The sequence below is a fragment of the Paracoccus sigandri genome, from assembly GCF_003709565.1.
Taxonomy (GTDB): domain Bacteria; phylum Pseudomonadota; class Alphaproteobacteria; order Rhodobacterales; family Rhodobacteraceae; genus Paracoccus; species Paracoccus siganidrum.
In genome coordinates this window covers 1-49,308 of the sequence record NZ_QNRC01000031.1, presented here as the reverse complement: position 1 = coordinate 49,308, position 49,308 = coordinate 1, and the positions used below count along the sequence as shown (strand labels likewise).

Sequence of the window (49,308 nt, the reverse complement as noted above, 5' to 3'; positions counted from 1 at the left end):
GTGGCGGCGGTGCAGCGCGGCCGCAAGCTCCAGCCCGTTGGCGCCGTGATCCAGCTGATAGTCGATCAGCAGCGCATCCGGCGCGATCTCCATCTCCTCCAAGAGGGCGATGGCCTCGTCGGGGCCCTGCGCGTCCAGCACGCTGACCCCCCAGCGCTCCAGCAGCGCGACCAGCGCCCGGCGCAATTCGTCGTCATTGTCGACCAGCAGCACCAGCAGCCCGGCCGATGCCAGCGAGGGGCGCAGCTGCGGAACCTGCCCCCGCGACGCCGCCTCGGCCCGGCCGGATCGCGAGGACAGATCGACCGTCACCCGGAAGACGCTGCCCCGGCCGGGACGCGAGCACAGCTCGACCGCGTGGCCCAGCCGGGAACAGGCGCGCTCGACGATGGCCAGGCCCAGCCCCATCCCCTCCGAGGCCGAGGCGCGGCGGTGCAGCCGGCGGAATTCCTCGAAGACCACTGGGCGGTCCTCGTCGCGGATGCCGATGCCGCTGTCCCAGACCTCGATCCGCAGCCGGTCGCCGCGCCGCCGGGCGCCGACCAGGATGCCGCCGGTCTCGGTATAGCGGATCGCGTTCGAGATCAGGTTCTGCACGATCCGCTGCAGATACATCGGATCGCTCAGCACGGTTTCCCGCGTCGGCCGGATGCGGAAGCGCAGGCCCTTGGCGGCGGCGGCGGGCGCGAAGGCGTGGGACAGCGCGCCGAAGACCTCGTTCAGCGGCAGGTCGACCAGCTCGAACTGTTCCTCCTCGGTGTCCAGCCGCGAGATGTCCAGAAGCGCCTCGATGATCCGCTCGACATTGGTCAGCGCCTCGCTGGCCTTCTTGACGTTCGGATGCTCGCCCGCGGCCTCGGCGGTGGACAGGTACAGCTTCGCGGCCGAGAGCGGCTGCAGCAGGTCGTGGCTGGCCGCCGCCACGAAGCGCGACTTCGAGGCGTTCGAGCGTTCGGCCCGCAGCAGGGCGTCCTTCATCTCCTCGGTGCGGGCGGCGACGCGGGCCTCCAGCTCCTCGTTCGCACGCGCCAGCCGCCGCACCGCGTCGCGTTCGGCGGTCACGTCGGTGAAGGTGACGATGAAGCTGTCGTCCGGCAGCCGCTGGGTGAAGCTGTCCAGGATGCGGCCGCTGTCGCGCTGGGTCAGCTCGAACATCAGCGGCTCGCGCGGGCCCTGGTCGCGCATCCATTGCGCCAGCCGCCGCTGCGCCACCGCCTGCTGCATGTAGAAGCGCTGCAGGATCTGTTCCGCCACGCGCGAGAACCGGGTGCCGAGGCTGTAGGTATGCGGCGGCAGGCCGGTCAGCACCTTGAAGCGGTTGTTCCAGCCGACCAGCAGCCCGTCGGCGTCGAAGATCGCCACGCCCTGGTTCAGGTGGTCCAGCGTCGCCCGCACGATCCGGCTCTGATTGTCCAGAAGCCGGTCGCGCTGTTCGCGCTCGGCCCGCATCAGGTCGGTGACATCGGTCTGCACGATGGCGGTGCCGGAATTGGCGGTGCGGTGTTCCGAGATCTGCAGCCAGCGGTCGCCCTTCAGCGCCAGGTTGAAGATGATGTGGTCCTTGCGGTGGCGGTGGATGCGGTTGGCGGCCCAGCTGTCCGGCGTGACGCCTTCGGGCAGCTGCAGCATGTTCGAGGCGGCGACGATGCGGATATAGTCGGCGAAGGGCAGGCCGGGGCGAAGCTGGGCGCGGACCTCGGGCATCTGCCAGCAGAAGCGGCCGTTGAACAGCAGCAGCACGTCGTCGACGCCGAACAGCGCGAAGCCTTCCTGCACGGCCTCGATGGCGCTGGCCAGGTCGCGGCGGGCGGCCTCGATCTCATGGTTGGCGGTCGACAGCTTGGCATTGGATTCGTTCAGCAGCGCCAGCGCGCGTTCCAGCTCGGCGGTGCGGCGGCGGACCTGCTCCTCCAGCATCGCGGCGCGTTCGAACTGCGCGTAGTCGGCGCCGTTGCGGTCGGTCTGCATCTCGACCCGGCGCATCAGCGCGGCGGCGATGGTCTTCAGCCGGTCGATCTGGATCTGGGGCGGCTCGGACGGATCGACCAGGTCGTCCGAGATGCTGCCGGCGGGCATGGTCATTCACCCTCGGGGTGGAAGATCGCCACGCCGGTCATGGTCAGGTTCACATGCATCGCCCCGAACTGTTCGCCATAGGTCGAATAGCCGGTGACGCGGTGGCGGCGCAGCACGTCGGCGACGGCATGGCTGGCCTGTTTCTGCTGCGCCTCGATCCGGCGCAGGATGCAGTCGCAGGCGATGATGCCGTCCAGCCGCCCCTCGGCGGTGATCGCGCCCAGCCGCTCGGACAGGGTGCGGGCGATGTCGCGCGGATGCGAGAGCGTCAGCACCACGCCCTCGTCGATGGCGGAAAAGAACACCAGGTCGGTGTCGTTGACCACCCGCTGGATCGAGCGGACGTGATAGCGCCCGCCGGCGCGCACGACCAGCGGATGGGCGGCGAAGGTGAAGGGGTCCAGCTGGCGCGGGTCCTTGCCCAGGATGCGCGCATATTCGGTGGCGGCGGGGGCGCCGTTGATCTGCTGCACCCGGCGGTGCTGCGGGTCGGCGCGGGTGACGACCATGCGCTGGCTGCCGACATCCAGGTGGTCCAGGCTGAAGACCCGGATCGGGCAGCGGGTGCGGATGAACGCGAGGTGCGCGGCGCCGGTGCGGACCCGCGCGCCATGGGCGACCTGGCTTTGCCGAAAGCGCGTGCCATCCCCGGCCGAGCCCCCGAACAGCGGCACCGGCCCCAGCCCCTGCGAGACGACGGCCATCAGCGCATCCTCGCGGAACGAGGTGCCGTCCACCATCAGATAGGCAAATTCATGGGTGAAGTCGGAATGCGCGGTGCCCAGGATCTGGCGGGCGCGGATCATGTCGCCGATCAGGCGGTTGCCGTCCAGCTGCGTCAGGTCCTCGACGGGCACGACGCGGGCGGCGAAATCGCGCGCGGGCAGGCCGACGGCGACGATCTCGCCCTCGACATAGGCGCCGGCGATCTCTCCGGCGGTGGTGCAGCCCAGGATCTCGGTGCCGGGAAAGGCCTCCTGCGCCGAGGCCATGACGCCGGCGAAATCGGCCTGGGTCGAGACGAACAGCAGGACCAGCGCCAGGTCGGGGCCCAGCTCGGCGGCCAGGTGGCGCGCCGCGTCGGGCCGGCCGGCGGCGATCCGGGCGGTGCGGAACAGCCGCGGCCCGCCCGCCGTCCTCGGCGCGGGTTCCTGCGTCCCAGCGGTGGCGTCGTGGCCGCCGTCCATCCTGCCCGTTCTGTTGTGATCCCCCCGGCCCCAGCAGAGCCGAGGGGCAGCATGTCACCGCGCCGCGAGGCTGTCAAACCTTGCCGCCTGCGCCGCCAGCACCGCCTGGGTCCGGGTCTGCACGCCCAGCTTGCGCATGATGACGGTGACATGCGCCTTGACGGTGGATTCCGCGATCGACAGTTCATGCGCGATCTGCTTGTTCAGCATCCCGTCGCTGATCAGCGACAGGATCCGCGCCTGCTGCGGGGTCAGGCTTTCCAGCCGCGCGCGGGTCGGCGCGGCGGGCCGGGCGTTGCCGTGATCGGACAGCACGAAGCCCTCGGGCAGATAGGTCCTGCCCGCCGCGATCGCGTCCAGCGCCGCCTGGAACACATGCCGCTGGCTGTGCTTGGGCACATAGCCCGAGGCGCCGTAATCCAGCGCCGCCGCGATGATCGCCGGGCTGGTCAGCGACGACACGATCAGGATCGCTGCCTCGCCCGCCGCCTTCTTGACGCGCAACAGCCCGTCCAGCCCGTCGGCATCGGGCAGGTTCAGGTCCAGGAAGACCACGTCGGGAAGGGCCCCCTCGCGCAGCAGTTCCACGCATTCGCCGATCGAGGCGGTGGTGCGCACGCTGGTGATCCCGCCGACGATCTGCAGCGTGATCGACAGCGCGTCGCAGAACAGCGGGTGATCCTCGACGATCAGCGCCGAGGCGATGCGCCGGGCGGGCGGGGTCTCAGGGGGCGATGGGGGCGCCGGGGGCTGCGTCATGGCCGACCTCGCAGGATGTTTCCGACAGTATAGAACAGGATGGCCGCAGGTCCATCGCTGCCGTTTCCGGCGATCGGCCGGGCGGCGGCGTCAGCGGCATGCGGCGGCCCCCACGGGCAGCGGGATCGCGGTCTGCATCGGGCGGCCCAGGTCCTGCCATTCCTCGATGCCGCCGGGAAACCAGTAGAGGTTGTCATAGCCCAGCCCGGCGATGCGCTGGACGGCGTTCCAGCTCATCCAGCAATCGCTGCGGCAGAAGACGGCGATGGGATGCGCGCGCTTGCCCCCGGTGCAGAGCGCCAGCGACTGGTCCAGGTAGTCGGCGATATCCGGCGCGATATCGCCCCGGCCGGTCTCGGGCAGCCAGACGGCGCCGGCGATGGTCTGGTGCCGCTCGGGCATGATCCAGCTGCCATCCGGCCGGGTCATGTGGCCGGGCGCGGGCAGCACGTCCAGAAGCAGCGCGCCCTCGGCCGCGATCCGGGCCAGGTCGTCGGCGCCGATCACCCGCCCGCCGGGCACGCTGCCCGGCACCGGCGCCCGGTAGGCGGCGATGCGCAAGCCGCTGCCCGCGTCGAACAGATCCTCGGCCGCAAGCGGCTGCGGTTGCAGAGAAACCAGTGCCAGGACGGCCATATGCGCGACAAACCTCATCGCGTCAGCGTCCCACAGCGGCGGGCGGGGCAAAATTCGACCTTTCGCCTAAGACCTTGCCCCGGCGGCTCGACCATTGGCCAATTGCCGGGAACGGGCCTCACGCAACACAGTCGGTCACAAAGGCGCGACTGGAGGAAACGCGATGCTGCCCAAGACGACGATCATGGCCGGATTTGCCGTTCTGCTGGGAACGATGGCCGCTTTGGGGCACGGCGACACCGCCCCGCAATCGGTGGACACGACCGGGCTGCCCGACCTGCCCGAGGAACTGGGCAGCGAGAACCCCTGGCGCGAGGCCGACCCGGCGGTGCTGTTCAAGGCGGTCGAGATCGGCGCCAAGGGCTACAACACCAATTGCGCGCGCTGCCACGGGCTGGAGGCGATCTCGGGCGGGCTGGCCCCGGACCTGCGCTTCCTGGAGGCCAACGATTTCGGCGACGAATGGTATCTGGACCGGGTGCTGAACGGCTATGAGCAGAACGGCGCGGTCAAGATGCCGCCCTTCGACGGCATCCTGACCCCCGAGGCGATCTGGGCGATCCGCACCTATGTCGAGACCCGCCCCGACGACCAGCAGCTGGCCGAGAATGTCGACACGATCCGTAGCCTGCGCGACCGGCTGGCCGAGGTGAAGGACGACAAGCCCGCCGCCGTCGCGCTGGCCCCCGAACTGGAGGAGGCGGGCAAGGGGCTGGAGGCGCTGTCGGGCGCGCCGCGCGCGGTCTCGGTCCTGGACCAGGCGGCCTGGTATCTGACCCGCGACAGCGGCCATGTGAACGCGGCGCTGGAAACCCTGACCTCGGCGCTGCGGAACTGAGGCGCGGCGATGGCCCGGCTTCTGACCCATCTGCTGCCCAGAGGCGCGGGCGCACCCGCGCCTGTCGCGGCCGGGGATCCGCAGGCCGATCCCTTCGACAGCGGCATGTGGCCCCATCACCGGCAGGATCACCTGGGCGATCCGCGGGACTGGGCGATGGATCCGGCGATGCTGCTGCTGGCCCCGGCTTCGGCCGAGGACCCGGCCCATGTGCCGGTGCTGGTCGATGCGACGGGCGTGGCCGGGCCGGTCGCGCGGATCGTGGTGACGATCGACTACAGCCCCTTCGCGGTCGGGCTGGTCTTCCATCCGGGCCGCGCGCTGCCGCTGCTGGGCTTCGGCGTGAAATACGAGATGGCCGGGGCGATCCGCGCCTCGGCCGAGGTGATCGACGGGGGTGCCCCGCCGCGCTGGTCGATGGCGGGCGCCTTCGTCGATGCCATGGGTGGCGGCTGCACAGCCCCCGCCGCCACCCATGCACGGCCCGACTGGCAAGAGGGGTTCGGCCAGATGCGCGGACGGCTGTGGCCGGACACGGGGCGGCTGCGGGTGACGATCCGCCATCCGATGGATACCGGGCTGGCCGACGGCATCCCCGCCCATCACCTGACCGAGCTGACGCTGGAGGATGCCGAGGGCGCCGAAATCGCGCGGCTGCAGATCCACGAGCCGCTGGAGGAAAACCCCGAGCTGACCTTCCTGCTGCCGCCCGAGCTGGCGCGGGGGCCGGTCATCGTCCGGGCGCGCGACAATATCGGCCATCGCTTTCGCGGGCGGCTGGAGGCGGGGGCGTGACCGGCCTGCGTCCCACGCCTCGTCCGACGCGCCGCGGGGTGCTGGCCGCCGGGGCCGCCGCCCTTGCGCTGCGCCCGGCCGTCGCGCTGAGCCCGGCCGATCCCGCCAGCCCGGTCGAGGTCGCCGACGGCGTCTGGATGATCGAGGGCGCCGCCCAAAGCTTCGCGCGGACCAATGGCGGGGCGATCTGCAACATCGTGCTGCTGGCCACGCCCGAGGGGGCGGTGGTGGTCGATACCGGCTCGAACGCGCGGCAGGGCGCGGCGCTGCGGCAGCTGGCGGATCAGAAATTCGGCGGCGTGGCGGCGGTGGTCAACACCCATCACCATCCCGATCACTGGCTGGGCAACCAGGCCTTCGCCGATCGCCCGATCCTCGCCCTGCCGCAAAGCCGCGCCTTGCAGGCGGAAAACGGGCAGGGCTATTCGGACAACCTCTATCGCATCCTGGGCAGCTGGATGAACGGCACCGCCTTCATGCCGGCGACCGCGGATGCCGCGCCCGGCCCGCTGGTCATCGGCGGCAGGGCGCTGCGGCTGATCGCCATGTCGGGCCACAGCCAGGCCGACCTGCTGCTGCTGGATCAGGCGACCGGAACCCTGGTCGCGGGCGACATGCTGTTTCTGGACCGCGCGCCCAGCTTTCCCGATGCCGCCATCGCGGACTGGCTGGCCGGGCTGGACCGGATCGCGGCGATCGGCGCCGGCGGGGTGGTGCCCGGCCATGGGCCGTTCCACCGCTCCAGCGCCGCCCTGGCGCAGACCCGCGCCTATCTGCGGGCCTTCGCGGGGCGCATGGCGCGGGCCTCGGGGCTGGGGCTGGCCCCGGCCGAGGCGATCCATGCCGGCCCGATGCCCGAATTCGCATCCCTTGGCGCCAATCCCGAGGAATACCGCCGCGCGGTGGTCCAGCGCTGGCGCGATTTCGAAAGCGACGCCCTGCCGGTGATCGGCGGGACCTGAGGCGAAGACGACCGACCAGCGGCGCAAGCCGTCACGAAGCACAAGCGTAAGGAGGAGCACATGTACGCCAAGCTTTTCACCTATCCGACGGCCAGCGCATTGGCGCTTGCGGTCGCGGGCAGCCTCGGCGCCGCCCAGGCCAGGGATGTCACCTGGGAGGACATCCTGAACGACCACGAGACCACCGGGGACGTGCTGATGTACGGCATGGGCAACAACGCCCAACGCTGGTCCCCGCTGGACCAGGTCAATGCCGAGACCGTCCGCCACCTGCGCCCGGCCTGGGCGTTTTCCTTCGGCGATGAAAAGCAGCGCGGGCAGGAAACCCAGGCGCTGGTCCATGACGGGGTGATCTACATCACCGGCTCCTACAGCCGGATGTGGGCGCTGGACGCGAAGACCGGCGAGCGGCTGTGGAAGTTCGAGGCCCGCCTGCCCGACGACATCCGCCCCTGCTGCGACGTCATCAACCGCGGCGCCGCGATCTATGGCGACAAGGTGTTCTTCGGCGCGCTGGATGCCTCGATCTATGCGCTGGACAAGAACACCGGCAAGGTCGTCTGGCGCGAGAAGTTCGGCGATCACAAGGTCGGCTACACGCTGACCGGCGCGCCGACCATCATCAAGGATGCCGAGACCGACCGGGTGATGCTGATCCACGGCAGCTCGGGCGACGAATTCGGCGTGGTCGGCAAGCTCTATGCCCGCGATCCCGATACCGGCGAGGAGATCTGGATGCGGCCCTTCGTCGAGGGCCATATGGGCACCCTGAACGGCCAGGACAGCACGACCACCGGCGACGCCGCGGCGCCCAGCTGGCCGGTCAACGAGGATGGCAGCAAGGTCGAGGCCTGGCATCACGGCGGCGGCGCGCCCTGGCAATCGGCCAGTTTCGATCCCGAAACCAATACGATCATCGTCGGCACCGGCAACCCGGCGCCCTGGAACACCTGGGCGCGGTCGCAGGGCGAGAATTTCTGGGATTACGACAGCCTCTATACCTCGGGTCAGGCCTATGTGAACCCGACCGACGGCGAGGTGGTCGGCTTCTACCAGCACACGCCGAACGACGCCTGGGACTTCTCGGGCAATAACGAGATCATCCTGTTCGACTATACCGACAAGGACGGCAACACCCATCGCGCCGGCGCCCATGCCGACCGCAACGGCTTCTTCTACGTCACCGATATCGACGCGCTGTCGGAACGCGGCACCGAAATCAACAAGCCGACCGCGCTGCTGAACGCCTTCCCCTTCGTGGACGAGATCACCTGGGCCAGCCATATCGACCTGGAAACCGGCCGCCCGGTCGAGGTCGAGGGCCAGCGCCCGCCGCTGCCCGAGGAAGGCGAAGCGCGCGGCGCCACGATCCAGGTGACGCCGCCCTTCCTGGGGGGCAAGAACTGGAACCCGATGGCCTATTCGCAGGACACGGGCCTGTTCTACGTCCCCGCCAACAACTGGACCGAGGATTACTGGACCGAGGAAGTCACCTACCAGGCCGGCGCCGCCTATCTGGGCCAGGGCTTCCGCATCAAGCGGCTGTTCGACGACCATATCGGCACGCTGCGCGCCTATGACCCGGCCACCGGCGAAAAGGTCTGGGAACATCGCGAGGAATTCCCGCTCTGGGCCGGGACCCTGGCGACGGCGGGGAACCTGGTCTTCACCGGCACCTCGGACGGTTTCGTCAAGGCCTTCAACGCCGAGACCGGCGAGGAGCTGTGGAAGTTCCAGACCGGTTCCGGGATCGTGTCGATGCCGATCACCTGGGAGATGGACGGCAAGCAATATCTGGGCATCGCCTCGGGCTATGGCGGCGCGGTGCCGCTGTGGGGCGGCGACATGGCCACGCTGACCACCCAGGTCAGCCAGGGCGGATCGTTCTGGGTCTTCGAGATCCCCGACGAGGTGCTTGCCTCGGCTGAATAGGCCGGACCACGGGCGGGGGCCGGCCTGCGGCCCCCGTCCCATCATTCACCGCCATGGAAGGAGGACCGCGATGACCCGAGCTTTCCCTGCCGCGCCGCTGGCGCTTGCTGTCGCGCTGGCCGGTCCGGCGACCTGGGCCGAGACCGCGCCGCAGATGCAGATCCAGCCCGATACCAGCTATCGGATCATTGTCGACAGCGACGACCGCCCCGAAGGCCCGCAGACCATCAACGGTTGCGAGCTGGCCGCCGATGCCTCTTGCCCCGGCATCGACCTGTCGCACCAGGACCTGTCGGGCATGGTGCTGGACGGCGCCGATCTGCGCGGCGCGATCCTGACGCGGGCCGACCTGTCGGGTGCCTCGCTGAAGGGGGCGGACCTGTCGGGGGCGGATCTGCGCGGCGCGGATCTGGGCAAGGCCTTCCTGCAGGGGCTGGTCGCGCGCGGTGCCGACCTGACCGGCGCCTCGCTGGATTATTCGCGCATGGCGGGGGCGGATTTCAGCGGCTCGGACCTGACGGCGGCCTCGCTGGAGGCGGTCTGGGCGAACAAGGCGAAATTCGTCGGCTGCCGGATCGTCGCCGCCAACCTGGCCGAGGCGAAATTCTATCACGCCGACCTGGCCGAGGCGCATCTGGCGGCCAACAACATCCGCTTCGCCATCTGGGAAGGCGTGCATATGGAGAATTGCGAAGGGTGCCCGGTCGACTGGTGATCCGCCTTGGCGCGGCGGCCGCGCTGATGGCCGGGCCGGCGGGGGCCGATCCCGGCCTCGCCGCTTGCCGCGCGATGGCCGAGGATGCGGCGCGGCTGGCCTGCTATGACGCGCTGCCGGTTGCGGGGCAGGGGCGCGCCTTCCACGGCAAGGGCAGCGGCGTGACCGAGCCTTTCGAGGTCAGCGCCCCGGTCGAGATGCATTTCGACAGCGACGATGCGGTGATGGTGCTGTATCTGTTGGACGACCAGGGCCGGGTGGTGCGCAACCTGCATCGCGGCGGGGCCGGGGCGGGGCGGCATCTGATCGAGGAACCCGGCCGCTATCACCTGCAGGTCAATGCGACCGGCGGCTGGACCATCCGGCTGGACCCGCCCTGACGCCTTTCAGGGCAGGGCCAGCCCGCGCTCGTCCTTCAGCGTCTTCAGCACGATTTCCGAGCGCACCTGCGCGACCTGCGGATGCGGCAGCAGGTGGCGGTGGATGAAATCGGCGAATGCGTCCAGGTCGCGGGCGCGGATGTCCAGCACGTAATCGGCATCGCCCGAGACCGAAAAGGCCGAGCGGATCATCGGATGGCCGGTGACGAAACGGGCGAAATCGTCGTCCTTGCCCTGGCCGTGGCTGCGCAGGTTCACCCGGATGACCGCGCGCAACCCGTATCCCAGCGCGGCGGGGTTCAGGCGCGCCGTATAGCCCTCGATCACCCCCGCTTCCTCCAGCGCCGCACGCCTGCGCGAACATTGCGAGGCCGACAGGTTCACCACCTCGGCCAGCGCGGCATTGGTCATCGTGCCGTCGCGCTGCAATGCGGCAAGTATTGCATGATCGAAGCTGTCCATGCGCGTTTCCTGCATCCCGTCGCGATATCGTCCAAATACCGTGCATCAGCATCGCCGATCCGGCGCGATTTGCAAGCATCTTGCGGCCGCGCTGCGGCATCATCTCCGGGAAGCAAGCGAACAGGAGAGGAGCGCGCCATGGGACCCTTCCCGCACAACGCCCCCAAGGCTACGATCAGCAAGGCCAACCCGGCCGGCACCGACGGTTTCGCATTCGTCGAATTCGCCCATCCGCAGCCCGAGATCCTCGACCGGATCTTCCGCCAGATGGGCTTCGTTCCGGTCGCGAAGCACAAGTCGAAGGACATCACGCTCTATCGCCAGGGCGACATCAACTATCTGCTGAATGCCGATCCCGACGGTCATGCGGCGGGTTTCGTCAAGGAACACGGCCCCTGCGCCCCGGCCATGGCCTGGCGCGTCGTCGATGCGAAGGTGGCGCTGAAACGGGCGCTGGACCTGGGCGCGCGGGAATATACGGGCGAGGGCAAGTCGATCGAGGCCCCGGCGGTCCATGGCATCGGCGGCTCGCTGCTCTATTTCATCGACCGCTATGGCGACGAGGGCAGCGCCTATGAGGCCGATTACGACTGGCTGGTCGAACCGGACCCGCGCCCCGAGGGCTTCGGTTTCTATTACCTGGACCACCTGACCCACAATGTCGTCCGCGGCAACATGGACACCTGGTACAAGTTCTATCACGACACGTTCAATTTCCGCGAGATCAAGTATTTCGACATCAAGGGCAAGCAGACCGGCCTGGTCAGCCGCGCGCTGACCTCGCCCGACGGCAAGATCCGCATCCCGATCAACGAAAGCACCGACGATCACAGCCAGATCGAGGAATATCTGCGCGAATACAAGGGCGAGGGCATCCAGCACATCGCCATCGCCAGCGAGGACATCTATGCCGGGACCGACGCCATCGCGGCGGCGGGGATGGAATTCATGCCGGGGCCGCCCGACACCTATTACGAGATGTCGCATCGCCGCGTGACGGGGCATGAGGAACCGATCGAGCGGATGAAGAAACACGGCATCCTGATCGACGGCGAAGGCGTGGTCGGCGGCGGCGAGACGCGGATCCTGCTGCAGATCTTCTCGAAGACGGTGATCGGGCCGATCTTCTTCGAGTTCATCCAGCGCAAGGGCGATGACGGCTTCGGCGAGGGCAATTTCCGCGCCCTGTTCGAATCCATCGAGGAGGACCAGATCCGCCGCGGCGTTCTCAGCGCCGATCCCGCCGCCTGAAGCATTTCCCGCAAGATCGGGCGCCGATCTTGCGCCCGGAAATGCGCCAGAACAGGAAGCTGCGGCATTTCGGCAATCTGTTGGAACGCAGCAGGACCGTCCCGGCCGCGCCACCCGTCGCAACGGGGGCGCGCCTTACGCAAGAGGCCGCATGTCCTGGACCGATTACGCCTCGGCCCCCGCGCCGGGCACGCCGATCTGCCCCGAAAGCGAGGTTGGGACCGTGCATTCGGTCCAGGTCGCGACGCCGCGCGGCAGCTTTCCCCTGCTGATCGCCCGCACCGATGCGGGCTTGCGCGCCTACGCGAATGCCTGCCCGCATCAGTATCTGCCGCTGGATTCTCGCGGCCCGCAGATCCTGTCCGCCGATGGCGCGCGGCTGATGTGCACGGCGCATGGCGCATCCTTCGACATCGCCACGGGCGCGGCGCTGGCCGGCGCGCCCTGCGGCCTGGACGCGGTGCCGGTCGAGAGCGTCGCCGGCATGATCCGCATCGCGGCGGGCTAGGCGGGCTTCACCCGGTCGGGATGGGCGCGGGCGAAGGCGGGCAGGGCGGCCAGATGCGCCTCGATCCGCCGCAGGCGCGGCAGGGGCGCAAGATCGATCCCCCAGCGCCGCGCATTGTAGATCTGCGGCACCAGGCACAGATCGGCAAGGCTCAGCCGGCCGCCATGGCAGAAGTCGCCGTCATCCACCATCGCCTCGACCGCCGCGAGGCCGGGGCCGAGGAAACGGGCCATCCAGTCCTCGATCACGAAATCCGCGCCGGTCAGCTGCCGGACATGGTTGGTCACGCGCAGGTTGCAGACCGGATGGATGTCCATGGCGATGGCATGGGCGATGGCGCGCACCCGCGCCCGGCCCGCGGGATCGCCCGGCAGCAGGCGAAGACCGCGCGTCTCGTCCAGATATTCGATGATCGCCAGCGATTGCGCCAGGCGCAGCCCGTCGATCTCCAGCACCGGCACCAGCCCTTGCGGGTTATGCGCCAGATGGGCCGGCGCCTGCTGTTCGCCGCGCGTCAGGTCCACCGCCAGCCGGTTATGGTCCAGCCCGGCCAGTTCCAGCGCGATCCGCAGCCGATAGCTGGCCGAGGAGCGCCAGTAGTCATGCAGCCGGATCATGCCGCTCTTCCCTGCGCTCGACGCGGTTGTCTCCCCGGTCGTCGGCGGGGTCTTCGGCGGCGCCGATCAGGCGATCCAGCCCGGCCTCGAATCCCGCCAGCGCGCCGCCCAGGCGCTGCTCGATCTCGGCCTGATAGGCCAGCGCGACGGGCAGCAGTTCGGCCATCAGGTCGCAGCCGCCCGGCGTCAGCGACAGCGAGACCAGCCGCCGGTCGCATTCGTTGACCTGCTTGGCGACATGTCCCGCCGCCTCCAGCCGGGCGGCCGCGCGGCTGACCTGCGACTTCTCCATCCCGGTGCGGATCTCGATGTCGCGGACCGAGACATCGCCCGAATAGGCCAGATGCGCCAGCACCCGCCATTCCGGGATCGAGATGCCGAAACGGTCGCGATAGCGGCGGGCCAGTTCCTCGGACAGGTGCTGCGCGGCGCGGGCCAGGCGATAGGCCAGGAAGCGCTGCAGATCGAATTCGGGAAATCGGTGGGGCATGGTATCCTCCGGCCAGGGGCTTCCATCATCAAGCCACGCAACAGCTTTCTTGACAATCGTTGCAAATGCAATGAATATCTGAAGGCCGCCGGAGGAGGCGGCATGAAGGAGGCAGCCATGACCCGCCACGACCTGCCGCGCGGCATGATCCGCGCAAGCGACACGACCGGCACCCATGTCGGCTACATGCCCGGATTCGGCAATGATTTCGAAACCGAGGCGCTGCCGGGCGCCCTGCCGCAGGGGCAGAACTCGCCCCAGAAATGCGCATACGGGCTCTATGCCGAGCAGCTGTCGGGCACCGCCTTCACCGCGCCGCGCGGCCAGAACGAGCGGACCTGGTGCTATCGCATCCGCCCCTCGGTCCGCCATGTCGGGCGTTTCGCGCCGATCGAGCTGCCGTTCTGGAAGACCGCGCCCCATGTCCTGCCGGGCGTGACCAGCCTGGGCCAGTATCGCTGGGACCCGATCCCGGTGCCGACCGAGGACCTGACCTGGATCACCGGGATGCGCAGCATGACCACGGCGGGCGACGTGAACATCCAGGTCGGCATGGCGTCCCATGTCTACCTGGTCACGCAGTCGATGCAGGACGAATATTTCTTCTCGGCCGACAGCGAATTGCTGGTCGTCCCGCAAGAGGGCCGGCTGCGCTTCTGCACCGAGCTGGGGGTGATCGACCTGGAGCCGAAGGAGATCGCCATCATCCCGCGCGGCCTGGTCTACCGCGTCGAGGTGCTGGAGGGCCCGGCCCGCGGCTTCGTCTGCGAGAATTACGGCCAGAAATTCGACCTGCCGCATCGCGGCCCGATCGGCGCCAATTGCCTGGCCAATCCGCGCGACTTCAAATGCCCCGTCGCCGCCTTCGAGGATCGCGAGGCCCGCTCTCGCGTCGTCATCAAGTGGTGCGGCCAGTTCCACGAAACCTGGATCGACCACAGCCCGCTGGACGTCGTCGCCTGGCACGGGAATTACTGCGCCTACAAATATGACCTGCGCACCTATTCGCCGGTGGGCGCGATCCTGTTCGACCATCCCGACCCGTCGATCTTCACCGTGCTGACCGCGCCCTCGGGGCAGGAGGGGACGGCGAATATCGACTTCGTGCTGTTCCGCGAACGCTGGATGGTGGCTGAACACAGCTTCCGCCCGCCCTGGTATCACAAGAACATCATGTCCGAACTGATGGGCAACATCTATGGCATCTACGACGCCAAGCCGCAGGGTTTCGCGCCGGGCGGCATCAGCCTGCACAATTGCATGCTGCCCCACGGCCCCGACCGCGACGCCTTCGAGGGCGCCAGCAACGCCGCGCTGAAGCCCGAGAAGCTGGACAACACCATGTCCTTCATGTTCGAGACCCGCTTTCCCCAGCACCTGACCGAATTCGCCGCCCGCGAGGCGCCGATGCAGCAGGAATATATCGAGGTCTGGAACCGGCTGGAGAAGAAGTTCGACGGAACGCCCGGCGTGAAGTGACGCTCCAAAAGGCCGGGGGTTTCACACCCGTCGCCGGCTGGTTCTCGAACCAGTGGCGCACCAGCCGGCGACCCCCCGTGGGATATTTTTGCCAAGATGAAAGCCCGCGGGATCTTTATTGCCAGGAGGAAAGGAGGCCGGTCATGGGCCTGATCCGGTCATGGGTCGAGAGTGCGAATGCGGCGGAGTGTTCCTTTCCGCTGAACAATTTGCCTTGTGGCGTGTTCGACGACGGGGGCGGGGCGCGGATGGGAATAGCCATCGGCGACATGGTGCTGGAGGTGGGGGCGGTCGATCACGGGCTGGACCCGGCGCTGTTCGCGGCGCCGGAGTGGAATGCCGTGATGGCGGCGGGGCCCGAGGTCTGGGCGGCGCTGCGGGCGCGGCTGACCGCGCTGCTGTCGGACGAGGCGCATCGCGCGGCGGTCGCGCCGCATCTGCATCCGCTGGCCGGGCTGCGGTTGCTGATGCCGTTCCGGGTCAGCGAGTTCACCGACTTCTATGCCGGGCGCCATCATGCCGAGAATGTCGGGACGATGTTCAGGGGCGCCGAGAATGCGCTGCCGCCGAACTGGCTGTCGATCCCCATCGGCTATAACGGGCGGGCTTCCTCGGTCGTGGTGTCGGGCACGCCGGTGCGCAGGCCATGGGGGCAGGTCAAGGCACCCGACGAGGACTTGCCGCGATTCGCGCCCTCGGCCCGGTTCGACCTGGAGCTGGAGCTGGGCGCGGTCATCGGCCAGCCCTCCGAAGGGATGGTGTCGGTCGGCCGGGCCGATGCGATGATCTTCGGCTATGTCCTGCTGAACGACTGGTCGGCGCGCGACATCCAGGCCTGGGAATACCAGCCGCTGGGGCCGTTCCAGGCCAAGGCCACCGCGACCTCGATCAGCCCCTGGATCGTGACCGCCGCCGCGCTGCAGCCGTTCCGCGTATCCACGCCCGAACGCGCGCGGCCCCTGCTGCCCTATCTGCACGAGCCCGGCCCGATGCTCTACGACATCGCGCTGGAGGTCGGCCTGACGCCCGAGAACGGCGCGGAAACCGTCATTGCCCGGACCAGTTACCGCGAGATGTATTATTCGGCCGCGCAGCAGCTGGCGCATCACACCAGCTCGGGCTGCCCGATGCGGGTGGGCGACCTGCTGGGTTCGGGAACGATTTCCGGCCCCGACAGGGACAGCCGCGGATCGCTGCTGGAGCTGTCATGGGGCGGCAAGGAGCCGCTGCGGCTGGCGGATGGCCAGGGCCGCAGCTTCCTGGAGGATGGCGACACCGTTACCCTGCGCGGCGCGGCGCAGGGTGCGGGATACCGGATCGGTTTCGGCGAATGCCGCGGCACGGTCCTGCCCGCGCTTCGGCTGTAGGGCTGAGCGAAGGGTACCGCCCGTGCCGGATCAGAATCCGGCCTTGATCTTCTCGAACTCGGCCAGCTGCTTTTCGCGCTGCGCCGGATCGTTCGGGGTCTGGGCCAGGATCGGGGCGTCGATCTCTGACAGGCCCTCGGCCACGGCGGGATCGTCGGCGATGGTCGCCATCGCCTCGGTCGAGGTATGGCCGTAGCCGATCGTGTCCAGAAGCCCCCGCGCCGCCGAGGGTTCCAGCCAGGCGTTGATGTAGTCGTAGACCTTGTCCTCGTTGCCCGGCCCGTTCTTCAGCTTCACATAGCCGCAGAAGAAGGTCGACGACCCCTCGGCCGCCGCGCGCTGGAAGCCCACCGGATAGTCGTCGGCCTGCAGATAGACCACGCCGTCGTTCCAGGACCAGGCCACGTCCACCGCGCCCGAGGCCATCAACTGCGCCTGTTCGGACGGGTCCGACCAATAGGCGGCGACATTCTGATGCGCCTGGCGCAGCCAGTCGGCGGCGGCGGCGAATTCCTCGTCGGTCACGTCCTCCCAGTCGGTCGTGCCGGTGGCCAGATAGGCCAGCGCCCAGACATCGTCCGAGGAATCCGGCAGCGAGGTGCGGCCCTGGTATGCCGGGTCGACGAAGATCTGCAGCGTCGCGACATCCTCCTCGGGGACCGTCTCGGTATTGTAGGCGATGGCGGTCGCGCCCCAGTCGGTGGGGATGTACCAGACGCCCTCGTCGTCCATGAACACCTCGGAATCCAGGAATTCCGGGGCGATCTTGTCGAAATTCGGGATGCGCGACGTGTCCCAGGGCTCGATCAGCCCGGCATCGCGGTATTTCGAGACCATCTGGCTGCAGGGATGGGCGACATCGGCGCGAAAGCCCGAGGCGAGCTTCTGGAACGCCTCGTCGTCGTCGCCATAGAAGGAATAGGTCGGGCCGGTGCCGTGCTTGTCGATATAGGCCTGGAAGATCACCGGCTCCTCGAAGCCGGCCCAGTCGAAGACGGTCAGTTCGGGATCGGCGGCGAATGCCGGCGCGGCGATGGCGGAAACCAGCAGGGTGGTGGACAGCAAGCGCATGAAAGAAGGGCCTTCCTGTTGAGCGGATTTGTCCCGACGCTAGCCCCGCGCGGGAAGCCGCGCAAGAGGATCGCACCAGCCGGCGGCGCCGCAGCCCGGCCGTGCCGCGTGGTTGCGCAACGCCGGCGAGGCCCGGATCAGCCCTGCAGGATCTCGGGGCCGCCGGTGATGGCCGGGTCGGGCGCGCCGATGGCCTTGAGGTCCTTGCCGGCGTAATCGACCGCGGCCAGCACCGTCTGGATCGCCGCGATCCGCGCGCGGCGCTTGTCGTCCGAGCGGATCACGGTCCAGGGCGCCAGCGGCGAATGCGACAGGCTCAGCGTGTCGCGGATGGCGGCGGTATAGTCGTCCCATTTCGCCAGCCCGTCCACGTCGATCGAGGACAGTTTCCACTGTTTCAGCGGGTCCTTCTCGCGGTCCAGGAAACGCTGCAGCTGCTCGGCCCTGCTGACGTCCAGCCACAGCTTGACCAGGATGATCCCGTCATCGACCAGGGTCTGCTCGAAGGCCGGCAGCTGGCGGAAGAAGGCGGCGCGCTGCACCTCGGAGGAAAAGCCGAAGACCCGCTCGACCACGCCGCGATTGTACCAGCTGCGGTCGAACAGCGCGATCTCGCCCGCGGCGGGCAGCCAGTCGATGTAACGCTGGAAATACCACTGGCCCGCCTCGCGCTCGGTCGGCTTCGGCAGGGCGACGATATAGGCGGAACGCGGGTTCAGGTTCTCGCGCATCCGCTCGATGGTGCTGCCCTTGCCGGCGGCGTCGCGGCCCTCGAACAGCACCACCAGCCGCTTGCCGGTCGCCACCACGTCATGCAGCATCCGCACCAGCTGCAGCTGGAGCGCCTCCATGCGCTTTTCGTAATCCGCCTTGTCCATCAGCTTCTCATAGGGGAAGCCGGGATCCAGGATGCGGTTCTTGCCGCCCTGCTCGATGGTCTTGCGCAGCTCCTTGGGCGCCGATTTCAGATAGTCGCTGATCAGGCCGACCAGCGGCAGTTCGGGCAGGTCGGACATGATGCTTCACCCTTCTCCGATGCGCGAGATGTCGTACCAGGTGGTCTGGTAGATCTCGTTGATCCAGTTACCATAGAGCAGATGCGCATGGCTGCGCCAACGGTTCGACGGGGTCCGCGTCGGATCGTCGTCGGGATAATAGTTGATCGGCACGTTGATCGGCTTTCCGACCTGGACGTCGCGGTCGTATTCGTCCTTCAGCGTCGTGCTGTCATATTCCAGGTGGTTGAAGATATAGAGCGCGCGATGGCCCGCATCCTCCAGCAGGCAGGGGCCGACCTCGGGACTGGCCAGCAGCGTGCGCAGCGCCGGGCGGGCATCGACCTCGTCCTGGCGGATCTCGGTCCAGCGGCTGACCGGCACCAGCACGTCGTCGGAAAAGCCGCGCAGATAGGGCGAGGCGGGGGCAAGGTTCTGGTGGCGGAAACAGCCGAAGGCCTTGCGCTCCAGCAGGTGCTTTTCCAGCCCGTGGAAATACCAGGCCATCGCCATGCCGCCCCAGCAGACGCCGAAGGTGGAATGGACATGGCTCTGGGTCCAGTCGAAGACCCGGCGCAGCTCGTCCCAATAGGTGACGTTCTCGAAGGGCAGCTGCTCGATCGGGGCGCCGGTGATGATGAGGCCGTCGAATTTCTCGCCCGTCGCCTCGACCTCGCGGAAGGGGCGATAGAACGAGGCGAGGTGATCGGCCGCCGTGTTGCGGCTTTCGTGGTCCGACATGCGGATCAGCTGGAAATCGATCTGCAGGGGCGTGGCGCCGATCAGCCGGGCGAACTGGTTCTCGGTCTGGATCTTCTTCGGCATCAGGTTCAGAAGCCCGATCCGAAGCGGCCGGATGTCCTGCGTGGCGGCCCGGCCCGGAGACATGACCATCACCCCCTCATCCGACAGGATGCGGTAGGCGGGCAGGTTCTCGTTCAGGGTGATGGGCATCGTCAGGCTTCCCCGTTCTTGCTGGCACGGTCGATGGCACGGTCGATGGCGCGGGCGATCAGGGCGGTGAAATCCTCGGGGCTGCCGACCCCGGCGACCTCCTCGGCGCTGACGGTGACGCCGCGCCGCGCCATCGCCGCATAGCGCGGCTGGCGATGGGCCAGCGCGCGGGCATAGGTCCAGCGGATGAAGTCGTCCGGGTTGACCTCCTCCGCCTCCAGGCCCTTCTCGACGCGATAGGCGATCCAGGCCTTTTCCAGGAATTCCGGCTGGTAATACATCGGCTTCGGCGCCCGGTCGAAGCGGCGCACCAACTCGGCCGTATGCGCCTCCGATCCCTCGATCCAGACCAGCAGCAGCTCGCGCGCCAGCGCCGTCAGCACCGGGTCCTCGGGATCCTCGGGATCCACTACCTCGCAGATCGAGCCGCCGGAATCGCAGACGAAATGCGCGATCCCATAGATGTCCTGGGCGCGCTCCATGAAATGGCGGGTGTCCAGCAGCGCGGCGATCTCGGCCCGGCGATGCTGGTCCTGGCGCTTGCAATATTCCTCGAAGGGCAGCCCGCCGCGGCTGGGACTGCCCGGCTTGCCCATATAGGTCGACAGCGGCGCCAGGTTCTCGAAGGTGATGTTCGAGGCGATATAGACGCTGTCCGAGATCAGCAGCTCGCGCAGGAACGGCACCTTCATCGCCTCGCGCTTGAAGTTGTCGGCGATGTATTCGCCCATGTAGCGGGTGCCGATGCGGTAATCGATCGAATAGTGGAACCAGTCCCCGGCCTCGCGCAACATGCTGGCCAGATGGGTCTTGCCCAGCCCCGACATGCCGAACAGCAGCACGCGCCTGCTCGTGGCCTGCCGCCATGCCTCGCCGCTTTCATAGATCATGCTTCGCCCCATCTTCGACGACGCATAGGTAATGCCCGGCGCGGGGCGAGGGAAGGGGGCACAGCCAGCAAGCGGGTCAGTCCGCCTCGCACTCCTTCCAAATACCTCGCGGGGGGTCCGGGGGGCGCGAAGCCCCCCGGCCGTCGCGGGACGCAGAAAGGCGCCGCGGATGTTCCGCGGCGCCCGATCCTGCGCCCCTTTCGCGCCGCTGCCGCGCTCAGAAGCTGTAGCCGACCCGGATGCCGATGCCCCAGACGTCGCTGTCCGTCATCCGCGCGCGCTCGGTGCCGCCGGTCTGCGGGCGGGCATTGCCCAGCTTGGAATAGTTGATGCCGGTGGTGATCTTCAGGTTGTCCATCGTGTAGATCGCCGCCAGCGTCACCCCCTTGCGCCCGGTATGCGGCGCCAGCGGCGAGACCAGCCGCTCGCCCGAGGGCTCGTAGATCAGCGAGGCCGAGCCCGACCAGCTCTCGGTGAACTTGCGGCCCACGCCGACCGTGTAGGTCGTGGTGTTCTCCAGCGAGACCAGTCCGCCCTCGACCCCGAAGCCGAGCGGATCGTCGGCGGTGGGCGCGCGCGTGAATATCCGCGGCTCGACCTTGAACTCGGACCATTTCACCCAGCGGATCGAGCCGAACATCAGCGTGTCTGGGGCGATGCCGGTCTGGCCTTCCAGCGTCACCGATTGCGGGGTCTTGACGGTGGTGGTGCTGTCCATGCCGACCGGGATGCCGGGGATGTTCTCGGTCGTGTCGAAATCATGCTCGATGGACGAGTTGTAGGTCAGCGAGACCCGCGCCGCGATGTCGGGGATCTCGTAGGCGGCGCCGATCACGTAGCCCACGCCCCAGGAATCGTCCAGCTTGACGTTATAGCCCGCGATCGGCCCGTAGGCCGCGCCGTCCAGCGTCACCTCGCCACTGGCCTTCGAGCCGCGGATGCCGCCATGCACCGAGAAGTTGTTGTCGAAGCGATAGCGGGCCAGGGCCGTGAAGGTCGTGGAATCCACCGTCGCGCTGGTCCCGCCCAGCATCATCGAGCCGCCATCGGCGAAGGGCGCATAGGCGATATCGGCGCCGAAGGGCTGCTCGAGGATGATCGCGCCCGACAGGTTCTCGTTGAACTGGTGCTTGTAGGACAGGCCCACGAAGCCATAGCCCTTCGCGACGTCGCCGGTCCCGAAACCGGCGGAATCCGTCCCCTTCACCGTCGGATCCGCGCCGCCGAAGCTCAGTTCGGCATAGTTGCCCGCCTCGAACAGCGCGGCCAGCGACTGCGGCGCCCGTTCGATTCCGCCCGCCATCAGCGGCGCGGCCGAGATCATCAGCGCGGCAGAGCCTGTGATCACATGTTTCATCTTTCCCTCCCAAAGCGGGTCACCGGGACCCTGGAATCGAGCTTAACGCCCAAAGGTCATGAATCAATTGGCACGACGCGATGACGCGGCGTCCGGGAAACCTGACCTTACGACAGCGTGTCCGCGGCGCAACGAATCTGGCGCCGCACGGCGCCTTTCGACCTGGGGCAGCGGCGCGAAAGCCACATCTCGCCCCGCTGTTGGGGCTGGACAATTCCCGCCGCGCGTGAAAGGGGAAACTGCCAAACGAAATTGCCGCAAGGACCACCGCCATGCAGATTCGTGAGGCTCTGACCTTCGACGACGTGCTTCTGGTTCCGGCCGCCTCGACGGTCATGCCATCGACCGCCGATGTCACCACCAACGTGACGCGCGCGATCCGGATGAACATCCCGCTTCTGTCCTCGGCCATGGATACGGTGACCGAAAGCCGCATGGCGATCGCGCTGGCGCAGGCGGGCGGCATGGGCGTCATCCACCGCAACCTGACCATCGAGCAGCAGGCCGACGAGGTGCGCCGCGTCAAGCGCTTCGAATCCGGCATCGTCTACAATCCGATCACGCTGACCCCCGAGCAGACGCTGGCCGATGCGAAGGCCTTGCAGGAGCGCTACAACGTCACCGGCTTCCCGGTGGTCGACGAGAAGGGGCGCGTGGTCGGCATCGTGACCAACCGCGACATGCGCTTCGCCAGCGACGACCGCACCCCGGTCAAGGCGATGATGACCGCCGACAACCTGGCGCTTCTGGTCGAGCCCGCCGACCGGGCCGAGGCGATCAGCCTGATGAAGGCGCGCCGGATCGAGAAGCTTCTGGTCACCGACGGGCAGGGCAAGCTGACCGGCCTCTTGACGCTGAAGGATACCGAGCAGTCGGTGCTGAACCCCCTGGCCTGCAAGGACGACCTGGGCCGGCTCAGGGTCGCCGCCGCCTCGACCGTGGGCGAGGAAGGCTTCGAGCGCAGCCGGGCGCTGATCGAGGCCGGCGTGGACATGGTGGTGATCGACACCGCCCATGGCCATTCGGCGGGCGTGGCGAAGGCGGTCGAGCGGGTCAAGGCCTTCTCGAACGAGGTGCAGGTGGTCGCCGGCAACGTCGCCACCGCCGAGGCCACCCGCGCGCTGATCGCGGCCGGGGCGGATGCGGTCAAGGTCGGCATCGGGCCGGGCTCGATCTGCACCACGCGGATCGTGGCGGGCGTCGGCGTGCCGCAGCTGACCGCGATCATGGACGCGGCCGGGGCGGCGGGCGACGTGCCGGTGATCGCCGATGGCGGCATCAAGTTCTCGGGCGATTTCGCCAAGGCCATCGCGGCGGGCGCCAGCTGCGCCATGGTCGGCAGCGCCATTGCCGGCACCGATGAAAGCCCCGGCGAGGTGATCCTGTATCAGGGCCGCAGCTTCAAGTCCTATCGCGGCATGGGCAGCTTGGGCGCGATGGCGCGCGGCTCGGCCGACCGCTATTTCCAGAAGGACGCCGCGACCGACAAGCTGGTCCCCGAGGGGATCGAGGGGCAGGTGCCCTACAAGGGCTCGGCCAATGCGGTGATCCACCAGCTGGTCGGGGGCTTGCGCGCCGCCATGGGCTATACCGGCTGCGCCACGGTCGAGGAGATGCGCAGGAACTGCCAGTTCGTCCGCATCACCGGCGCGGGGCTGAAGGAAAGCCATGTCCATGACGTGCAGATCACCCGCGAATCGCCCAATTACCGGCTGGGATGACCCCCGCGGCCCGGATCAGCGCCGCGATCGGCGTTCTCGACCAGGTGCTGCAGGGCGCCCCGGCCGAGCAGGCGCTGCTGCGCTGGTCGCGCGCCAGCCGCTTTGCCGGATCGGGTGATCGCGCCGCCGTCCGCGACCTGGTCTTCGACGCGCTGCGCCGCCGCGACACGCTGGCCGCGCTTGGCGGCGGCCCTGGCGGGCGCGGGCTGATGATCGGGCTGTGCCGCGAAACCGGCGAGGACCTGGCTGCGATCTTCACCGGCGAGGGCCATGCGCCCGCCCCGCTGACCGAGTCCGAGCGGGCTGGCCACGCGGTTCCCGGCGACAATCTTCCCGACTGGCTGCGCCCGCAATGGCGCCGCGCGCTTGGCTCTGACGCCGATGCGGTGGCGGCGGCGATGGGGCAGCGGGCGCCGGTCTGGCTGCGCCACAACCCCCAGCGCGCCGGCCTGGCCCAGGCCCTTGCCGCGCTGGCCGCCGACGGGATCGAGACCGCGCCGGACCCGCGCCTGGCCTCGGCCCTGCGGGTGATCTCGGGCGCGCGGCGCGTCGCCTCGGGCCGCGCCTATGGCGAGGGGATGGTCGAGCTGCAGGACCTCTCGCCCCAGCTTGCCTGCGCGGAGCTGCCCTGCGCGCCGGGGATGCGGGTGCTGGACTATTGCGCCGGAGGCGGCGGCAAGGCGCTGGCGCTGGCCGCGCGCAACCCGGAACTGCGGATCGAGGCGCATGATGCCGAACCCGACCGGATGCGCGACCTGCCGGTCCGCGCCCGCCGCGCCGGGGCCGCGATCGCGCTGACCGCCCGCCCCTCGGGGCATTACGGGCTGGTGGTCGCGGACGTTCCCTGCTCGGGCAGCGGGACATGGCGCCGCCAGCCGGATGCGAAATGGCGGCTGACGCCCGAGCGGCTGGAGCAGCTGCGCCGGATCCAGGCGTCGATCCTGGACCGGGCGGCCGGGCTGGTCGCCGCGAAGGGCCATCTGGCCTATATGACCTGCTCGCTTCTGACGGCCGAGAACGACGCGCAGATACAGGCGTTCCTGCAGCGAAATCAGGATTTTGCGCTGGTTCAGGACAGGCTGTGGACGCCGCTGACGGCCAGCGACGGCTTCTTCCTGGCGCTGTTGCGGCGGGCATGACCGCGCCGGGCGCTTCGCACTTAACGCAATCTTAAGTCATCGCGCATTATCTGGGGACAAGTGGTTCTTCGGGTAATGATTCGCATGGCACATTGGGACGATCAGATCGGGCTTTCCCGCAGCGCGCTGGCCGCGGTTCCGCTGCTGCTGCTGCCGATGGTGGCGGGGGCGGCGATTCTGCTTTTGCTGCCGGGCAGCGGTGCGGGGACGGCGGCCATCGTGTTCTCCAGCATCGCGGTCGCCTGGTATCTGCTGGGCGGTGCGGTCGCGCTGGCGCATATGCGGCGGCGGATCGGGGAACGCCGTGCCCTGGCCGCGATCCGGGGCGAGGTGACGGCGGCGCCCGAGGCGGTGTGGATCTGCGATTCCGACGGGCTGGTCCTCTATCAGAACCCGCCCTCGCGGGCACGTTTCGGCGACATCGCCGGCCAGAACGTCGTGGGCCTGCTGGCGCGGATGCGCGCCGATGCCGGCATGGCGCACGAGCTGCTGACCCGCCGCGCCGATCGCAACGGCTGCGCCGAGATCGCGCTGGAGGACGGCATGGTCCTGGGCGTCTGCCGGGCCGAGGACGCGCCCTTGCAGATCTGGTCCTGCCACGACCCCGACAGCCTGCCGGCCGAGGGCGATATCGCCCTGGCGCTGGATTCCGCCGAGGCGGGCGAGACCTGCGACGGCTTCGAGCCGATCCCGGTGGCCCTGCTGCGCTTGGCCCCGAACGGAGAGATCCGCCGGGCGAATGCCGCGGCCCGGCGCCTGCTCGGCCTGTCCGGGATCGGGAATGGCGGCCTGCATCTGGGCGGCCTGCTGGAGGGGCCGGGCCGCTCGGTCGGCGACTGGGTGGCGGATTGCTTCAACGGGCGCATGGAGAACGGCACCGAGATCCTGCGGCTGCGTTCGCGCGATGGTCGCGACCAGTATTTCCAGGTCTCGCTGGCTCGCGACGCCGGTGCCCATCCGGCCGTGGTCGCGGTTCTGACCGATGCCAGCGACCTCAAGCGGCTGGAGGCGCAATTCGCGCAAAGCCAGAAGATGCAGGCCATCGGCCAGCTTGCCGGCGGCGTCGCGCATGATTTCAACAACCTGCTGACGGCGATCAGCGGCCATTGCGACCTCTTGATGCTGCGCCGCGACAAGGGCGACCCGGATTACGCCGACCTGGACCAGATCAGCCAGAACGCCAATCGCGCCGCCGCGCTGGTCGGGCAATTGCTGGCCTTCTCGCGCAAGCAAACGCTGAAGCTGGAGCCGCTGGATCTGCGCGACACGCTGGCCGACCTGGCGCATCTGCTGAACCGGCTGGTGGGCGAGCGCGTCGGGCTCAGCATCAGCCACGACCCCGCGCTGCGGCAGATCCGCGCCGACCGGCGGCAGCTGGAACAGGTGATCATGAACCTGGTCGTGAATGCCCGCGACGCGATGAGCGCGGGCGGAGAGATATCGATCCGCACCGAGAACCTGCATTTCGCGCAGCCCTTCCAGCGCGACCGCGCCACATTGCCCGCCGGCGACTATGTCCGCATCGAGCTTCGCGACCAGGGCTGCGGCATCGCGCCCGAGAACCTGGGCAAGATCTTCGAGCCCTTCTTCACCACCAAGCGCGTCGGCGAGGGAACCGGGCTGGGCCTGTCGACCGCCTATGGCATCGTCAAGCAGACCGGCGGCTATATCTTCTGCGATTCGACGCCCGGAGAAGGGACCTGCTTCTCGCTTTATTTTCCCGCCCATCTGGGGGCGGCCGTTCCGCAACCGGCGGTCTCGGCGCGCCCGGTCGCGGCGGCTTCCAGGGCCAGCCAGCGTCCCGTCACCGTGCTTCTGGTCGAGGACGAGGCGCCGGTCCGTGCCTTCGCGGCGCGCGCCCTGCGGCTGAAGGGCTATCAGGTCCGCGAGGCCGATTGCGCCGAGGCCGCGCTGGAGCTTCTGGCCGACGATCGCCTGCAGGTGGATGTCTTCGTGACCGATGTGGTCATGCCGGGGATGGACGGGCCAAGCTGGGTGCGCAGCGCGCTGAAGCATCGACCCCGGACCCGCGTCATCTTCATGTCGGGATATTCCGAGGACATCTTCACCGAGGGACAGGCGCCGATTCCCAATTCGGCCTTCCTTGCCAAGCCCTTCACCCTTGCCGAGCTGGCGGAACTGGTCGAACGGCAGATGGCCACGCCCCCCGCCATCTCGGGTCCGCATTGATCCGGGCCGCATTTCGGGCCACATTGATCCGGGCCGGCGGGCCGTTCAGATCGACTGGTAGAGGTCGATATCGGCCCGCATCGCCTCGCGCAGCCGCGCTTCCTGATCCGCGTCCAGATGCACATCGACCGGGGGCGGGACGTTGATGCGCGGCATTTCCAGCGCGCAGCCCAGGCGATCTTCCAGGAACTCGATGAAGGCGGGAAAGTCCTCGTAGCGGAAGATGCGATCGACGCGGCGCGTCCCGTCGGTCAGGAAGTCGCGCTGCTGGCCGATCTCCAGCTGCGCCGGCCCGCCCGGCCGCGCATAGTCGCTTGCGAATTGCGCAAAGCTGACGCCCTCCATCCGGTGCGTCGGATCGACATGATCGTCGCGCAGCTTGAAGCGGTACCAGCTGCGCAGCCAGTCGACGGGCTCGCGCATCAGGGCGACGGTGCAGAAGGGTCCGCCCGCCTGGGCTTCCAGCCAGGGATGCAGGTGGCGGTGAAAATTCGCGATATCGGCATGTTTCAACGCCGCCGGACGCTGGATCGCCGCCGAGGCCAGGGATTCGAGCGCCGATTCGACCGCCGTCGAGCCGGCCTTGGGCGTCGCCAGAAAGACCAGCCTCTGTTCCCAGAAGATCAGCATCTCTTTCTTCCTTTCGGGTCCCGGCCCGCGCCGCGGCACTGGGGATGTCGGACGGGAGGGGCAGGGATAGCGGTCGCCCCACCGGATGTAAACGCTTTGTTAACCGGCGCTGTGGCAGGCTTCTTCCATGATTCGAGCGGGCGATTGAAAAAGCCTTGAAATGCGCCGCGGATTGGCGCATCTATTTCGGAACAAGAAGTGAACATTCCGTCGGTCGAGCAGATTGCCCTGCCCGGAGGGCTGTGAAATAACGGTGAGGACGACATGGCACAGGCGAGCATCTTCGATATGGACAACAAACGCAGCGCGGATAAGCAAAAGGCCCTGGACAGCGCGCTGGCGCAGATCGAGCGGCAGTTCGGCAAGGGCTCGATCATGAAGCTCGGCGCCGACAATCCCGTGGCCGAGATCGAGGCGACCTCGACCGGATCGCTGGGGCTGGACATCGCGCTGGGGATCGGCGGGCTGCCCAAGGGCCGCATCATCGAGATCTTCGGGCCGGAAAGCTCGGGCAAGACCACGCTGACGCTGCATGTGGTCGCGGAAGAGCAGAAGAAGGGCGGCGTCTGCGCCTTCGTGGATGCCGAACATGCGCTGGATCCGCAATATGCTAGGAAGCTGGGCGTCAACCTGGACGAGCTGCTGATCAGCCAGCCCGACACGGGCGAGCAGGCGCTGGAGATCGTGGATACGCTGGTCCGCTCCGGCGCGGTCAACCTGGTGGTGGTCGACTCGGTCGCGGCGTTGACGCCGAAATCCGAGATCGAGGGCGACATGGGCGACATGCAGATGGGCAGCCAGGCCCGGCTGATGAGCCAGGCGATGCGCAAGCTGACCGCCAGCATCGGGCGCAGCAACTGCATGGTCATCTTCATCAACCAGATCCGCATGAAGATCGGCGTGATGTTCGGCAATCCCGAGACCACGACCGGGGGGAACGCGCTGAAATTCTATGCCTCGGTACGGCTGGACATCCGCCGCACCGGCTCGATCAAGGACCGCGACGAGGTGATCGGCAACTCGACCCGCGTGAAGGTGGTCAAGAACAAGGTGGCGCCGCCCTTCCGGCAGGTCGAATTCGACATCATGTATGGCGAGGGGATCAGCAAGGTCGGCGAATTGATCGACCTGGGCGTGAAGGCCGGGGTCGTCGAGAAATCGGGGGCCTGGTATTCCCATGGCGACCAGCGGATCGGTCAGGGGCGCGAGAACGCCAAGCAATATCTGCGCGACAATCCGGACGTGGCCTATGAGATCGAGGACAAGATCCGCGCCAGCCACGGGCTCGATTTCGGATCGGATGACAGCGACGAGGTGCTGAGCGAGGAATGATGCCGGCGGCGCGCCTGGCGCGCCCCGACGATCCGATGCGCGGGCTGGTCCCGCGCATCGCGCTTTCCGGGCCGGGGAACGGATGATTGGCCAAGCCGGGCCGGCAGGGGATGGCTGGCAGCTGCAAGGCAAGTGAAGGGCGAACCGGATATGCCGGTCGCCCGCGCGGGACGGACGGGCGAAGGGTCTTCGCGATACGGCCCGTCATCATGGCTCGCCGTCGGCCCCACCGGTTCCGGCGCCTGTTTGCTGGACAGCCGCGCGCCGTCCCGCTAGACCATGCGCCAGCCCGGTCCGCGCCGGATCTGCGCCACAACCCTGCGACGAAGGCCCAAGATGCCCAGCCTCAACGACATCCGATCCACCTTTCTCGGCTATTTCGAGAAGAACGGCCACCGCGTGGTCGAGTCGAGCCCCCTGGTCCCGCGAAACGACCCGACGCTGATGTTCGCGAATTCCGGCATGGTGCAGTTCAAGAACCTGTTCACCGGCCTGGAAACCCGCGACTACAAGCGCGCGACCACGGCGCAGAAATGCGTCCGCGCCGGCGGCAAGCATAACGACCTGGACAATGTCGGCTATACGGCGCGGCACCATACCTTCTTCGAAATGCTGGGGAATTTCAGCTTCGGCGACTATTTCAAGGAAGGTGCCATTCCCTTCGCCTGGGAATTGCTGACCCGCGAATACGGCATCCCCAAGGACAAGCTGCTGGTCACCGTCTATCACACCGATGACGAGGCGGCCGAGATCTGGAAGAAGGTCGCGGGCCTGTCCGACGACCGCATCATCCGCATCCCGACCAGCGACAATTTCTGGCAGATGGGCCCGACCGGCCCCTGCGGCCCCTGCACCGAGATCTTCTACGACCATGGCGAGCAGATCTGGGGCGGCCCTCCGGGCAGCGCGGATGAGGATGGCGACCGCTTCATCGAGATCTGGAACCTGGTCTTCATGCAGAACGAGCAGTTCGAGGACGGCTCGATGCGCGCGCTGGAGATGCAGTCGATCGATACCGGCATGGGGCTGGAGCGGATCGGCGCCCTGCTGCAGGGCAAGCACGACAATTACGACACCGACCTGATGCGCAGCCTGATCGAGGCGTCGGCGAACGCGACCAGCAGCGACCCGGACGGGCCGGGCAAGGTGCATCACCGGGTGATCGCCGACCATCTGCGCTCGACCAGCTTCCTGATCGCGGATGGGGTGATGCCCTCGAACGAGGGGCGCGGCTATGTGCTGCGGCGGATCATGCGCCGGGCGATGCGCCACGCGCATATGCTGGGTGCGCAGGATCCGGTGATGCACCGCCTGGTGCCGGCGCTGGTCGGGCAGATGGGCGCGGCCTATCCCGAACTGCCGCGTGCCCAAGCGCTGATCGAGGAAACCCTGCGCAGCGAGGAGACGCGCTTCCGCCAGACGCTGGACCGCGGGCTGCGGCTGCTGGACGACGAGCTGTCGAGGCTGCCCGAGGGCTCGAACCTGCCGGGCGAGGCGGCCTTCAAGCTCTATGACACCTATGGCTTCCCGCTGGATCTGACGCAGGACGCGCTGCGCGAGAAGGGCCGCAGCGTGGACATCGCCGGCTTCGACGCCGCGATGGCCGAGCAGAAGGCCAAGGCTCGCGCGGCCTGGGCGGGCAGCGGCGAGGCGGCGGATGCCTCGATCTGGTACGACCTGGCCGAGCGGCATGGCGTGACCGAATTCCTGGGCTATGACGCCGAGGAAGCCGAGGGCCAGATCCTGGCGCTGGTCGTCGAGGGGGCCGAGGCCGAGGAGGCCAAGACGGGCGACCGGGTCCAGATCGTGGTGAACCAGTCGCCCTTCTATGCGGAATCGGGCGGGCAGATCGGCGATACCGGCCTGATCAAGACCGATACCGGCGCCGCGCGGGTCACCGACACGAAGAAGGTCGCGGGCGTCTTCATCCACATGGCCGAGGTCACGCTGGGGGTGCTGGGCCGCGGGCAGGGCGCCCAGCTCTCGGTCGATCACGACCGGCGCGGGGCGATCCGGGCCAACCACTCGGCCACGCATCTGCTGCACGAGGCGCTGCGGCGCACCCTGGGCGAACATGTCGCGCAGCGGGGCAGCCTGAACGCGCCCGACCGGCTGCGCTTCGATTTCAGCCACAACCATGCCGTCAGCGACCGGGAATTGTCGAGGATCGAGGCGGAAGTCAATGATTTCATTCGCCAGAACGCGCCGGTCGAAACCCGGATCATGACCCCCGACGACGCCCGCGCCCTTGGTGCCCAGGCGCTGTTCGGCGAGAAATACGGCGACGAGGTGCGGGTCGTCTCGATGGGCCGGCAGGACAATTCGGGCAAGGGCCCGGACGGCGCGACCTATTCGATCGAGCTGTGCGGCGGCACCCATGTGGCGCGCACCGGCGATATCGGCGCCTTCGCGCTGCTGGGCGACAGCGCCTCCAGCGCGGGGGTGCGGCGGATCGAGGCGCTGACCGGGCAGGCGGCGCTGGACCACCTGCGCGCGGCAGACAGCCAGCTGGGCGAGATCGCCGCGATCCTGAAGGCGCAGGCGGGCGACGTGGTGAACAAGGTCCGCGCCCTGGCCGATGAGCGCAAGGCGCTGGCAAACGAGGTCGCGCAGCTGAAGCGCCAGCTGGCCATGGGCGGCGGCGGTGGCGCGCAGGCCAAGGAGATCGGCGGCATCCGGTTCATCGGCCGCCGGGTCGAGGGCGTCTCGGGCAAGGAGCTGGGGCCGCTGGTCGACGAGATGAAGGCGCAGCTGGGCAGCGGCGCCGTGCTGGTGCTGGCCGAAGCCGATGGCAAGGCCACGGTGGCGGCCGGGGTCACGCCGGACCTGACCGGGCGGATCAGCGCGGTGGCGCTGGTCCAGGCGGCCACGGTGGCGCTTGGCGGCAAGGGCGGCGGCGGCCGCCCGGACCGCGCCCAGGGCGGCGCGCCCAGCCTGGCGGCGGCCGACAGCGCCATCGCTGAAGTCGAGAAACTGATCGGAGAAAGCGCATGACCGCCCTGTGGATCGCCCATGTCACGGTGACCGACCCCGAGGCCTATGGCCGCTATGCCAAGGCCGCCGGTCCCGCGATTGCCGCGCATGGCGGCACCTTCCTGGCCCGCGGCGGGCGCTATCGGCAGATGGAGGGGACCGACCGGGCGCGCAATGTCGTCGCGCGCTTCCCCAGTTTCGATGCTGCCGTGGCCTGCTATGAAAGCGCCGAATACCAGGCGGCGCTGGCCCATGCCGAAGGCGCGGCCGAGCGCGATCTGGTGATCGTCGAGGAAACGCCCCCGGCCCAGGAATAGGGTGAATTCTTCATCCTTTCGTGCTAGTCCTGTCGCAACGACAAGACACGAAGGGGCAGGGCATGTGCCGTTGGGCCGCCTATCTGGGCCAGGCGATCTTTCTGGAGGATATCGTCAGCCGGCCGGCGCATTCGTTGATCCGGCAAAGCCAGGGCGCGACGCGCTGCCACACGCCGGTCAATGCCGACGGCTTCGGGCTGGCCTGGTATGGCGAGCGGGAAGAGCCCGGACTCTATCGTGACGTGATGCCGGCCTGGTCGGACCCGAACCTGCGCAGCCTGGTCGCGCAGGTGCGATCGCGCCTGTTCATGGCCCATGTGCGGGCCTCGACCGGGACCGCGACCAGCCGCAACAACTGCCATCCCTTTGCCGTCGGCCGCTGGTCCTTCATGCATAACGGCCAGTTCGGCGGCTATGACACCTGGCGCCGCGACGCCGAATTGCTGATCCCCGAGGCGCATTACCTGCACCGCAAGGGCGCGACCGACAGCGAGGCGCTGTTCCTGATCGCGCTGGGGGAAGGGCTGGATCACGATCCGAAGGGCGCGATGGAACGGGCGATGGCGCGGATGACCGACCTGGCCATGCGCCGGGGCGCCGCGCCGCATGTCCGCGCGACCTGCGCCTTTTCGGACGGCCGCTCGCTCTATGCGATCCGCCACGCCAGCGACGATTGCGCGCCAAGCCTGTTCTATCGCTGGTCGGAAACCCGGCAGGGCTATGCCGTGGTCTCGGAACCGCTGGAAACGGACGAGGACGACTGGCAGGAAGTGCCGCAAGGCAGTTTCTGCGGCTTCGGCCCCGACCATGTCAGCATCGGTGCCTTCGCGCCCGAGACGGCGGCGGTCCGCGCCGCCTGAGCGCTCAGGCCGGGTCGCTGCCCTTGCGCGGCGCCGGGGGCGTCGAATCGGGCGCGGCATTGTCCTCGGCGGGCGCCGCGGCATGATCCGATTTCATCGGCGCGGCGGATTCGGGCAGGCGCGGCGTGGGTTCGGGATCGCGCATGGGCGTCGCGCTGGCGGGATATTCGGGCTGCGGCCGGCGCGCGATGCCCTCGCTGCGAATATCGGCGGCGGGTTTCGCCCGCCGGAAGACCAGGACGTTGTGATAGATCGTCGCCCGGCCGGTCAGCCCGCTGCGTTCCTCGCTTGGCAGGGTCTCGGCCCGGACGTAATCCCAGCCGTCACCCGCCATCCGGTTCAGCTCCGCCGCCAGCGCCAGCGCATAGCGATCCGCCGGGGTCTTGGCCGATCTGGACTTCTCGCCCCGGTCGGGTGCGGCGATGACGGTATATTCAAAGGCCATGATGGGTCCTGTTCGCGGTCTCTGCCGCATCCTAGAGGAGGCGGCGGGCGAAGAAAAGCACGAGCGCCGCGGCAGGCGAGGTGGCCCGTCCCGCACCTACAGGCGCGGGATCACTCCCATTCGATGGTGCCCGGCGGCTTCGAGGTCACGTCATAGGTGACGCGGTTGATGCCCTTCACTTCGTTGATGATCCGCGTCGCGGTCTCGCCCAGGAAATCGTGGCTGAAGGGATAGTAATCCGCCGTCATCCCGTCGACCGAGGTCACGGCCCGTAGCGCGCAGGCATAGTCATAGGTGCGCCCGTCGCCCATCACGCCGACCGTGCGCACCGGCAGGATCGCCACGAAGGCCTGCCAGATCTCGTCATAGAGCCCATGCCTGCGGATCTGGTCGATATAGACGGCATCGGCCTTGCGCAGGATCTCCAGCTTCTCGCGGGTGATCTCGCCGGGGCAGCGGATGGCCAGGCCGGGGCCGGGGAAGGGGTGGCGGCCGATGAAGCTCTCGGGCAGGCCCAGCTCGCGGCCCAGGGCGCGGACCTCGTCCTTGAAGAGCTCGCGCAGCGGCTCGACCAGCTTCAGGCCCATCTTCTCGGGCAGGCCACCCACATTGTGATGCGACTTGATCGTGACCGAGGGCCCGCCGCTGAAGGACACGCTCTCGATCACGTCCGGATAGAGCGTGCCCTGCGCCAGGAACTCGGCGCCCTCGATCTGGTTGGCATATTTCTGAAAGACGTCGATGAACAGCCTGCCGATGGTCTTGCGCTTGGTCTCGGGGTCCGAGACGCCGTCCAGCGCGCCCAGGAACAGCTCGGATTCATCGGCATGGATCAGCGGGATGTTGTAGTTGTCGCGGAACATCGCGACCACCTCCTGCGCCTCGTTCTGCCGCAGAAGCCCATGATCGACGAAGACGCAGGTCAGCTGATCGCCGATCGCCTCGTGGATCAGCACCGCCGCGACCGAACTGTCCACGCCCCCCGACAGCCCGCAGATCACCTTGCGGTCGCCGACCTGCTCGCGGATCTTGCGGATCGCCTCGGCGCGATAGCCGGCCATGGTCCAGTCGCCGGCAAAGCCCGCCAGGCGCAGGAAATTCTCCAGCATGACGCGGCCGTTCGGGGTGTGATGCACCTCGGGATGGAACTGCACCGCATAGAAGCGCCGCGCCTCGTCGGCGATCATCGCCAGGGGCGCGCCCGGCGACGTGCCGATCACCTCGAAACCCGGCGCCAGCGCGGTCACGCGGTCGCCATGGCTCATCCAGACCTCCTCGCGGCCCTCCTCGAACAGCCCGGCAAAGATCCCGTCGCCCTTGTGGCCGGGGGCCGGCGCGATGAAGGCGCGGCCGTATTCGGCATGATGCCCGGCCTCGACCTTGCCGCCCAGCTGCGCCATCATCACCTGCTGGCCATAGCAGATGCCGAAGACCGGCACGCCCATCTCGAACAGCGCCTGCGGCGCGCGCGGGCTGCCCTCGCGCGTCACGCTGTCGGGCCCGCCCGACAGGATCACCGCCTGCGGGGCAAGCTCCTGCAGCTTCGCCTCGGTCAGCAGGTTGTAGGGATGGATCTCGCAATAGACGTTCAGCTCGCGCAGCCTGCGCGCGATCAACTGGGTCACCTGAGAGCCGAAATCGATGATGAGAAGGCGCTGATGCTGGGTCATGATTGCGGCTTTAAGCGCCCCGCCGCCGCCGCGCAAGAGGGCAGCGAAACGCACCCACCCCGCATCTTCTTCCCCGCATCTTCTTCGTTGCCGAAATACCCTCGGGGGGTCCGGGGGGCCGACAGCCCCCCGGCGCTCGCGGGACGCAAACGCGGGCTCAGCGTTCCGGCACCAGCCCGCGCGGGGCGAAGCGCAGCACCAGCAGCAAGACCAGCCCCATCGCGATGAAGCGCATATGCGGCGAACCGGACAGCAGATGCGACTTCAGCCCGCCATCCGGCAGCGGCAGGGTCAGCAACCCGATCAGCGCCGGCCCCCAGACCTCGGCCTTGATCCACAGAAACCAGATCAGCACCGCCCCCAGCACCGAGCCCCAGTTGTTGCCCGAGCCGCCGACGATCACCATCACCCAGATCAGGAAGGTATAGCGCAGCGGGTTGTAGCTCGACGGTGCCAGCAGCCCGTCCAGCGTCACCATCATCGCCCCCGAGATCCCGATCACCGCCGAGCCGATGACGAAGATCTGCAGGTGCCGCGCGGTGACATGCTTGCCCATCGCCTCGGCGGCGGTCTCGTTGTCGCGGATCGCGCGCATCATCCGCCCCCAGGGCGAGTTCAGCGCCAGCTGCGCCAGCAGGATCAGCGTCAGCAGCACGACCAGGAACAGCGACATGTAGCCCAGCTTCACCCAGACGCCCGAGCCGGTGGCGGCGGTGAAGCCCCAGCTCTGGGCGAATTCGACGAATTCCGGGTTGCGCTGCAGCTGCACCTCGTAGGGCACCGGGCGCGGGATGGCGGTGATGTTCTTGACGCCGCGTGCCAGCCATTCCTCGTTGCGCAAGACGGCCACGATGATCTCGCCGATCCCCAGCGTGGCGATCGCCAGGTAGTCCGAGCGCAGCCCCAGCGCCACCTTGCCGATCGCCCAGGCGGCGGCGGCGGCGAAGATCCCGCCGACCAGCCAGGACAGCAGGATCGGCAGGCCCAGCCCGCCGATATTGCCGTGGCGGGCGGGGTTGTTCGCCTCGATGGCGGTGACGGCGGGGTCGAACAGCCAGCGATAGATCACGAATCCCGCGATCAGGATCAGCGTGACGGCCAGCCCGCGCCCCGCGCGCAGCCGGTGCCAGGCCATCGAGGCCAGCGCCAGCGTGCCCAGCCCGGCCAGCAGCGCGGCCATCAGCCGCGGCCCGCCCGCGGCCCAGGCGCCTTCCACCGGCGGCAGCGAGATCAGGATCGGCGCCAGCGCCCCCAGCGCCAGGAAGCCGACGACCCCGGCATTGAACAGGCCCGCATAGCCCCATTGCATGTTCACCCCAAGCGCGGTGATGGCCGAGATCAGCCCCATGTTCAGGATCGCCAGCGAGGTGTTCCAGCTGCCCGAGAACATCGCGTTGCGCACCGTGCCCTCCAGCAGGAACAGCACGGCGAGGATGGCGAACAGGACGGGCGCGCGCCAGCGGCTGGAGGCGGCGGCTTGACGGTTGGTGGACATCAGGCGGCCTCCTTATACCGACTTGCCGCGGAACAGGCCGGTCGGCCTGAACAGCAGCACAACGATCAGAATGACGAAGCTGACGGCGAACTTGTATTCCGTCCCCAGCAGCTGCAGCAGCCCGGCGGGCTGCCAGTCGGGCGCCAGATAGCCCGCCACCTTGCGCCAGGGATAGGTCACCGCGACCTCAGAAAAGGCGACGATGAAGCCGCCGGCGATGGCGCCGACCGGGTTGCCCAGTCCCCCCACGATGGCGGCCGCGAAGATCGGCAGCAGCATCTGGAAATAGTTGAACGGCCGGAAGGACTTGTCCAGCCCGTAAAGGACGCCGGCGATGGTCGCCAGCCCCGCCGCGATGATCCAGGTCAGCCGCACCACGCGCTCGGGGTCGATCCCCGACAGCAGCGCCAGGTCCTCGTTGTCGGAATAGGCGCGCATGGCCTTGCCCGAGCGGGTCCGGTTCAGGAACCAGAACAGCGCCCAGACCACGGCCACGGCGACCACCACGGTCAGCACCTGCGTGCCGCGCAGCGCCAGCCCCTCGGACAGGCCCGACCATTCGCGGAATTCGCGGGCATTGATGACGAAGCGGGTGCCGTCGTCGAAGCGCCGCTCGTCGACGCCGATCAGCAGGCGGGTCAGCCCGTTCAGCACGAACATGACCCCGACCGAGGCCATCACGAAGATGATCGGCGCCGCCCGCTGCACGCGATAGAAGCGATAGACGGCGCGGTCGGTCGCCAGCACCAGCACCGCGGTCGCGGCAATGCCCAGGGGCAGCGCCAGAAGCGCGGTGGGCAGCGGGCCGAAGCTGATGCCGAAGCTCTGCAGCATCCAGGTGAACAGGATGGTGATGGCCGTGCCGATCGCCATCGTGTCGCCATGGGCGAAGTTCGAGAAGCGCAGGATGCCGTAGATCAGCGTCACCCCCAGCGCGCCCAGGGCCAGCTGCGCGCCATAGGCGGTGGCGGGGATGACGACGTAGTTCAGGATGGCCACCAGGGCATTCAGGATATCCATAAGTCAGCCCCCCAGGAAGGTGCGCCGGACCTCGGGGTCGGCCATCAGCGCGGCACCCGTGTCGGTATAGCGGTTGGTGCCCTGCACCAGGACATAGCCGATATCGGCGATCTCCAGGGCCTGGCGGGCGTTCTGTTCCACCATCAGGATCGAGATGCCGCTGCGGGCGATCTCGATGATGCGGTCGAACAGCTCGTCCATGACGATGGGGCTGACGCCCGCGGTGGGCTCGTCCAGCATCAGCAGGCGGGGGCGGGTCATCAGCGCGCGGCCGACGGCGACCTGCTGGCGCTGGCCGCCCGACAGCTCGCCCGCCGGCTGGCGGCGCTTGGTCCTGAGGATCGGGAACAGCTCGTAGACCTGCTCCATCGTGGCGGCGATGTCGCCCGTGCGGATGAAGGCGCCCATCTCCAGGTTCTCCTCGACCGTCATCGAGGGAAAGACGTTGTGGACCTGCGGCACGAAGCCCATGCCCTTGCGCACCCGGTCCTGCGGCGACAGGCCGGTGATGTCCTCGCCGTCCAGCGTCACGCGGCCCTCGCGCAAGGGCAGCATTCCGAAGACCGCCTTCATGGCGGTGGACTTGCCCGCGCCGTTGGGGCCGACGATCACCGCGATCTGGCCCTTGTCCACGTTCAGCGTGCAGCCATGCAGGATGTCGGCCTTGCCATAGCCGCCGCGCATCGCCGTCGCGGACAGGAAATGCGCCGCATCGGCGGCGGCAGCGGCGGTTTCCGCGGGAGTGGTCGCGGTCACGCTCATGCATCACCTCCGGCCAGTTCGGCCTTCACCTTGTTCTTCAGACCGGTGCCCAGATAGGCCTCGATCACGTCCTCGTTCTTCATGATCTCGTCGGCGGATCCCTCGGCCAGCACCTTGCCCTCGGCCATGACGATCACCGGGTCGCACAGCCGGCCGATGAAATCCATGTCATGCTCGATCACGCAGAAGGTATAGCCGCGCTCCTTGTTCAGGCGCACGATGGCGTCGCCGATGGTGCCCAGAAGCGTCCGGTTCACGCCCGCGCCGACCTCGTCCAGGAAGACGATCTTGGCGTCGACCATCATCGTGCGGCCCAGTTCCAGCAGCTTCTTCTGCCCGCCCGACAGGTTGCCGGCCTTTTCGGTGGCCAGGTGCCGGATCGTCAGGAAATCCAGCACCTCGTCGGCGCGCTTGCGCAGCTCGGCCTCTTCGCGGGCGATCTGGCCGCGGCGGAACCAGGTGTTCCACAGCACCTCGCCCGACTGGCCGCCGGGAACCATCATCAGGTTCTCGCGCACGGTCATCGAGGCGAATTCATGCGCCAGCTGGAAGGTGCGCAGCAGCCCGCGATGGAACAGCTGGTGCGGGGGCAGGCCGGTGATGTCCTGGCCGTCCATGTAGACATGGCCCGATGTCGGCGGCAGCACGCCCGCGATCACGTTGAACAGCGTTGTCTTTCCGGCGCCGTTGGGTCCGATCAGCCCGGTGATCGAGCCTTTCTCGATGGTCAGGCTGGCGCCGTCCACGGCACGAAAGCCGCCGAAATGTCTGTGTAGGTCCTCGACCCTGATCATTATACGTCCCTGTCTTCACGCCATTGGTGAAGGATGACCGCCTTGGCGGTTCTTGTCATTGAAAAAAGGCCCGACACCCGATCCGGGCGCCGGGCCGGAGCATGGCTCGGTCCTCAGCGATAGCCGATGACTTCCATTTCGCCACCCGAGAAGGAGACCTCGCGATAGACGCCGGCCGATTCGCCCGGTCCGACCAGTTCCACCGAGGTCGCGCCGACATAGTCGACATCGCCACCCTCGGCGATGATCTCCAGCGCCCTTTCCAGCTGGCCCGGCAGGATCTGCTCGCCGGGTTCGTTGGCGATATCCATCACGCTGTCCTTGTAGACATTGGGATCGCTGGAGCCGGCCTTGGCCATCGCCAAGAGGATCAGCGCGGCGGCGTCATAGGATTCGGCCGCGAAGGCGCCCGAGCCGTCGAAGCCCGCTTCCTGCGCCATGGCGATGAAGGTGTCGCGGCCCTCGCCCTCGGCGGCGGGGTTCTGGCCGAAGCTGCCGTCGATCTCGGCGCCGAAATTGGTGACCAGCGCCTGGCCGATCATGCCGTCGGGGAAGACGAAGGTGTCGAAGGCGCCGGTATCCAGCGCGCCGCGCACGATCCCCGAGCCGCCCTGGTCGACATAGCCCGCCACGACCAGCGCGTCGCCGCCGGCCGAGGCCAGGGCCGCGACTTCGGCCGAATAGTCGGGCTTGCCGTCGTCATGGGGCGAATTCACCGTGACGGTGCCGCCCTTCTCCGCGAAGGCCGCGGCGAAGCTGTCGGCCAGGCCCTTGCCGTAATCGTTGTTGGTATAGGTCACCGCGACCGTGTCGATGCCCTTTTCCAGGATGATGTCGGCCATCACTTCGCCCTGGCGCGCATCCGAGGGCGAGGTGCGGAAGAACAGCCCGTTATCCTCGATCGTGGACAGCGCCGGTGAGGTCGCCGAGGGCGAGATCATCACGATGCCGTTGGGCAGCGCCACGTTTTCCAGCGTGGCGATGGTCTCGCCCGAGCACATGCCGCCGACGATGCCCTTCACGCCCTCGGCGGTGATCAGGCGCTCGGCCGCGGCGGTGGCGGCGGCGGCGTCGATGCAGGTCGTGTCGCCGGTGACGGCGACCACGGTCGAGCCATCCAGCAGCTTGCCGGAATCGCTGACCTCCCTCATCGCCAGTTCGGCGCCCCTCTGCATGTCGGGCGACATCGATTCCAGCGGCCCGGTAAAGCCGAACAGGATACCCAGTTTGATCTCTTCGGCACCCGCGGCGCCGGTCAGCAGCGCGCTTGCAGCGGTGGCGAGAAGAAGCTTTTTCATTTGGTCGTCTCCCAGTTGGAACAAGGTCCTGCACGGCAGGTTAGAAGCGCCTTGCCCAAAAGGGAAGCAGGATGTCACGCGCAAGTCATGACGAATCCGGCAGGATTACGTGGCGTCAGTGGCGGGCGGCGCGGCGAAACGGCCAGGCAAGCAGGCCGGGCAGCAGCCAGCCCGCCAGAAATCCGATTCCGGCGGCGATCAGCCCGGCCGAGGTGACGGGAATCGCGGGGCGGAAATCGCCCCAAGTCGCGGCCAGCGTCTCGCGGTCGCGCAGCCGGTGGGGCAGGGCCATCCGCTCCAGCGGCGCGGCCATGCGCAGCATCGCCAGGTCGGCGCGGGCATGTTCCAGCCGCGCGAAGCTGCGGCGCATGTCGGCCTGGTGGGCGTCGCGGAAGCCGCTGCCCGTCAGGTCGGCCAGCGCCGCCTCGCGGCTCAGCCCGGCGCGGCTGGCGCTGGCGTCGAATTCGGCGGCCACGCGGGTCAGCGCATCGACCTGGCCGCCCAGGCGCTGGACATACTGGTCCGAGAAGGCGGGAAACTGCGACAGGCCCGCCGCCAGCGCGGCAGCGGGGATCAGCCGCAGCACCCCCATCACGCGGCCGGCGAGGGCAGGCCGGCCGCGAAGACCGGCCGATAGGTCGCGCTCAGCCGTTCCACCGCCTCGGCGGGCGACATCTCGGTGGTCTCGCCGCTGCGGCGGCTGGTCAGCTCGACCTTGTTGGCGGCCAGCCCGCGCGGGCCGACGGTGATCCGCCAGGGCAGGCCGATCAGGTCCATGGTGGCGAATTTCGCGCCCGCCCGTTCGTCGCGGTCGTCATAGAGCGGATCCAGCCCGCGCGCCTTCAGCTCGGCATAGAGCGCCTCGCAGGCGCTGTCGGTCGCGACGTCGCCCTGCTTGAGGTTGACGATGCCGACATGGAAGGGGGTCACGCCCTCGGGCCAGATGATGCCCTTGTCGTCATGGCTGGCCTCGATGATCGCGCCCAGCAGGCGGGAAACGCCGATGCCGTGGCTGCCCATGTGGACCGGCACCCGCGCCCCGTCCGGGCCGACGACGGTGGCGCCCATCGGCTCGGAATACTTGGTGCCGAAATAGAAGATCTGGCCGACCTCGATGCCGCGGGCGACCCGGCGGCGATCCTCGGGGACCTGCGCGAAGACCGCCTCGTCATGGGTCTCGTCGGTGCGGGCATAGCGGCTGGTGAATTCCTCCAGCACGGCCTGGCACTGCGCCTTGTCGTCATAGTCGATGTCGCGGCTGCCGAATTTCAGGTCGGTGATCTGGCTGTCATAGAAGACCTCGGATTCGCCGGTTTCGGCCAGCACCAGGAATTCATGCGTGTAATCGCCGCCGATCGGCCCGCCATCGGCGCGCATCGGGATCGCCTGCAACCCCATGCGTTCATAGGTGCGCAGGTAGCTGACCAGGTGGCGGTTATAGGCGTGCAGCGCGTCTTCCCTGGTCAGGTCGAAGTTGTAGCCGTCCTTCATCAGGAATTCGCGCCCGCGCATCACCCCGAAGCGCGGCCGGATCTCGTCGCGGAACTTCCACTGGATGTGATACAGCGTCAGCGGCAGGTCCTTGTAGCTGTTCACATGGCTGCGGAAGATGTCGGTGATCATCTCCTCGTTGGTCGGGCCGTAAAGCAGGTCGCGCTTGTGGCGGTCGCGGATGCGCAGCATCTCCTCTCCGTAATCGTCGTAGCGGCCCGACTCGCGCCACAGGTCGGCCGGCTGCAGCGTCGGCATCAAGAGCGGGATATGCCCGGCGCGCGTCTGTTCCTCGTGCACGATCTGCTCGATCCGGCGCAGCACCTTGAACCCCAGCGGCAGCCAGGAATAGATCCCCGCGGCCTGCTGCTTGATCATGCCCGAACGCAGCATCAGCCGGTGGCTGACGATCTGGGCCTCTTTGGGGTCCTCTTTCAGGACGGGCAGGAAATAGCGCGACAGACGCATGGGCGGGGTCCTTCGTGACGGTTCGGCCGAGCGTTAGCGGATCGGCCGCCCCTTGCCAAGCACCCCGCCACCCATGTCGCCGTGCATATCGGCGTGAACCAACCGGCGCCCAGGCGCGTTCATCCGCGCTGACGCGCTTGCAACCGACGCAGGCTGCGGTCACATTCCACGGGCGCGAAAACAGGAGAAGCGGCGATGCGGATGCCGGTGCAGAAACAGCTGGTCTGGTGGGGGATCGGGGCGGTGATCCTGCTGGTCGCCATGTGGCTGCTGGGCCAGCCCATCCTGCCCTTCATCCTGGGCGCGGGCGTCGCCTATCTGCTGGACCCGGTGGCCGACCGGCTGGAGCGGATGGGCCTGTCGCGGACCATGGCCGTGGTGGTCATCACCGCCGGCGCCGTGGTCATCCTTGCCGCCGTGGTCCTGCTGGTCATGCCGCTGCTGCTGCGCCAGGCGGTGGCGCTGATCGACACCGCGCCCGACATGCTGGAACAGGCGCGCAGCTTCGTCTCGGCCCGCTTCCCCGAGCTTCTGCCCGCCGACGGCACCGTCGGCACCGCGCTGACCGACCTGGGCAAGGCGATGGGCGAGCAGATGGGCAGCGTGGCGACGACCGTGATCGGCTCGGTCGGGGGCGTCATCAGCACCATCGCGCTGCTGGTCATCGTGCCAGTCGTGGCCTTCTACCTGCTGCTGGACTGGGACAAGATGGTCGAGGAGATCGACCGGCTGCTGCCGCGCGAACACGCCCCCACCGTCCGCCGCCTGGCGCGCGAGATCGACGAGGCGCTGTCGGGCTTCGTGCGCGGGCAGGGGCTGGTGATCCTGATCCTGGGAACCTGGTATTCCATCGCGCTGATGCTGGTCGGGCTGCCCTTCGGCTTCTTCATCGGCATCACGGCGGCGGTGCTGTCCTTCATCCCCTATGTCGGCGTGCTGATCGGCGGCGCGATGGCCATCGGGGTGGCGCTGTTCAGCTTCTGGGGCGATCCCCTGTGGATCGGCGCGGTGATCGCGATCTTCGCGCTGGGGCAGGTGGTCGAGGGCAATTACCTGCAGCCGAAGATCGTCGGCGGCCATGTCGGGCTGCACCCGGTCTGGCTGCTCTTGGCGCTGTCGGTCTTCGGCGCCCTGTTCGGCTTCGTGGGGCTGGTCATGGCGGTGCCGCTGGCCGCCGCGCTTGGCGTCATCGCCCGCTTCCTGATCGAGCGTTACCGCAGCAGCGCGCTCTATACCGGGCAGGAGGTGCCGCACGAGCCCGCCCAGCCCACGCTGATCGAGATCGTCCCCCGCGGCACCGTGGCCGAGAACATGCGCAAGGCGCGCCTGGCGGCGGATCGCGGCCGCGCCATGTCCGAGATCCAGACCATGCAGGAAGACCTGCGGCGCAAGGACGACCCGTGATCCCGGCCCTTTCCCGGCAGCTGACGCTGGACCTGACCACGCCCCCGGCCCATGCGCGCGCCGATTTCCTGCCCGCGCCGGCCAATGCCGATGCGCTGGCGGTGCTGGACGCGCCGCAGACCTGGCCGCAGGGCCGGATGCTGCTGATCGGCCCCGAGGGCGCCGGCAAGACCCATATGGCGGCCTTCTGGGCGGCCGAGAACGGCGCCCGCCGCGTCACCGCCGCCAGCCTGCGCCCCGATGCCGCCGACCAGCTGGCGGCCGAGGGCGGCGCGCTGGTGGTCGAGGATGCCGATCACGCGGGCTTCGCGGCCGGGGCGGAACAGGCGCTGTTCCACCTGTGGAACCTCTGCGCGCCGCGCGACTGCCTGCTGCTGCTGACCGCGCGGGCCGCGCCGCGCGACTGGGGGCTGGTGCTGCCCGACCTGCGAAGCCGCATGGACGCCATGCCGCAGGTCCGGCTGGGCGCCCCGGACGAGGGGCTTCTGGCCGCCGTGCTGGTCAAGCTGTTCGCCGACCGCCAGCAAAGCGTGCCCGCCGGGCTGATCGACTGGCTGGTGCTGAACATGGACCGCGACCTGGGGCTGGCACGCCGGCTGGTCGCGGCCATCGATCGCGCCGCGCTGGCCGACAAGCGGCCGATCAACCGCCGCATCGCGGCAGAGCTGCTGGACAAGCTGACGACGCCTGACGCATGATCGGCCGGCACCGGATTGCGGTGCGCCCTGCGCCAGAATTGCGATGACCCAAGCCGATTTCCTCCGCACCCCGTTCCCCGAACCCGTCGACCTGCCCGGCGGCCTGCCCGAAGGCCCTGCACGTTTCTTCAACCGAGAGCTGAGCTGGCTGTCCTTCAACTGGCGCGTACTGGACGAGGCGCGCAATCCCCGCGTGCCGCTGCTGGAGCGGCTGCGATTCGTCTCGATCAGCGCGACCAACCTGGACGAGTTCTACACCGTCCGGGTCGCCGGCCTGCGCGAACTGGTGCGCGAGGGCAACACCACCCCCTCGGATGACGGGCTGACCCCGGCCGAGCAGCTGAGCCTGATCAACGCCGATGCCCGCCGCCTGATGGGCGCGCAGCAGGGCGTCTGGAACCGGCTGCGCCGCGAGATGGAGGAGGCCGGGATCATGATCCTGTCGCGCTCCAGCGTGACGCGCGCCGAAGAGGAATTCCTGCGCCGCTATTTCGAAAGCAAGGTGTTTCCGGTCCTGTCGCCGCTGGCGATCGATCCGGCGCATCCCTTCCCCTTCATCCCGAATGCCGGCTTCTCGCTGGGGCTGGAACTGGCGCGCAACAGCGACGGGCGGCAGATGCAGGCGCTGCTGCCGATCCCCGCGCAGCTGACCCGCTTCATCCCGCTGCCGGGGGGCGAGCGATTCCTGCGGCTGGAGGATCTGCTGCTGATGCATCTGGCCAGCCTGTTCCCCGGCTATCGCGATGTCGGCCATTGCGCCTTCCGGGTGCTGCGCGACAGCGACCTGGAGGTCGAGGAAGAGGCCGAGGACCTGGTGCGCGAATTCGAGACCGCGCTGAAGCGCCGCCGCCGCGGCAGCGTCATCCGCCTGAAGATCACCTCGGGCGCGCCGGACCGGCTGCGCCGCCTGATCATGGAGGAGCTGGAGGTCAGCCCCGACGAGGTGATCGAGGTCGAGGGCCTTCTGGGCATGGCCGACCTGCGCGAACTGGTGCTGGAAAACCGCCGCGACCTGCTGTGGCCGGGCTTCACCCCGCGCGTGCCGGAACGGGTGCAGGACCATCACGGCGACATGTTCGCCGCGATCCGCCAGAAGGACATGCTGCTGCATCACCCCTACGAGACCTTCGACATGGTGGTGCGTTTCCTGGCGCAGGCGGCGCGCGATCCCGATGTGCTGGCGATCAAGCAGACGCTCTATCGCACCAGCCGCGACAGCTCGATCGTCGATGCGCTGTGCGAGGCGGCCGAGGCGGGCAAGTCGGTGACCGCGCTGGTCGAGCTGAAGGCCCGCTTCGACGAGGCCGCCAATATCCGCCAGTCGCGGCGGCTGGAGCGGTCGGGCGCGCATGTCGTCTATGGTTTCGTGAACTACAAGACCCATGCCAAGATCAGCACCATCGTGCGGCGCGAGGGCGAGAACCTGGTGACCTATACCCATTACGGCACCGGCAACTATCACCCGATTACCGCGCGCATCTATACCGACCTGTCGCTGTTCACCTGCGACCCGGCGCTGGGGCGCGACGCCACCAAGGTTTTCAACTACTTGTCCGGCTATGTTCAACCGGACGGACTGGAGAACCTGTCGATCTCGCCCATCGACCTGAAGGAGAATCTGCTGTCGCTGATCGCACGCGAGGCGGAATATGCCCGCCAGGGCCGCCGCGCCGCGATCTGGGCCAAGATGAACTCGTTGATCGAGAAGGACGTGATCGAGGCGCTCTATGCCGCCAACGCCGCCGGGGTGAAGATCAGCCTGGTGGTGCGCGGCATCTGCGGAATACGTCCCGGCATCAGGGGGTTGTCCGAGAATATTCGGGTAAAGTCTATCGTCGGGCGCTATCTGGAACATTCCCGCATCGTCTGTTTCGGCAATGGCCACGGGCTTCCCTCGAAGAAGGCGCGGGTCTTCATCAGCTCGGCCGACTGGATGGACCGCAACCTGTCGCGGCGGGTCGAAACGCTGGTCGAATGCCTCAACGACACGGTGAAGGCGCAGATCGTCAGCCAGGTCATGGCCGCGAACATGGCCGACGAGGCGCAGAGCTGGCTGCTGCAGCCCGACGGGCGCTTCGTGCGCTATCTGCCCGACGGCCGGGACGATCTGTTCAACTGTCACAGGTTCTTCATGGAAAACCCGTCACTTTCGGGCCGGGGCACCGCGGGGGCACGCGACGTCCCGGCACTGACCCATTCCGCCGATTGACCGGCGCCAAGGATCGGGTCATTAACGCCCCGATGCGCAAGCAGGAGTCCTGGATGAACGGCGTTCTGACCACCACCGGCCGCAAGATCGAGCCCTTCGGCAAGACCTTCGAGAAATTGCCCAAGCGGGCGCTGAAGCGGGTGGGGGTCGTCGATGTCGGCTCGAACTCGATCCGGCTGGTGGTCTTCGACGGGGCGGCGCGCTCTCCGGCCTATTTCTACAACGAGAAGGTGATGGCCGGGCTGGGCCAGGACATGGCCCGCACCGGGCGGCTGAACCCCGCCGGCGTCGAGCGCGGCTTTGCGGCGCTGTGCCGCTTCGCCGCGCTGGCCCGCGGCATGGACATCACGCCGATGACCTGCGTGGCCACGGCGGCGGTGCGCGAGGCCGAGGACGGCCCCGCCTTCCAGCGCCGGGTCGAGCGCGAGACCGGCCTGAAGCTGCATGTCATCGACGGCGAGGAAGAGGCGCGGCTGTCGGCGCAGGGCGTGCTGCTGGGCTGGCCGGACGCCGCCGGGCTGGTCTGCGACATCGGCGGCAACTCGATGGAGCTGGCCGAGGTCGGCGGCGGCAAGGTCGGCGCGCGGGCGAGCTCGCAGCTGGGGCCGTTCCGGCTGCAGCAGGTGCAGGGCGGCAGGTCCGGGCTGCGCAAGCATATCCGCGCGATCATGGCCGGGCTGGCCGAGAAGATGGGCACCGACCACCGGCGCATCTACCTGGTCGGCGGATCGTGGCGGGCAATCGCCCGGCTGGACATGGAGCGGCGGCAATATCCGATGACCGTGCTGCATGAATACCGCATGACCCCCGAGGACGTGCGCAAGACCGTGGACTGGATCGCCGCCGGCGACCTGAACGAGCTGCGCGGGCGGGTCGGCATTTCCTCGTCGCGGATGGATCTGGTGCCGCTGGCCTCGCAGGTGCTGTCCGAACTGGTCGCGACATTCGCGCCCGAGGAACTGGCGGTCTCCAGCTTCGGCATCCGCGAGGGGCTGCTTTACGAACACATGTCCCACGACCTGCGCCGCCGCGACCCGCTGATCGAGGCCGCCCGCTTCTCCGAGCGGCAGATGGCGCGGATGCCCGGCTTCGGCAAGAAGCTGTACCAGTTCCTGCAGCCGATCTTCGCCGAGGCCCCGCCCGAAGAGGACCGGCTGATTCGCGCGGCCTGCCTGCTGCATGACACGACATGGCGGGCGCATCCCGATTACCGGGCCGAGGCCTGTTTCGACAATGTCACCCGCGCCAACATGGCCGCGATCAGCCATCCCGAGCGGGTCTTCCTGGGGCTGGCGCTGCTGCATCGCTACAAGAACAGCCGCGCCAATTCGATCCTGGCGCCGCTCTTCGCGCTGCTCTCCGAGGACGAGATCCGCCGCGCCGAAATCCTGGGCAAGGCGATGCGCTTCGGGGCGATGTTCTCGATCGAGGACCCGGACGAGGCGGCCGCGCTGAAATTCCTGCCCGAGAAGGGCCGGCTGGAGCTGCATCTGACCCGGATGGGGCGCGAGCTGATGGGCGAGGTCGCCCATGCGCGCTTCAAGTCGCTGTGCAGCTCGATGGAGGTCGAGCCGGTCGTGCAGGCCTGACGGCAGCACGCCCGGCGCGGCAATGCGGATGCACGTGCGTCAAGGAACCGCACGCGCTTCGGATCGCGTTGCAACATGACAACAGGGCAACATTCCTTGACGCACGATCCGCGGCGATATCTAGTCGCGGATGCGGCGAGCATTGTCGAATTCCCGACATTTGACGCGCCATCCGACGTTTTTTTGGTCATTCCGGTTTACAAAGGGGAAAGCCGTTGCCGAAAGCCGCGCAGGATCGCCTCCAGGCCCTTGGCTGGCTGTCCGAGCGGGCCGAGGACTTCCAGCAGGCGGTCCTCTCGGCCGCGACGGTCAGGCGGTATGGGACGGGCGAATACACGCATCATATCGGCGATGCGCCGGGCGGCATCTATTGCGTGCAGCAGGGCAGCTTCGCCGTGCTGGCCCAGAACGCGGCCTCCAGCATCGTGCTGGGCCATGTGATGCGCCGGGGCGGCTGGTTCGGGCAGGGGCCGCTGATGACCGGGCGGCCGCGGGCGCTGACCTTCAGGGCGATGGAGCCGTCCAGCGTGCTCTACCTGTCGCTGGCCAGGATCGACGAGATCTGCCGGCGGATGCCGCAGGGCCAGCTGGGTTTCGCCACGCTGACCGAATACAATTCCGTCATCAGCTACCGGATCATCTCGGAACTGCTGATCCGGCGTTCGGACCAGCGCATCGCCGCGGTGCTGCTGCGTCTCCTGGGCCAGAATGAAGCGGGGACCGATGCGGGGACCGCTGCTGCGGCCGATCCTGGCGCGGATGGCGGGGCGGGGCTGCCGTTGACCCAGGCGGATCTTGCCGAGATGGCGAATGTCTCGCGCCATACCGCGAATGCGGTGCTGGGCCAGTTCGAGCATCGCGGCTGGGTCCGGCTGGGCTATGGGCGGATCGCCCTGCTGGACGAGGCGGGGCTGCGCGATCTGCTGGCCGCCGACGGCTGACGCGACGGCCTGGCCCCCTGCCATGAAGAAAGGGCGCCGTCCTGGCGCCCTTTCGTCGTTTCTGCCAGGGGCAGGGGGGATCACATCATGCCGCCCATGCCGCCCATGTCGGGCATGCCGCCGCCGGCCGGAGCCTTCGGC

General features: G+C 68.3%; 44 protein-coding genes. 22 read left to right on the top strand and 22 right to left on the bottom strand.

Features of this window, described 5'->3' with window-relative positions; translation table 11 throughout:
* The 4 genes from C9E82_RS19880 to C9E82_RS19865 form a co-directional block, all read right to left on the bottom strand.
* The coding region (locus C9E82_RS19880; protein ID WP_122449375.1) for a hybrid sensor histidine kinase/response regulator at nt 1-2,082 on the bottom strand (2,082 nt) is incomplete at its 3' end.
* Nucleotides 2,079-3,263 carry an FIST N-terminal domain-containing protein gene (locus tag C9E82_RS19875; protein ID WP_119901154.1) on the bottom strand — a complete coding sequence of 395 codons (1,185 nt, stop codon included), beginning with the start codon at nt 3,261-3,263 and terminating at the stop codon, nt 2,079-2,081. The genes C9E82_RS19880 and C9E82_RS19875, both read right to left, overlap by 4 nt.
* A gap of 54 nt (nt 3,264-3,317) precedes the next feature.
* The gene (locus C9E82_RS19870) at nt 3,318-4,022 is read right to left on the bottom strand and encodes a response regulator (protein WP_122449374.1); all 705 of its coding nucleotides are present in this window, start codon (nt 4,020-4,022) and stop codon (nt 3,318-3,320) included.
* A 90-nt stretch (nt 4,023-4,112) separates the two neighbouring features.
* Complete coding sequence (locus C9E82_RS19865) at nt 4,113-4,676, bottom strand: rhodanese-like domain-containing protein (protein ID WP_119900416.1); 564 nt, start codon at nt 4,674-4,676, stop codon at nt 4,113-4,115.
* A gap of 145 nt (nt 4,677-4,821) precedes the next feature.
* On the opposite strand from C9E82_RS19865, the gene pedF reads away from it, so the two are divergent.
* The 6 genes from pedF to C9E82_RS19835 all read left to right on the top strand — a co-directional run bounded on the left by pedF (nt 4,822) and on the right by C9E82_RS19835 (nt 10,280).
* Entirely contained in the window at nt 4,822-5,496 is a 675-nt protein-coding gene (gene pedF / locus C9E82_RS19860; protein WP_170162158.1) for a cytochrome c-550 PedF, read from the top strand.
* Between the two features lie 9 nt (nt 5,497-5,505).
* Nucleotides 5,506-6,291 carry a quinoprotein dehydrogenase-associated SoxYZ-like carrier gene (locus C9E82_RS19855; RefSeq protein ID WP_119900415.1) on the top strand — a complete coding sequence of 262 codons (786 nt, stop codon included), beginning with the start codon at nt 5,506-5,508 and terminating at the stop codon, nt 6,289-6,291.
* Nucleotides 6,288-7,253, top strand: a complete 966-nt coding sequence (locus C9E82_RS19850) for a quinoprotein relay system zinc metallohydrolase 1 (protein ID WP_240643660.1) — start codon at nt 6,288-6,290, stop codon at nt 7,251-7,253. Before C9E82_RS19855 ends, C9E82_RS19850 begins: the two co-directional genes overlap by 4 nt.
* 60 nt (nt 7,254-7,313) lie before the next feature.
* Nucleotides 7,314-9,185 carry a PQQ-dependent methanol/ethanol family dehydrogenase gene (locus tag C9E82_RS19845; RefSeq protein WP_119900414.1) on the top strand — a complete coding sequence of 624 codons (1,872 nt, stop codon included), beginning with the start codon at nt 7,314-7,316 and terminating at the stop codon, nt 9,183-9,185.
* A 70-nt stretch (nt 9,186-9,255) separates the two neighbouring features.
* Complete coding sequence (locus tag C9E82_RS19840) at nt 9,256-9,900, top strand: pentapeptide repeat-containing protein (RefSeq protein WP_240643659.1); 645 nt, start codon at nt 9,256-9,258, stop codon at nt 9,898-9,900.
* Nucleotides 9,897-10,280 (top strand): hypothetical protein, encoded by a 384-nt coding sequence (locus C9E82_RS19835; RefSeq protein WP_119900413.1) that lies wholly within the window; start codon nt 9,897-9,899, stop codon nt 10,278-10,280. The genes C9E82_RS19840 and C9E82_RS19835 overlap by 4 nt, the downstream gene beginning before the upstream one ends.
* A gap of 6 nt (nt 10,281-10,286) precedes the next feature.
* On the opposite strand, the gene C9E82_RS19830 is transcribed toward C9E82_RS19835, so the two are convergent.
* On the bottom strand, nt 10,287-10,742 hold the full coding sequence (locus C9E82_RS19830) for an Lrp/AsnC family transcriptional regulator (RefSeq protein WP_240643658.1): 456 nt from the start codon (nt 10,740-10,742) through the stop codon (nt 10,287-10,289).
* Nucleotides 10,743-10,880: 138 nt separating this feature from the next.
* Between C9E82_RS19830 and hppD the strand changes: the two genes are divergently transcribed.
* Entirely contained in the window at nt 10,881-11,993 is a 1,113-nt protein-coding gene (hppD, locus tag C9E82_RS19825) for a 4-hydroxyphenylpyruvate dioxygenase (protein WP_119900411.1), read from the top strand.
* Between the two features lie 151 nt (nt 11,994-12,144).
* A complete protein-coding gene (locus tag C9E82_RS19820) occupies nt 12,145-12,501 on the top strand; it encodes a Rieske (2Fe-2S) protein (protein ID WP_119900410.1) in 357 nt (118 codons plus the stop codon).
* On the opposite strand, the gene maiA is transcribed toward C9E82_RS19820, so the two are convergent.
* Together maiA and C9E82_RS19810 are read right to left on the bottom strand one after the other, a co-directional pair.
* On the bottom strand, nt 12,498-13,118 hold the full coding sequence (maiA, locus tag C9E82_RS19815) for a maleylacetoacetate isomerase (protein ID WP_119900409.1): 621 nt from the start codon (nt 13,116-13,118) through the stop codon (nt 12,498-12,500). The two genes, C9E82_RS19820 and maiA, sit on opposite strands and share 4 nt — an antisense overlap.
* A complete protein-coding gene (locus C9E82_RS19810) occupies nt 13,102-13,608 on the bottom strand; it encodes a MarR family winged helix-turn-helix transcriptional regulator (protein ID WP_119900408.1) in 507 nt (168 codons plus the stop codon). The genes maiA and C9E82_RS19810 overlap by 17 nt, the downstream gene beginning before the upstream one ends.
* Before the next feature lie 117 nt (nt 13,609-13,725).
* Here C9E82_RS19810 and hmgA point away from each other — a divergent pair, with 117 nt between their 5' ends.
* Nucleotides 13,726-15,087, top strand: coding sequence for a homogentisate 1,2-dioxygenase (gene hmgA, locus C9E82_RS19805; RefSeq protein WP_119900407.1), 1,362 nt, complete (start codon nt 13,726-13,728; stop codon nt 15,085-15,087).
* Nucleotides 15,088-15,230: 143 nt separating this feature from the next.
* Entirely contained in the window at nt 15,231-16,454 is a 1,224-nt protein-coding gene (gene fahA, locus C9E82_RS19800; RefSeq protein WP_119900406.1) for a fumarylacetoacetase, read from the top strand.
* Nucleotides 16,455-16,484: 30 nt separating this feature from the next.
* Here fahA and C9E82_RS19795 read toward each other — a convergent pair whose 3' ends face one another.
* The 5 genes from C9E82_RS19795 to C9E82_RS19775 all read right to left on the bottom strand — a co-directional run bounded on the left by C9E82_RS19795 (nt 16,485) and on the right by C9E82_RS19775 (nt 21,721).
* Complete coding sequence (locus tag C9E82_RS19795) at nt 16,485-17,525, bottom strand: ABC transporter substrate-binding protein (RefSeq protein WP_119900405.1); 1,041 nt, start codon at nt 17,523-17,525, stop codon at nt 16,485-16,487.
* A gap of 137 nt (nt 17,526-17,662) precedes the next feature.
* A complete protein-coding gene (gene ppk2, locus C9E82_RS19790) occupies nt 17,663-18,541 on the bottom strand; it encodes a polyphosphate kinase 2 (protein WP_119900404.1) in 879 nt (292 codons plus the stop codon).
* 6 nt (nt 18,542-18,547) lie between these two features.
* Nucleotides 18,548-19,474 carry a homoserine O-succinyltransferase gene (locus tag C9E82_RS19785; RefSeq protein WP_119900403.1) on the bottom strand — a complete coding sequence of 309 codons (927 nt, stop codon included), beginning with the start codon at nt 19,472-19,474 and terminating at the stop codon, nt 18,548-18,550.
* 2 nt (nt 19,475-19,476) lie between these two features.
* Complete coding sequence (locus C9E82_RS19780; RefSeq protein ID WP_119900402.1) at nt 19,477-20,364, bottom strand: ATPase; 888 nt, start codon at nt 20,362-20,364, stop codon at nt 19,477-19,479.
* Between the two features lie 217 nt (nt 20,365-20,581).
* Nucleotides 20,582-21,721 carry an OmpP1/FadL family transporter gene (locus tag C9E82_RS19775; RefSeq protein ID WP_119900541.1) on the bottom strand — a complete coding sequence of 380 codons (1,140 nt, stop codon included), beginning with the start codon at nt 21,719-21,721 and terminating at the stop codon, nt 20,582-20,584.
* A 272-nt stretch (nt 21,722-21,993) separates the two neighbouring features.
* Here C9E82_RS19775 and guaB point away from each other — a divergent pair, with 272 nt between their 5' ends.
* The 3 genes from guaB (at nt 21,994) to C9E82_RS19760 (ending at nt 26,771) form a co-directional block, all read left to right on the top strand.
* Nucleotides 21,994-23,442, top strand: a complete 1,449-nt coding sequence (gene guaB / locus C9E82_RS19770; protein ID WP_119900542.1) for an IMP dehydrogenase — start codon at nt 21,994-21,996, stop codon at nt 23,440-23,442.
* Nucleotides 23,439-24,581 (top strand): RsmB/NOP family class I SAM-dependent RNA methyltransferase, encoded by a 1,143-nt coding sequence (locus C9E82_RS19765; RefSeq protein WP_119900543.1) that lies wholly within the window; start codon nt 23,439-23,441, stop codon nt 24,579-24,581. Before guaB ends, C9E82_RS19765 begins: the two co-directional genes overlap by 4 nt.
* Nucleotides 24,582-24,665: 84 nt before the next feature.
* Nucleotides 24,666-26,771: an ATP-binding protein gene (locus C9E82_RS19760; RefSeq protein WP_240643667.1), complete on the top strand. Its 2,106-nt coding sequence runs from the start codon at nt 24,666-24,668 to the stop codon at nt 26,769-26,771.
* A 45-nt stretch (nt 26,772-26,816) separates the two neighbouring features.
* On the opposite strand, the gene C9E82_RS19755 is transcribed toward C9E82_RS19760, so the two are convergent.
* Complete coding sequence (locus C9E82_RS19755) at nt 26,817-27,401, bottom strand: hypothetical protein (RefSeq protein WP_119900545.1); 585 nt, start codon at nt 27,399-27,401, stop codon at nt 26,817-26,819.
* A gap of 264 nt (nt 27,402-27,665) precedes the next feature.
* Here C9E82_RS19755 and recA point away from each other — a divergent pair, with 264 nt between their 5' ends.
* From recA to C9E82_RS19735, 4 genes are all read left to right on the top strand, one after another.
* The gene (gene recA / locus C9E82_RS19750) at nt 27,666-28,733 is read left to right on the top strand and encodes a recombinase RecA (RefSeq protein WP_119900546.1); all 1,068 of its coding nucleotides are present in this window, start codon (nt 27,666-27,668) and stop codon (nt 28,731-28,733) included.
* 336 nt (nt 28,734-29,069) lie between these two features.
* On the top strand, nt 29,070-31,727 hold the full coding sequence (alaS, locus tag C9E82_RS19745) for an alanine--tRNA ligase (protein ID WP_119900547.1): 2,658 nt from the start codon (nt 29,070-29,072) through the stop codon (nt 31,725-31,727).
* A complete protein-coding gene (locus C9E82_RS19740; RefSeq protein WP_119900548.1) occupies nt 31,724-32,023 on the top strand; it encodes a DUF1330 domain-containing protein in 300 nt (99 codons plus the stop codon). The genes alaS and C9E82_RS19740 overlap by 4 nt, the downstream gene beginning before the upstream one ends.
* A gap of 62 nt (nt 32,024-32,085) precedes the next feature.
* A complete protein-coding gene (locus tag C9E82_RS19735) occupies nt 32,086-32,883 on the top strand; it encodes a class II glutamine amidotransferase (protein ID WP_119900549.1) in 798 nt (265 codons plus the stop codon).
* 4 nt (nt 32,884-32,887) lie between these two features.
* Here C9E82_RS19735 and C9E82_RS19730 read toward each other — a convergent pair whose 3' ends face one another.
* From C9E82_RS19730 to proS, 9 genes are all read right to left on the bottom strand, one after another.
* Nucleotides 32,888-33,328: a DUF4177 domain-containing protein gene (locus C9E82_RS19730; RefSeq protein ID WP_119900550.1), complete on the bottom strand. Its 441-nt coding sequence runs from the start codon at nt 33,326-33,328 to the stop codon at nt 32,888-32,890.
* Between the two features lie 110 nt (nt 33,329-33,438).
* On the bottom strand, nt 33,439-34,998 hold the full coding sequence (gene guaA, locus C9E82_RS19725; protein WP_119900551.1) for a glutamine-hydrolyzing GMP synthase: 1,560 nt from the start codon (nt 34,996-34,998) through the stop codon (nt 33,439-33,441).
* 157 nt (nt 34,999-35,155) lie between these two features.
* The gene (locus C9E82_RS19720; RefSeq protein WP_119900552.1) at nt 35,156-36,493 is read right to left on the bottom strand and encodes a branched-chain amino acid ABC transporter permease; all 1,338 of its coding nucleotides are present in this window, start codon (nt 36,491-36,493) and stop codon (nt 35,156-35,158) included.
* A 12-nt stretch (nt 36,494-36,505) separates the two neighbouring features.
* Nucleotides 36,506-37,513, bottom strand: coding sequence for a branched-chain amino acid ABC transporter permease (locus C9E82_RS19715; RefSeq protein ID WP_119900553.1), 1,008 nt, complete (start codon nt 37,511-37,513; stop codon nt 36,506-36,508).
* A gap of 3 nt (nt 37,514-37,516) precedes the next feature.
* Complete coding sequence (locus C9E82_RS19710; RefSeq protein ID WP_240643669.1) at nt 37,517-38,197, bottom strand: ABC transporter ATP-binding protein; 681 nt, start codon at nt 38,195-38,197, stop codon at nt 37,517-37,519.
* A gap of 74 nt (nt 38,198-38,271) precedes the next feature.
* Complete coding sequence (locus tag C9E82_RS19705; protein WP_119900555.1) at nt 38,272-39,069, bottom strand: ABC transporter ATP-binding protein; 798 nt, start codon at nt 39,067-39,069, stop codon at nt 38,272-38,274.
* Between the two features lie 113 nt (nt 39,070-39,182).
* The gene (locus C9E82_RS19700) at nt 39,183-40,367 is read right to left on the bottom strand and encodes an ABC transporter substrate-binding protein (protein WP_119900556.1); all 1,185 of its coding nucleotides are present in this window, start codon (nt 40,365-40,367) and stop codon (nt 39,183-39,185) included.
* 115 nt (nt 40,368-40,482) lie between these two features.
* Nucleotides 40,483-40,959, bottom strand: a complete 477-nt coding sequence (locus tag C9E82_RS19695; protein WP_119900557.1) for a DUF2937 family protein — start codon at nt 40,957-40,959, stop codon at nt 40,483-40,485.
* On the bottom strand, nt 40,959-42,326 hold the full coding sequence (proS, locus tag C9E82_RS19690; protein ID WP_119900558.1) for a proline--tRNA ligase: 1,368 nt from the start codon (nt 42,324-42,326) through the stop codon (nt 40,959-40,961). Before proS ends, C9E82_RS19695 begins: the two co-directional genes overlap by 1 nt.
* 195 nt (nt 42,327-42,521) lie before the next feature.
* Between proS and C9E82_RS19685 the strand changes: the two genes are divergently transcribed.
* The 5 genes from C9E82_RS19685 to C9E82_RS19665 all read left to right on the top strand — a co-directional run bounded on the left by C9E82_RS19685 (nt 42,522) and on the right by C9E82_RS19665 (nt 49,167).
* Complete coding sequence (locus tag C9E82_RS19685; protein WP_119900559.1) at nt 42,522-43,730, top strand: AI-2E family transporter; 1,209 nt, start codon at nt 42,522-42,524, stop codon at nt 43,728-43,730.
* Entirely contained in the window at nt 43,727-44,428 is a 702-nt protein-coding gene (locus C9E82_RS19680; RefSeq protein WP_240643668.1) for a P-loop NTPase family protein, read from the top strand. The genes C9E82_RS19685 and C9E82_RS19680 overlap by 4 nt, the downstream gene beginning before the upstream one ends.
* 43 nt (nt 44,429-44,471) lie before the next feature.
* On the top strand, nt 44,472-46,637 hold the full coding sequence (locus C9E82_RS19675; RefSeq protein WP_119900560.1) for an RNA degradosome polyphosphate kinase: 2,166 nt from the start codon (nt 44,472-44,474) through the stop codon (nt 46,635-46,637).
* A 53-nt stretch (nt 46,638-46,690) separates the two neighbouring features.
* The gene (locus C9E82_RS19670) at nt 46,691-48,226 is read left to right on the top strand and encodes a Ppx/GppA family phosphatase (protein WP_119900562.1); all 1,536 of its coding nucleotides are present in this window, start codon (nt 46,691-46,693) and stop codon (nt 48,224-48,226) included.
* A 215-nt stretch (nt 48,227-48,441) separates the two neighbouring features.
* Nucleotides 48,442-49,167: a Crp/Fnr family transcriptional regulator gene (locus tag C9E82_RS19665; RefSeq protein WP_122449373.1), complete on the top strand. Its 726-nt coding sequence runs from the start codon at nt 48,442-48,444 to the stop codon at nt 49,165-49,167.
* The last annotated feature ends 141 nt before the right edge of the window (nt 49,168-49,308 follow it).

What these genes read in the sequence shown, in the direction of transcription:
- C9E82_RS19875 (WP_119901154.1), bottom strand. Translation starts at nt 3,263, where the DNA reads ATGGACGGCGGCCACGACGCCACCGCTGGGACGCAGGAACCCGCGCCG.
- C9E82_RS19870 (WP_122449374.1), bottom strand. Translation starts at nt 4,022, where the DNA reads ATGACGCAGCCCCCGGCGCCCCCATCGCCCCCTGAGACCCCGCCCGCC.
- C9E82_RS19865 (WP_119900416.1), bottom strand. Translation starts at nt 4,676, where the DNA reads ATGAGGTTTGTCGCGCATATGGCCGTCCTGGCACTGGTTTCTCTGCAA.
- pedF (WP_170162158.1), top strand. Translation starts at nt 4,822, where the DNA reads ATGCTGCCCAAGACGACGATCATGGCCGGATTTGCCGTTCTGCTGGGA.
- C9E82_RS19855 (WP_119900415.1), top strand. Translation starts at nt 5,506, where the DNA reads ATGGCCCGGCTTCTGACCCATCTGCTGCCCAGAGGCGCGGGCGCACCC.
- C9E82_RS19845 (WP_119900414.1), top strand. Translation starts at nt 7,314, where the DNA reads ATGTACGCCAAGCTTTTCACCTATCCGACGGCCAGCGCATTGGCGCTT.
- C9E82_RS19840 (WP_240643659.1), top strand. Translation starts at nt 9,256, where the DNA reads ATGACCCGAGCTTTCCCTGCCGCGCCGCTGGCGCTTGCTGTCGCGCTG.
- C9E82_RS19830 (WP_240643658.1), bottom strand. Translation starts at nt 10,742, where the DNA reads ATGGACAGCTTCGATCATGCAATACTTGCCGCATTGCAGCGCGACGGC.
- hppD (WP_119900411.1), top strand. Translation starts at nt 10,881, where the DNA reads ATGGGACCCTTCCCGCACAACGCCCCCAAGGCTACGATCAGCAAGGCC.
- C9E82_RS19820 (WP_119900410.1), top strand. Translation starts at nt 12,145, where the DNA reads ATGTCCTGGACCGATTACGCCTCGGCCCCCGCGCCGGGCACGCCGATC.
- maiA (WP_119900409.1), bottom strand. Translation starts at nt 13,118, where the DNA reads ATGATCCGGCTGCATGACTACTGGCGCTCCTCGGCCAGCTATCGGCTG.
- C9E82_RS19810 (WP_119900408.1), bottom strand. Translation starts at nt 13,608, where the DNA reads ATGCCCCACCGATTTCCCGAATTCGATCTGCAGCGCTTCCTGGCCTAT.
- hmgA (WP_119900407.1), top strand. Translation starts at nt 13,726, where the DNA reads ATGACCCGCCACGACCTGCCGCGCGGCATGATCCGCGCAAGCGACACG.
- fahA (WP_119900406.1), top strand. Translation starts at nt 15,231, where the DNA reads ATGGGCCTGATCCGGTCATGGGTCGAGAGTGCGAATGCGGCGGAGTGT.
- C9E82_RS19795 (WP_119900405.1), bottom strand. Translation starts at nt 17,525, where the DNA reads ATGCGCTTGCTGTCCACCACCCTGCTGGTTTCCGCCATCGCCGCGCCG.
- ppk2 (WP_119900404.1), bottom strand. Translation starts at nt 18,541, where the DNA reads ATGTCCGACCTGCCCGAACTGCCGCTGGTCGGCCTGATCAGCGACTAT.
- C9E82_RS19785 (WP_119900403.1), bottom strand. Translation starts at nt 19,474, where the DNA reads ATGCCCATCACCCTGAACGAGAACCTGCCCGCCTACCGCATCCTGTCG.
- C9E82_RS19780 (WP_119900402.1), bottom strand. Translation starts at nt 20,364, where the DNA reads ATGATCTATGAAAGCGGCGAGGCATGGCGGCAGGCCACGAGCAGGCGC.
- C9E82_RS19775 (WP_119900541.1), bottom strand. Translation starts at nt 21,721, where the DNA reads ATGAAACATGTGATCACAGGCTCTGCCGCGCTGATGATCTCGGCCGCG.
- guaB (WP_119900542.1), top strand. Translation starts at nt 21,994, where the DNA reads ATGCAGATTCGTGAGGCTCTGACCTTCGACGACGTGCTTCTGGTTCCG.
- C9E82_RS19765 (WP_119900543.1), top strand. Translation starts at nt 23,439, where the DNA reads ATGACCCCCGCGGCCCGGATCAGCGCCGCGATCGGCGTTCTCGACCAG.
- C9E82_RS19760 (WP_240643667.1), top strand. Translation starts at nt 24,666, where the DNA reads ATGGCACATTGGGACGATCAGATCGGGCTTTCCCGCAGCGCGCTGGCC.
- C9E82_RS19755 (WP_119900545.1), bottom strand. Translation starts at nt 27,401, where the DNA reads ATGCTGATCTTCTGGGAACAGAGGCTGGTCTTTCTGGCGACGCCCAAG.
- recA (WP_119900546.1), top strand. Translation starts at nt 27,666, where the DNA reads ATGGCACAGGCGAGCATCTTCGATATGGACAACAAACGCAGCGCGGAT.
- alaS (WP_119900547.1), top strand. Translation starts at nt 29,070, where the DNA reads ATGCCCAGCCTCAACGACATCCGATCCACCTTTCTCGGCTATTTCGAG.
- C9E82_RS19740 (WP_119900548.1), top strand. Translation starts at nt 31,724, where the DNA reads ATGACCGCCCTGTGGATCGCCCATGTCACGGTGACCGACCCCGAGGCC.
- C9E82_RS19735 (WP_119900549.1), top strand. Translation starts at nt 32,086, where the DNA reads ATGTGCCGTTGGGCCGCCTATCTGGGCCAGGCGATCTTTCTGGAGGAT.
- C9E82_RS19730 (WP_119900550.1), bottom strand. Translation starts at nt 33,328, where the DNA reads ATGGCCTTTGAATATACCGTCATCGCCGCACCCGACCGGGGCGAGAAG.
- guaA (WP_119900551.1), bottom strand. Translation starts at nt 34,998, where the DNA reads ATGACCCAGCATCAGCGCCTTCTCATCATCGATTTCGGCTCTCAGGTG.
- C9E82_RS19720 (WP_119900552.1), bottom strand. Translation starts at nt 36,493, where the DNA reads ATGTCCACCAACCGTCAAGCCGCCGCCTCCAGCCGCTGGCGCGCGCCC.
- C9E82_RS19715 (WP_119900553.1), bottom strand. Translation starts at nt 37,513, where the DNA reads ATGGATATCCTGAATGCCCTGGTGGCCATCCTGAACTACGTCGTCATC.
- C9E82_RS19710 (WP_240643669.1), bottom strand. Translation starts at nt 38,197, where the DNA reads ATGCGCGGCGGCTATGGCAAGGCCGACATCCTGCATGGCTGCACGCTG.
- C9E82_RS19705 (WP_119900555.1), bottom strand. Translation starts at nt 39,069, where the DNA reads ATGATCAGGGTCGAGGACCTACACAGACATTTCGGCGGCTTTCGTGCC.
- C9E82_RS19700 (WP_119900556.1), bottom strand. Translation starts at nt 40,367, where the DNA reads ATGAAAAAGCTTCTTCTCGCCACCGCTGCAAGCGCGCTGCTGACCGGC.
- C9E82_RS19695 (WP_119900557.1), bottom strand. Translation starts at nt 40,959, where the DNA reads ATGGGGGTGCTGCGGCTGATCCCCGCTGCCGCGCTGGCGGCGGGCCTG.
- proS (WP_119900558.1), bottom strand. Translation starts at nt 42,326, where the DNA reads ATGCGTCTGTCGCGCTATTTCCTGCCCGTCCTGAAAGAGGACCCCAAA.
- C9E82_RS19685 (WP_119900559.1), top strand. Translation starts at nt 42,522, where the DNA reads ATGCGGATGCCGGTGCAGAAACAGCTGGTCTGGTGGGGGATCGGGGCG.
- C9E82_RS19675 (WP_119900560.1), top strand. Translation starts at nt 44,472, where the DNA reads ATGACCCAAGCCGATTTCCTCCGCACCCCGTTCCCCGAACCCGTCGAC.
- C9E82_RS19670 (WP_119900562.1), top strand. Translation starts at nt 46,691, where the DNA reads ATGAACGGCGTTCTGACCACCACCGGCCGCAAGATCGAGCCCTTCGGC.